Source organism: Vreelandella subglaciescola, from assembly GCF_900142895.1.
Classification (GTDB): domain Bacteria; phylum Pseudomonadota; class Gammaproteobacteria; order Pseudomonadales; family Halomonadaceae; genus Vreelandella; species Vreelandella subglaciescola.
Window position 1 is genome coordinate 1,601,599 of sequence record NZ_LT670847.1, and the last position, 57,671, is coordinate 1,659,269.

A 57,671-nucleotide genomic window follows, 5' to 3' on the forward strand; every position below is an offset into this window, starting at 1 on the left:
CCGCCCGCCAGGCCGAGCCAGCCGTGGTCTAGTCATTAGAGGAGAGTGGCATGAGCAAGATACCCGATACGCGCCAAACGCTCGACGTTGGCAGCCAGCAGTACCATTATTACAGCCTGCCCAAAGCCGCCGACGCGCTGGGTAACATCGACCGGCTCCCCAAGACGCTCAAGATTCTACTCGAAAACCAGCTGCGCTTCGCCGATGACGAAAGCGTTGAGGGTGCTGACCTTCAGGCGCTGGTGGACTGGCAAAAAGAAGGTAAATCCAGCCGCGAAATCGGCTATCGTCCGGCGCGGGTACTGATGCAGGACTTCACCGGCGTGCCCGGCGTTGTCGATTTGGCCTCGATGCGCGACGCGGTGCAAAAACTCGGCGAAGATCCCGCACGCATCAACCCGCTGTCGCCGGTGGATCTGGTTATCGACCACTCGGTTATGGTCGACGAATTCGGCAACGCCACGGCGTTTGAAGACAACGTCGAACTCGAAATGAAGCGCAACCGCGAGCGCTACGAATTTTTGCGCTGGGGCCAGCACGCCTTTAATAACTTCCGCGTGGTCCCGCCCGGCACCGGCATCTGCCACCAGGTCAACCTGGAATACCTGGGCCGCACGGTATGGTCCAAAGAAGAGGACGGCAAGACGCTTGCCTACCCCGATACGCTGGTCGGCACCGACTCTCACACCACCATGATCAACGGCCTGGGGATACTCGGCTGGGGCGTGGGCGGCATCGAAGCCGAAGCCGCGATGCTGGGTCAGCCGGTATCAATGCTGATTCCTGAAGTGGTCGGCTTCGAGCTTTCCGGCAAGCTGCGCGAAGGCATCACCGCCACCGACCTGGTGCTGACCGTGACCGAAATGCTGCGCAGCAAAGGTGTCGTGGGCAAATTTGTCGAGTTCTACGGCGATGGCCTCGACACCTTGCCGCTGGCCGACCGCGCCACCATTGCCAATATGTCGCCGGAATACGGCGCCACCTGCGGCTTTTTCCCGGTCGACGACGAAACCTTGCGCTACCTGCGCCTGACCGGCCGCGAAGACGAACAGGTGGCGCTGGTCGAGGCCTACAGCAAGGCGCAGGGGCTATGGCGCGAGCCGGGCGCTGAGCCGATCTTCAGCGATTCGCTGGGCCTGGACATGGGCACGGTAGAAGCCAGCCTTGCCGGCCCCAAACGCCCGCAGGACCGCGTCACGCTCGGTGATATGCCCAAGGCCTTTGCCAAGGTCATGGAAAATGGCGACAAGACGACGACCTCGGAAGAAAAGGGTCGGCTGTTTTCGGAAGGCGGGCAAACCGCTGTGGGCGTCAGCCGCAGCTATGAGCACGCCGACGGCCCGGCGGTCAGCTACAAGGGCGAGGAGTTCAAGCTTGACCCGGGGGCGGTGGTTATCGCCGCGATCACCTCGTGCACCAACACCTCCAACCCCAGCGTGATGATGGCCGCCGGCCTGCTGGCGCGCAAAGCGCGGGAAAAAGGCCTGACGAGCCAGCCCTGGGTCAAAACCTCGCTGGCGCCCGGCTCCAAGGTCGTTACCGACTACCTGACGGCCACCGGCCTGAACGAAGATCTCGACGCGCTGGGCTTTAACCTGGTGGGCTACGGCTGCACCACCTGCATCGGCAACTCCGGTCCGCTGCCGGAAGAAATCGAAAAAGCCGTTACCGACGGCGACCTGACCGTGGCCTCGGTGCTGTCGGGCAACCGTAACTTTGAAGGCCGCGTACACCCGCTGGTCAAAACCAACTGGCTCGCTTCACCGCCGCTGGTAGTGGCCTACGCGCTGGCCGGCAACGTGCAAAAAAATCTGGCCGAAGACCCGCTGGGCACCGATAAAGACGGCAACCCCGTGTACCTGAAGGATGTTTGGCCGTCGCAGGCGGAAATCGCCGATGCCGTGGCGCAGGTCAACACCAAGATGTACCACAAGGAATACGCCGCCGTGTTCGAAGGCGACGATACCTGGAAAGCCATCAACGTACCGCAAAGCCAGGTCTACGAATGGCCCGACTCTACCTACATTCAGCACCCGCCCTTCTTTGAGGGCATGAAGCGCGAGCCGGATACCGTTGAAGACGTAAAAAACGCCCGCGTGCTGGCCATGCTGGGTGACTCGGTGACCACCGACCACATCTCGCCGGCCGGCGCGATCAAGCCCGACAGCCCCGCCGGACGCTACCTGCAGGAAAACGGCATCAAGCCGGTCGACTTCAACTCCTACGGCTCGCGGCGCGGTAACCACGAAGTGATGATGCGCGGCACTTTCGCCAACGTGCGCATTCAAAACGAGATGCTCGACGGCGTGGTCGGCGGTGAAACCCGCCACGTGCCCTCCGGCGAGCAGATGTCGATTTACGACGCGGCGATGAAATACCAGCAGGAGGGGACACCGCTGGTAGTGATTGCGGGTAAGGAATACGGCACCGGCTCCTCGCGCGACTGGGCGGCCAAGGGCACGCTGCTGCTGGGCGTTCGCGCCGTGCTGGCGGAGTCCTACGAGCGTATTCACCGCTCCAACCTGATCGGCATGGGCGTGGTACCGCTGCAGTTCCCCGAGGGGCAGGATCGCAAGTCGCTCGGCCTGACCGGCGATGAAGAAGTCTCGATTGAAGGGCTTGCCGAGCTGACGCCGGGCGGTACCGTGAAGGTCACCATCCACACCGCCGACGGTGAGAAAAACGTGGACGCCAAGTGCCGGATCGACACCGAAAACGAGCTGTCGTATTACCGCCACGGCGGCATCCTGCACTACGTGCTGCGCAAGATGATCGGCGCGGCGTAAACGCAAAGCACACAAACCAAAACCCCCACATGCGTGGGGGTTTTTTTATGGGTAACGATGGCTGAATTGCTATCGATAGCCGGCGTCGGGCGCTTTACACCGAACGACGACGGTAAGCGCGGTATTCCGGTTCCCAGCAGTTGCGCTGGATGATTTCGCGCAGCTTGGTGCCGTCGGTTTTCAGCGCCACATCCTGATGCTGGGCCTGCGCTGCCACTTCGAAGGCGATCGCCATACTGATTTCGCGAATGCGCGACAGTGGCGGCAGCAGCGCTCCCTTGCCGTCTTTGACCAGCGGCGCTTCCCGCGCCAGCGCCCTTGACGCGCTCATCAGCATCTCGTCGGTTACCCGGGACGCCTTGGCCGCGACTACGCCCAGCCCGATACCGGGGAAAATATAGGCGTTGTTGCACTGGGCAATGGGAATGCTACGGCCGTTATACACCACCGGCTCAAAGGGGCTGCCCGTGGCAACAAGCGCCTGACCGTCGGTCCAGTTGAGGATATCTTCCGGCACCGCTTCGGCCTGAGAGGTCGGGTTGGACAGCGGGAAGATCACCGGATTCTCGCAGCCGCTATGCATGGTGCGCACCACGCGTTCGGTGAAAATCCCTTTCTGGCCGCACACGCCGATCAGCACGGTCGGCTTGACCTGGGCGATGGTTTCTTCAAGGCCCTGACCGTCCCACTCTGCCACCAGCGAGGCATCGTGCGCCAGGCGGTGCTGGAAGTCCCGGTGCCAATCCTGATCGGTGGTCATCAGTCCTTCACGGTCAACCATGAAGACCCGCGCCCGGGCGGCGGCTTCGCTAATGCCTTCGGCCTGCATGGCAACCACCGTTTGTTCGGCAATCCCGCAGCCGGCCGAGCCGCCGCCGACGAACACCACGCGCTGGTCGGCCAGCGTCTGCTGGCGCGCCTGACACGCGGCCATCAGCGTACCCACCACCACTGAGGCGGTGCCCTGCACGTCGTCGTTAAAGCAGCACAGTTCGTCGCGGTAGCGTTCCAGCAGCGGCACGGCGTTGGCCTGGGCGAAATCCTCGAACTGCAGCAGTACGTTGGGCCAGCGACGCTTCACGGCGGCGATGAACTCGTCGACAAAGGCGTTGTATTCGTCCTGACTCACGCGCTTGTGGCGCCAGCCCATGTACATCGGGTCGTCGAGCAGCGCCTGATTATTGGTGCCCACGTCCAGCGTGATCGGCAGCGTGTAGGCCGGGCTGATGCCGCCGCAAGCGGTATACAGCGCCAGCTTGCCGATGGGGATCCCCATGCCGCCGATGCCCTGATCGCCCAGCCCCAGAATGCGCTCGCCGTCGGTGACCACGATGACCTGGACGTTGCCCTTGGTCGCGCTGCGCAGGATGTCATCCATGTGCTCGCGGTCGGAATAGTTGATGAACAGCCCGCGGTGGTTGCGGTAAATGTTGGAAAATTCCTGACACGCCTTGCCCACCGTCGGGGTGTAGATGATCGGCAGCATTTCTTCCAGGTGATCCGAGACCAGACGGAAATACAGCGTTTCGTTATCGTCCTGAATGGCGCGCAGGTAAATATGCCGCTCAAGGTCGGTGCCGCATTGCTGATACTGGCGGTAGGCACGCTTTAACTGGTCTTCGATCGTCTCTTCGTCCTGCGGCAACAGGCCGATGAGGTTAAACGCCAGCCGCTCCTCCTGAGTAAACGCGCTGCCCTTGTTCAAGAGCGGCATCTCCAGCAGGGTGGGACCGGCGTACGGGATATACAAAGGGCGTTTGCTCGTGGTCATGGCTACTCTCTACAGTTAAATCGGTCTACCGTTAAATCGGCCTACAGCTCAATCGGCACCGCGTTGAACGCGTGGCGCTGCCGCCGTAGCAGCAGTCAATTAGTCTAAGAAGAAACGCGGGTAATGTAACACGACACCGGCATAAAAGCCGGTGTGATCCAATGTTGGCATAACGTATGGTTGACGCTGCGTGAAATATGCTTAACAGGTTTTGGCGACGGGCTGGCGCGCAGCTTCGCCAATGAAAAACGCCGGGCGCAGTTTCACGCCGAGCATATTGCCGGCAAACGCGGCCACCAACCACAGCCAGCCGTGCAGGCTGCCCGAGGCAATACCGCTGAAGTAGGCGCCGATATTGCAGCCAAACGCCAGCCGCGCACCGTAACCCAGCAGCAACCCGCCGATGACAGCCGCCGCCACTGAGCGTAGCGGAATACGGAAGTTCGGCGCAAAGCGCCCGGCAAGGCTGGCTGCCGCCAGCGCGCCAAGCATGATGCCGACATTCATCACCGTGGTAATGTCGCCCCACACGTTGGCATTCAGCGCTGCGGCGTTGCCGGGCGACTGCCAGTAGCCCCACTGGCTGGCATCGCCGCCCAGCAGCGAAAAGCCCTTGGCGCCCCACAGCGCAAACGCCGAGGTAATGCCCCAGGGGCGGCCGGCCAACGCCAGCGTGGTGAAATTCAACAGCGCCAGTGCCAGCGCCCCCGCCAGCAGCGGCCAGGGGCCGGCCGCCAGCCGTGCCAGACCCTGGCGAGGCGCCGCCGCGACATGCTCAAGCTCACCGTGGCGGCGCTTTTCCATCACCACGGTGGCCGCAGTGATCACGGCGAAAAGCACCAGACTAATCGCCATGCCGCCGCCGGCACCTGCCACTTGCACCAGCGACACCGGGCGGAACGCCGGCAGGCTTTGCCAGAAGCTGAAATGCGCAGTGCCGATAACCGAGCCGACGATGAAAAACGCCAGCGTGATCACCATTCGCGCATTACCGCCGCCGGCGGTAAACAGCGTGCCCGAGGCACAGCCGCCACCCAGCTGCATGCCCAACCCGAATAAGAACGCGCCCACAATGACCGAGAGTCCCAGCGGCGCGACAAAGCCTTGAACCGCCACGCCATTCAAGGTGCCGGCGCTTAGTGCGGGGAAAAACAGCACCACGGCCACGGCGAGCATCAGCATCTGCGCGCGCAGCCCGCGGCCGCGCCGCTGGGTAATAAACACGCGCCACGCCGAGGTAAAGCCAAAAGCCGCGTGGTAAAGCACCACGCCAAACAGCCCGCCAACGATCAGCAGCAGGCCGGTATTGGCAGCAAACAGCGCACCGACCAGCACGCCGCCCAAGACAATCGCGGTAATCGCCAGCGCGGCGATGCGATAACGTGCCGCAGGCGCTTGCGGCTCATCCATCGACGTTTCACTCATCAGGTTCACCTCTCACACGCTATGTTTCACACGCTATCTCTCACACAAAGCGGCCAAGCCCGATGGCTGAGCGCAGTTTATCCATGGTCACGGCAGCTTCTTCGCGGGCACGTTCGGCGCCTTGCTGGAGCACCGTTTCGATATGGCCAGGATCTTCCATCAGCGCGTTATAGCGCTCGCGAGGCTCGCTCAGGTGGGCGTTGAGATGCTCGAACACCGCGTTTTTGGCATCCCCCCAGCCAATGCCCTCGGCATAGCGTTCGCGCATGGCAGCGGTGTCATCCGCGCCGGCAAAGGCGGAATAAATCTGGTAAAGCGTGCAGCTGTCCGGGTCCTTGGGTTCGCCCGGTTCCAGCGAGTTGGTCTTGATCTTGCGCACCAGCTTCTGCAGCTTTTTCTCGGGCACAAACAGCGGAATGGTGTTGTTATAGCTTTTCGACATCTTGCGCCCGTCAAGGCCGCCGAGCACCTCGACTTTTTCATCCACCGCCGCCTCGGGCAGAGTAAAATACTCGCCCTTGTACAGGTGGTTGAAGCGCCCGGCGATATCGCGCGCCATCTCGATATGCTGGATCTGGTCGCGGCCCACCGGCACGCGGTTGGCGTTGAACATCAGGATGTCCGCGGCCATCAGCACCGGGTAGCCAAACAGCCCCATGGTGATGCCCTTGTCAGCGTCCTGATTGCCGGCCTGCTCGTTCTCGGCCACCGAGGCCTTGTAGGCGTGGGCACGGTTCATCAGCCCCTTGGAACAGACGCAGGACAGCATCCACGCCAGTTCGGGTATCTCGAGAATGTCGGACTGACGGTAAAAAATCGCGTTGTCGGTATCCAGCCCCAGCGCCAGCCAGGTCGCGGCGATTTCCAGCCGCGACTGCTGAACGCGTTTGGGGTCCTGGCACTTGATCAACGCGTGGTAGTCGGCGAGAAAGTAGAACGACTGCACGTTGGGGTCCTGGCTTGCCTCGATGGCAGGCTTGATTGCGCCAACGTAGTTGCCAAGGTGCGGCGTACCGGTGGTAGTGATACCGGTCAGCACGCGAGTGTTAGGTGATGTCGACATTAAGAGAACTCTTGGGATAAATTCACAATATTTTATACAGAATAGGGGCACTTAACTACCGCGTTTCTATCCACTCATTAGCAAAGCTGAGCACATTGCCTGCCTTTCCATCAGCACTCACTTCGTAATCGGCAAGCTCCGGCACATGTTCCAGGCTTCCCGCACCGGAGATCACGACGTTCTGAGCACGCAGCCCACCATACAGGGCGCCGCTTCCGCTAATAACCACATCCGATCCTGGTGCATAAATCGCAGCGTAAGTATCGTTGGATCCGCCAATAGTCACGCCATTACCGGCTTGCTGATAGGCGCTATAAATACTCACCGCAGGTCTTATCAGGCCATTACTGTCTTGGCGCATAAAATCCTCAGCACCCAGCGCCAGTTCGCTGCCTGCGGACAGCCTCACCTTACCGCTGACGTACAAATTCAACATGGCGCCCTTGGAGATTTCGAGCGAAGTGTTACCCCCCAAGTCAAAATCACCCTCAACAAAAAGATTAACCGTTCCATCTACCACCAAGCGTTGCAAGCGTCCCGCGGATTGCAAATCTCTATCGACTCGTAATGAAGTTTCGCTGCCAGGCTCGCCTAAATAAGAGGTCGATGCATCCTTATTTCCACTTCCACCAGTGAGAGTAAATGTTTGTAAGCGTCTGGTAATCCCATCTTGAGCCTGGTGCCGCAGCCGGCAAGATAGTGTCCACTTATTCCTTGGTGGACACTAATCATGAGCGACACAAGAGCACTCCGACCTTACCGCAAGCGCCGGCAATACACCCCAGAATTCAAGGCCCAACGGGTGGCTGAAAGCCAACAGCCTGGAACGTCTGTTGCCCGTGTTGCTTTGGATAATGACCTCAACGCCAACTTGCTTCGGCGCTGGATCAGCGAGGCGAAGCAAACAGGTAAAAACCTGTCGCCCGCGTTTGTGCCTATCAATGCACCGGCGGCGACGCCCCCGGTCGTAGAAAAACCGGGCACCATCCGTATCGAAATCCCCCGGGCCGGCGGCCCGGTTGTGGTGGAATGGCCAGCCGACCAGGCGCATCAGTGCGTGGCGCTTCTACGGAACCTGCTGCAATGATCCGCATCGATGAAATCTGGCTGGCCACAGAGCCATTAGACATGCGCGCTGGACCAGACACGGCGTTAGCGCGTGTGGTGCAAGTGTTCGGCTCGGCCAGGCCACACTGTGCTTACCTGTTCGCCAATAAACGCGGCAATCGGATGAAGGTGCTGATCCACGATGGTCTGGGCGTCTGGCTCTGTGCCCGCCGCCTGAATCGTGGCAAGTTCCACTGGGGCGAATCCTGGCGCGGTGATCAACTGCGTTTGACCGATGAGCAGCTGGCCGCTCTGGTTCAGGGGCTTCCCTGGCAGCGCCTGGGTGCCGCCGGCGTTATCTCGGTGCTGTAACCACACGTCGAGCCTTCTGACCATGATCAGAAGGGCGCATCGCCACGGTGGCCGTGGCTTGGCATACTGCTCACCATGTCACAACGTCCCGATCTTGACCATCTCTCCCCCGACCAGCTCCGCGCACTCGCAGCGGCGCTGTTCGATCGCGTGGAGCATAAAGATCGGACGCTCGTTCACCGCGATGCGGTTATCGAAAAACTGACTCACGAAGTGGCCATTCTCAAGCGCCACCAGTATGCCCAACGCAGCGAACAACGGGACGCGGCTCAGGGCAGCCTGCTGGATGAGCTGGTCGACGGCGACCTTGCCGCCATCGAAGCTGAACTGGCACAGCTAACCGCCGATGACGCACCGGCCCCACCTAAAAAACAGCCCAGGCGGGCGCCACTGCCGCCCGAGCTGCCCCGCACCTTGATCCACCACGAGCCTGAGAACACCCAGTGCCGCTGCGGCTGCCAGCTCAAGCGTGTGGGGGAAGACATCAGTGAAAAGCTGGATTACGTCCCTGGCGAGTTCACGGTCGAGCGCCATATTCGGGGTAAATGGGCCTGTAAACAGTGCGACACCCTAATCCAGGCGCCGGCACCGGCCCAGGTCATCGACAAAGGCATTCCGACTGCCGGGTTGCTGGCTCAAGTGCTGGTCGCCAAATACTCGGATCATTTGCCGCTGTATCGTCAGGAACGTATCTTCGGTCGCGCCGGTCTTACCATCCCGCGTTCCACCCTGGCAGCGTGGGTAGGCAACGGCGGGGTCCAGTTGCAGCCGTTGGTGGATGCACTGAGAGACATCCTTCTGCAACGCAATGTCCTGCACGCCGACGAAACACCGGTCAGCATGCTGGCCCCGGGCAAGAAGAAAACCCATCGCGCCTACGTCTGGGCGTACTGCACGACACCGTTTTCAGATCTCAACGCGGTGATTTACGCGTTCGCCCCCAGCCGCGCCGGTGCGCACGCTCGTACCTTCCTGGGCGACTGGCAAGGCAAGCTGGTCTGCGACGATTATTCAGGTTACAAGGCCGGCTTCGGTAACGGCATCACCGAAATCGGCTGCATGGCTCATGCCCGCCGCAAGTTCTACGACCTTCACCAGACCCATAAGAGCACCCTTGCGGCACAAGCGCTCGAATACATCGGTCAGCTGTACCAGATCGAGCGGGAAGCCAAAGACCTGCCCCCGGATAAACGGCAGTCCATCAGAGATAAAAAGGCCCGGCCCATTGCCGATGCGCTGCATCAATGGATGCTGGCTCAACGACAGAAAGTGCCGGATGGTTCCGGCACCGCCAGGGCGTTGGATTACAGTCTCAAACGCTGGAAAGCGCTGACGCGCTATCTCGATGATGGCGCGGTGCCTATCGATAATAACCGGGTGGAAAACCAGATACGCCCGTGGGCACTGGGGCGTTCCAACTGGCTGTTCGCGGGCTCACTGAGAAGTGGCCAGCGTGCGGCGGCGGTGATGACGCTAATCCAGTCCGCCAAGCTCAATGGGCACGACCCGTATGCCTATCTAAAAGACGTGTTGACGAGGCTGCCGACGCAGAAGAACAACGCCATTGATGAGTTGCTACCGCACAACTGGAAACCGACGGTCATTAGCAAGGCGTGATGGCCGGACGCTTACAAATGTTTTCCCTGTTTGCTTATAGTAATGATCCAGGCCCCGTTTTTGCAGCCACTCTGCTGCCCCCGCTACGTCCAGCTCAGACGCTTTGGCATCAAAATAAGACTGATCCTTATCTCCTTTTTCTAAAACACCTATGCCGTCGCACTTTTCTACAAACTTATAACCGTCCTCACTATCCTGATAGTCCTTAATTGCTTCCTGATTTTGATTACCCCACCAATCAGGAAAAACAAACTCTCCTCCAGCGGCCAGGCTATCGGGTGGCGCAGGATTACCACTAACGATGACATCGTTTCCTGCTACCACACCACCGGTTATTGTTGCACTACCGCTGAGCGTAATGTTCTGACACGATGTCACGGCTGAACCAAAGGGGGTCACGACGTCATCACTCGGGTCATCATATTTCAATAAAATAGTCGTGCTTTCTGCCCTTCCGCGCTCGCGCCCACCAGCGACGCCTTTTGTTACCACATAGTGGCCACCCTCGGATAGTATTAACGAGATATAGACGCATTCAGGCTGCCCATTGCGCTCACAGCCATAATTAAGCTTCTTCAGATTGGCTGAATAATTCTTGTCAAGCTCATCCCAATCCATCGCTTGTAAGATACTTAAAGTTACTTTCTTGCCAGCATCATTGAATCTATCTTTTTTGATGCTTCTGCGATCCAAGACACTTGCCGCGGCAATCTCGGCATTCATCTGTGCCTGGGCAGAGGCGCGATAATTCCCCGCCAAGCGCTCGTCGATCAGCGAGCTTTGCATACCGGAAATACCCACTACCAGGGCGCCGGTTAGAAGCGCCAGCACGATAACCAGCGCCGCGCCCCGCTGTTGTTTCATTGCCTGACCCATTACTGGCTTTCCTCCGGCGACGCACCGCCATTAGCAAAGTACTTGTCCACAATCGACTGGCGCTTGGCTACCCGGAATATGATAGCTTCGCCGTTCTTTTCCAGCGGTAAAGAGATTTCGACCACATTCCCCTTATCATCAAGCAGGTCATTCTCCTCACAGTCGTCTTCTGACCAATTTCCATCAAACGACCGGGGAAACGTGACCAGCGGCTGATTTTTATCAATGTCTTGCAATGTGCATTCACACTGATCGTCCTTGTCCTTATTTATCTGGCACTGGAGCGTATAAGGCATGCCCTCGCCATCGTCCTTGCTCTGCCGAATACCGGCACTCAGCGTATGGGCCGCAAAGATCACCGTTTCCTGCTTGCGGCTTAGCTCACCAACGGTTTGAAACGTCTGCAGCGTGGTCAGGAATAAAGAACCGGCACCCAGCACCACAAGGCTGCCCACCAATAGCGCCACCATCAGCTCTATCAGGGTAAAACCGGCCTGCCGGGATGCGGATATCATGGCGTACCTCACGTGTTTTCCGGCAGGCGGACGGTATAGGTCACGGCACCGTAGCCGTCTTCGTTTTCGACGTTATCCAGCGTCACCGTAATCGTGTAGGTGCAGCTGTTTCCCGTGATATCCAGCGTGGCATTGCGCAAGGGGTTGGAAGGCGTATCGCGTTCCCAGTGCTTTTTCCAATCTGTCTGCATACCGGCAAGCTTCAGCTCATCGGATGTGCAGTTATTGGCATCCGCAAGTGCTTCCCAGAGCCGTTCCTGAGCATCCACGGCGGCAAGGGTGGCAACCGAGTGCTGGTAGCCGCGGCTGGCGCTATTCAGGGCATTAAGCTGCATGGCGGCGATGCCCATCAGCCCGAACGAGAGGATGGCCAGCGCCACCAGCGCTTCAATCAGGGTAAAGCCGTGCTGGCGCTTCATGGTGCCTCCCTGCGGATACTGCCCGTTATGTTGATGAACAGAGTTACTGGATAGTCGTCGCTATTGTGTTCAAGGTCGTCCGGCATAAACGCCAGCTGGCAAACGCCCGAACCCCCGTTGAGGCAGTCATCAATGTCCGCTGTGCCCAGCGGCTCGAAGGTAAGCGAAAACTTTTTGTCCGGCTTACTTAGGTGATTCAGTTGGCCGATACGCAGCGGTTCTGCATCAGCGCCGACACCTGGTTCAACGACCCGATAGCACCACGCCGGATAGGTGTAGCGCTCTTTGTCGTCATTTTGCTCCAGGGTTTCATCATCGCGGCAACCTTCTGGGTGGCGGCCGGAAGCATCAACAACCGGAGGCAAAAAATCGATGCGCACATCGCGGCTTTGCTTGATGGCCTCGCTGCGCGCCAGCGTTAGCGCTGAGGTGACCGTATTAACGTCAGCATTGGCCTGCTGGCGTTCCCAGAAGGTCGACCATGCCGGTACGGCGAATACCGCAAGCATCGCCGCGATGGCCAGCGTTACCAAGAGTTCGATGAGGGTAAAACCGCGCATCCGCCGCATTTACCAGCACTCTTGGGGTGTTTTTTCACCCTTGGCATTAAGCGTCAGATCACTATTACAGCCATCGCCACGGTTGGTCGTGGCAATTAGCGTGTAGCCACCGTCTTTTTTGACGTCGTCGCTCGGCTTGATCGTGTAATTCTCTTGGGGAGACTTGCCCTCTGCCGCTTTACAGCCGTCATAGCTGTACGTTTTGGTATAGCAGCGCTCCATGGCGCCACCGGCCTTCAGCAAGCCGGCCTTGCCGTCGCTGAGTACGGCGCGCTCGACGTATTGGGTATAGGCGGGATAGGCGATGGTGGCCAGAATGCCGATTATCGCCAGCACGACCAGCAGTTCGATCAACGTAAAGCCGCGCTGGCGGTCGGGCAGACGGCCAGCGCGGGAAAAGGCGGAACGGTAAGGCACGGCGGATGCTCCTTGCGGTCGACTCATACGTTTTCAGTATGTCGCAAACCGTTACGCATTACATCCGCCCGTGCCAATCAACCCTTGGCAATCACGTCTTCGCGCAGCTCGCGCGGCATGGAGAAGGTAATGTCTTCTTCGCGCCCGGCCAGCTCTTCGGGAAGGCTGGCGCCGAGATGTTGCAGGCGCTCGATAACGCCTTTGACCAGCACCTCGGGGGCGCTGGCACCGGCGGTCACGCCAATTTGCGTGACGCCGTCAAGCCAGCTGGCGTCGATCTGTTCGGCGTTGTCGATCAGGTAGGCCGGCGTGCCCATGCGCTCGGAAAGCTCGCGCAGGCGGTTGGAGTTGGAGCTGTTGGGGCTGCCCACAACCAGTACCAGGCCGCTGCCGGTGGCAAGTTCGCGCACCGCGTCCTGACGGTTTTGCGTGGCATAGCAGATGTCGTTCTTGCGTGGCCCCTGAATCTCGGGGAAGCGCTCGCGCAGCGCGTCGATCACCTTGGCGGTATCGTCCATGGACAGCGTGGTCTGGGTGACAAAGGCCAGTTTTCCCGGATTATTGACCTCAAGCTTTGCCACGTCCGCTTCGTCTTCCACCAGATAAATGCGGCCGCCGTGTGAGGTATCGTAGCGCCCCATGGTGCCTTCGACCTCGGGGTGGCCGTGGTGGCCGATCAAAATGCATTCGTGGCCGCGCTTAGCGTAGCGCAGCACTTCCATGTGCACCTTGGTGACCAGCGGGCAGGTGGCGTCAAACACTTTCAACCCGCGGCGCTCGGCGTCCTGCTGCACCGCGCGTGATACGCCGTGGGCGGAGAAAATCACGATGACGTCGTCGGGGATTTCGTCGAGCTCTTCGACAAATACCGCGCCGCGCTCGCGCAGGGTTTCCACCACAAAGCGGTTGTGTACCACTTCGTGACGGACATAAATGGGCGGGCCAAACACGTCCAGCGCCCGGTTGACGATATCAATCGCACGATCCACGCCGGCACAAAAGCCGCGCGGATTGGCCAGTTTGATGGCCACCGGCTGCGTCTCTGCAGCGCCGGTCTGTGCAGGATGTATCTGCACGGAATCAGTTTGCATGGTGCCGCCTTGATGATAGTTCATCATGAATAGTTCATCGGTGCTGGTTGATGCTCTAGTGAGTGGTCGCGGGCTTCACGTTGATGACTTCCACCTCGAAGGTCAAGGTGCGCCCGGCCAGCGGGTGGTTGAAGTCAACCTCAACGCGCTCACCGTCTACCTCTTTGACCACGCCGGGCAGCTCGGTTCCCGCTTTGTCGGCAAACGACAGCATCAAACCGGGCTCGGGCGTTTCGTCCCCGAAATCCTCGCGCTTGAGGGTCTGGATGTTTTGCTCATTGTGCTGACCGAAAGCGTGCTCGGGCGGGATCGCAAAGCTGTCGTGGGCGCCGGCGCCAAGCCCCTTCAGCGGATGCTCGAATCCCGGAGGAAGATTGCCGTCGCCAAACACGAACGTCGCCGGTTCCTTGTCTTTGGTGGAATCCACCACCGTGGCGTCTTCCAGCTTCAGCGTGAAGTGCAGGGTGATTTCCATGCCTTCATCGATCACGTAGTCGTGGAGATCGTCACTCATTGCCAATGCCTCGCTTAGTGAATGCGCCGGGTAAAACGGCTCAGGCGGTTGATGCTTTTTTGCGTCGCCGCTCGCCCACCATCGACTCCCAGATCATGCCGATGGCCCCCAGCGTAATGCCGATGTCGGCCACGTTAAACGCCGGATAGTACCAGCCGGCGGCGTGGAACGAGAGAAAGTCCACCACGTAGCCGTGTACCAGGCGGTCAAACAGGTTGCCCAGCGCCCCGCCGATAATCAGCGCCAGCGACACGGCGAGGCGCTTTTCATCGGTTTTCAGGCGCCACAGCCAGATGCTCAGCCCCACGCAGGCGCCCACGGCAATGGCGGCAAACAGCCAGCGTTGCCAGCCGGGATGGCTGGCCAGAAAACTGAACGCCGCGCCGGGGTTGTGCAACAGCGTCAGGTTAAAAAACGCCGTCACTTCTACCGGTTGAGCATAGCCCAGCAGGCTGCTGGCGGCGTATTTGGTGGCCAGATCCAGCGCCAATACGGCGAGCGACAGCCACAGCCAGCGCATGGGGCGCTGCATGGGAGCCGGTTCTTTTGCGTGTGTCGCCGCGTGTTTAGGCATAGTAACGAGTCTCGCCTTCGCCCTCGGGCAGGTTGCTGATGCAGCGCCCGCACAGGTCGGCGTGCTCGGCGTGCGCGCCGACGTCCGGGCGGTGGTGCCAGCAGCGCTCGCACTTGGCGTTGGCGCTGACACTGACTGCTACTTTCAGCCCCTCAAGCTCGGTGGCTTCGGCCTCGTGAGCCTCCGCCAGCGGCTTGAGCGTGACTTCACTGGTGAGCATCACAAAGCGCAGTTCGTCGCCCAGACGGGTAAGCGTGGCGTGGAGCGCGTCGTCGACGTAAAGCGTGACCTCGGCGGCAAGGCTACCCTTGATGACCTTGGCGTTGCGCGCGTCTTCCAGGCATTTGTTGACCGCGTTTTTGACCTCGAGAAGCTGCGCCCAGAACGCGCGGCCCATGTCGGCGTCGTCGGAAAGCGTCTCAAGCCCGGTGTAATACTCTTCCAGCAGCACGCTGTCGCCGCGCTCGCCGGGAATGTGCTCGAAGATTTCTTCGGCGGTGAACGACAGAATCGGCGCGATCCAGCGCGATAGCGCCTGTACCACGTGGTACAGCGCGGTTTGCGCGCTGCGGCGTGCCAGCGAATCGGTTTGCGTGGTGTACTGGCGATCCTTGATCACGTCGAGGTAGAAGCCGCCCAGCTCGCCGGCGCAGAAGCCGTGCACCTGCTGGTAAACATCGAGGAAACGGTACTCGTCGAAGGCCGTTTCGATGCGTGCCTGAAGCTGCGCGGCGCGGTCTACCACCCAGCGGTCGAGCGCCAGCATGTCGTCAAACGCCACGGCATCTTTGCTGGGATCAAAGCCGTTAAGGTTGGAAAGCAGGAAGCGCGAAGTGTTGCGAATACGGCGGTAAACGTCGGCGGTGCGCTTGAGGATTTCATCCGAGACGGCCATCTCGCCCGAGTAGTCGGTGGAGGCGACCCACAGGCGCAGGATATCGGCGCCGAGCTTGTCCATCACCTGCTGCGGAGCGACCACGTTGCCCGTGGACTTGGACATCTTGTGGCCCTTGGCATCCACGGTGAAGCCGTGGGTCAACAGCTCGCGGTACGGCGGATGGCCATCGATGGCGCAGCCGGTCAGCAGCGACGAATGGAACCAGCCGCGGTGCTGGTCCGAGCCTTCCAGGTACAGATCGGCCCGCGGGCCGCTTTCGTGGCCGTGAGGGTGCGAGCCGCGCAGCACGTGGCGGTGCGTGGTACCGGAGTCAAACCAGACGTCGAGAGTGTCAGTGACCTTTTCGTAGTCGTCGGCTTCAGCGCCCAAAAGCTCCGCCGGCTCAAGGGCAAACCAGGCATCGATGCCGCCCTGCTCTACGCGCTTGGCCGCTTCTTCGATCAGCCCCACGGTGCGCGGGTGCAGCTCGCCGGTTTGCTTGTGCAGAAACAGCGGGATCGGCACGCCCCAGTTACGCTGGCGGGAAATGCACCAGTCCGGGCGATTGGCGATCATCGCGTGCAGGCGTGCCTGCCCCCAGCCCGGGGTAAACGCCGTGGCATCAACGCCTTCGAGCGCACGTTCGCGCAGCGTTTTGCCGTCTTTACCGGCAACGTCCATGCCCACAAACCACTGCGCCGTGGCGCGGTAGATCACCGGCGTTTTGTGGCGCCAGCAGTGCATGTAGCTGTGGGTAATGGGCGTGTGCGCCAACAGCGCGTCTTCTTCGCGCAGCTTCTCGACAATGTTGGGATTGGCCTTCCAGATCATCTGCCCGCCGAAAAACTCAAGGTCATCGGCGTACACGCCGTTGCCCTGCACCGGGTTGAGCATGTCGTCAAAGCTCATGCCGTGATCGCGGCAGGTCAAAAAGTCATCCATGCCGTAGGACGGCGCCGAGTGCACGATACCGGTGCTGCCCACGTCGCATTCGACGTAGTCGGCCAGATAAATCGGTGCCAGCCGCGCGTAAAGCGGGTGACGAAAGCGGATCAGATCCAGCGCCTTGCCCTGCGCCGTGGCGATCACGTCGCCCTGCAGACCGAAACGCGCCAGGCAGCTTTCCACCAGCTCTTCGGCGAGCAGCAGCAAGCGGCTGCCGGTATCGACCAGCGCGTAGGTGAAGTCGGGATGAACGTTGAGCGCCTGGTTGGCGGGGATCGTCCAGGGCGTGGTGGTCCAGATGGCCACTGCCGCGGGTTTGCCAAGCTCGCTCAAACCGAACGCGGCGGCGAGTTTATCGGCATCTTCCACGGGAAACGCGACGTCAATGGCGTCGGATTTCTTGTCAGCGTATTCCACTTCGGCTTCGGCCAGCGCCGAGCGGCAGTCAAAGCACCAGTTGACCGGCTTCAGGCCCTTGAACACGTAGCCGGTTTCGACCATCTCGCCCAGCGTGCGGATCTCGCCGGCTTCGTTGGCGTAATCCATGGAGCGATAGGGGTTGTCCCAGTCGCCGATCACGCCGAGGCGGACAAAGTCGGCCAGCTGGGTTTCGATCTGCGCGCCGGCGTATTCGCGGCACAGGCCGCGTGCATGGGCAGGCTCCAGATTCTTGCCGTGGGTGGTTTCGACCTTGTGCTCAATGGGCAGGCCGTGGCAGTCCCAACCCGGCACGTAGGGTGCATCAAAGCCCGCCAGGTTTTTCGACTTGACGATGATGTCCTTGAGAATCTTGTTGACGGCGTGACCGATATGGATGCTGCCGTTGGCGTAGGGAGGGCCATCGTGGAGCACAAACAGCGGCCGGCCCGCGCGCGACTGGCGCAGGCGCGAGTAAATACCCAGATCCTGCCACTGCGACACGCGCCCCGGCTCGCGCTTGGGCAACATACCGCGCATGGGAAAATCGGTTTCAGGCAGGTTTAGCGTGTGCTTATAATCCATAGTCCGGTCAGCCGTCGTTAGCATCAGCGGCATTACCCGCCGAGGAAGAGTCAAAAGAGGAAGAATCAGAAGAAGCCGCCTCACGCCCAAGCGGGGCCGAGGCCAGCGGTAAAGCGTCGTTCTCATCAATGGCGGCATCGGTCAGGTAACGCCGTGCGCACGCTTGATCCCGGGCAATCTGGGCTTTCAGTGCGGCAAAATCGTCGAACTTGACCTCGCCGCGCAGCCTGGCGCAGGGGTACGCCGTCATCCGCTGCCCGTATAAGTCGCCGCTAAAATCAAACAGATGCACCTCAAGGGTGGGGCGTTTGGCGCCGACCGTCGGGCGAAAGCCCACGTTGGCAACGCCTGGGTAGCGCGCGCCGTTTTCAAGCTCGGCCACCACGGCAAAAACGCCGCGCAGCGTTAACGGCTGCGACAACAGCGGTAAATTGGCCGTGGGGGCGCCGATGGTGCGCCCCAGCTGCTGGTCGCGCACCACGCGCCCGTCAAGCGAATACGCTCGCCCCAAAAGCCGCGCCGTACCGATAAAGTTGCCGCTCGCCAGCAACGTGCGCACCCGCGTGCTGGAAACGCGCTCGCCGTCTACGTCAAAGCTGCGGGTGTGCTCAACGCCAAACCCGCTCTCGCGGCCGGCGGTTTTCAGCAGGGTAAAATCGCCGCGCCGATCGCAGCCAAAGCGGAAGTCGTCGCCGACGACCAAGTGCTTGATGCCCAGTCCTTCGAGCAGTACCTGATCGATAAATTCGCGGCCGGTCAGGCTGCGCAGCGCGTCGTTAAACGGCAGGCAGAGCACTTGGTCAACGCCGTGACCCCGCAGCAGGCGGACTTTTTCACGCAGCCGGGTTAGCCGTGGCGGCGCTTGCTCACCGGCAAAAAACTCCCGCGGCTGGGGCTCGAACACCACTACAGTCAGTGGCACCCCTAGGCGTGCGGCGTGTTCGCGGCACTGCTGCAAGATCGCCTGATGGCCACGATGCACGCCGTCAAAATTACCGATGGTTGCCACGCAACCCCGGTGAGACGCCTGTATATTGTGCAAACCTCGTATGACGCGCATGCCACCCCAGCCGTTGATTGTCGCCGAATACACGTTCGGCGCGTAAAACCACCGATTATAACCAACCCCGCGCGGTGATGTCGGCCTCGGGTTGGTTTATCGCTAACCGCGCATGGTCAAATGCCGCGGCCTGAGCCCCAAAAGCGCCAGCCAGACAAAGTAAATGCCGGCACCAACCCCCACCAGCAGAGCAACCCAGGCCGCGCGCTGGGCCAGGCCGAAATCAAACCATGCCTGCACCCCGGGGGCCAGCGCAAACAGCGCGGCGGCCATCAACCCGCCACCGCCAACCAGCTGCACGGCAAAACGCCGCCAGCCGGGCTGAAAGGTCAGCACGCCCTGCTTACGCAGCAGCCAGGCCAGCAGCCCGGCATTCAAAAAGGCCGAAAGCGCGGTGGCCAGCGCCAAGCCCGCGTGCGCCAGCGGCCAGATCAGCATCAGGTTAAGCGCCATATTGGCCACCATGGCGACAATACCCACCTTGACCGGCGTTTTGGTGTCCTGGCGGGCAAAAAAGCCCGGTGCCAGCACTTTGATCAGCATGAACGCCGGCAGCCCGACGGCGTAGGCCCGCAGGCTCATTGCCGCCATGTGGATATCCTGCTCGGTCATCGCGCCGTAGTGAAACAGCGTGATCAGAAGCGGCTCAGCGAGTACCACAAGCGCCAACGCCGCCGGCAGCCCCAACAGCAACACCAGGCGGATCGCCCAGTCGAGCATCGCCGAAAAATGCGTTTTTGACTGCTCGGTATGACGCCTGGAAAGCGCGGGCAGAATCACCGTGCCGATGGCCACCCCGAATACGCCCAGCGGCAGCTCCACCAAGCGGTCGGAATAGTACAGCCACGACACGCTGCCGGCGGTCAACAGTGAGGCCAGCACGGTATCCAGCAGCAGGTTGATCTGCGATACCGAGACGCCAAACAGCGCCGGCGCCATCAGCTTTAAAATACGCTTGACGCCGGGGTGAGAAAAGTTCGGCCACGGCGCGGGCAACAGCCCCAGCCGCCACAAGAACGGCACCTGAAACGCCAGCTGCGCGACCCCCGCAATCAGCACGCCCCACGCTAACGCCATGGCCGGCGCCTGCATCAGCGGCATTAACACAAGGGCGGCGCCAATCAGCGATAGGTTCAGCAGCACCGGGGTAAACGCCGGCACGGCAAAACGGCTATAGGTGTTTAATACGCTGCCGGAAAACGCCGTCAGCGAAATCAGCAGCAAATACGGGAACGTCAGCCGCAGCATATCCGTGGTTAGCGCGAGTTTTTCGGGGTCGCGGCCAAAGCCCGGCGCAAATAGCCACACCAGCCACGGCGCGGCGAGCATGGCAAACGCCGTCAGCAGCGCTAGCATCGCGCTTAGGCTGCCGGCGGTGGCGTTCAACAGCTCGCGGACCTCACGGCGGGTGCGCTGGGTGGAGTACTCCGACAGCACCGGCACAAAGGCCTGATTAAACGCCCCTTCGGCAAACAGGCGGCGCAGAAAATTGGGAATCTTGAAGGCAACAAAAAACGCATCCGCCCCGCCGCCTGCGCCCAGCAGCGCCGCTATCACCACGTCGCGCGCAAGCCCCATGACCCGTGAAAGCATGGTCATAGCGCTGACCACCAGCCCCGAGCCCATAAGCCCTCTGCGCGCCGGCGGTGCGGTATCGTTTGCCGATGTGTCTGTGCTCATCGCTTGTTTTCCACGCTGGGTCTGTCTGGCGGTATTGTCACTGACCCGTTTACCGGACACAAAAAAACCGGCCGCAGCCGGTTTTTTTGAGGCGTCTGCCGACTTACGCCGCCAGTGCCTTAATGCGCTTGTTCAAGCGGCTCTTCAGGCGTGCGGCCTTTTTCTTGGACAGCACGTCTTTGTCGGCGATGCGGTCGATGACCGGCTGCGCCGCCTGGAAAGCTTCCATCGACTTGGTGTGATCACCGGTGCCGATCGCTTTGATGACGCGCTTAACGTAGGTACGCACCATGCTGCGCTGTCCGGATTTCAGGACGCGACGTTGCTCGGCCTGACGGGCGCGCTTGCGGGCTTGCTTGGTGTTCGCCACAGGGTATCTCCTTAGAGAATAGGGTTGCCGTTTAACGACAACAGTTTAACTCGATGTTCGCCGCGTGTGCGGCGTTGCGTAATTCCGCTATAGTTGGCGGACGCTTCGTCTCGCCAAAAGCTGTAACAGGCAAGGCGCTTGGCCGCCTGTTTACACGGGTATGTCTGAGAGGTGGCGTATTCTAGCACGCACTTTTCTGGCTGGCTAGCGCTGCCAGAACATGAAAAAAGCCCGCCATTCCGGCGGGCCCTCGTTCAGACGTACCTTACAAGGCGTACCGGCGGACGTTAGTTCTTGCCGCTGCTCATCTGGCTAAGCGCATCGAACTGCTGGGTCAGGTAGGAGCTTGTCTGGTTCATCTGCGCCACCATGCCGTCAAGCTGGCTGAACTGCGTGCGGTAGCGCGCCACGGTGCGATCCACGGACTGTTCCATGCGGTCATAGCGCTGGCCCAACGAATCGATGCGGTTTTCAGCGCTGCTGATCGCCCCATTCACCGAGCCGTTATCGCTCAGCATCTGACCCACCGAGCCTTCCAGCCGCGCGGCAAAGCCGTCGCTGTCATCCACGCCGGCAAAAAAGTCGGACAGCGCCTGCTGATCGCTGGACAGCACGTCATCGAGCTTGTCGCTATCCACCGACAGGCTACCGTCAACCTCCAGCGAAATGCCGATGTCGCTGAGCATCGAGAAGTCGCTGCCGGCATTGCCCATACCGCCCACTACGTTGCGCAGGCTTGATTCCACCATGCGCACAGTGCTGTCACCGTTGAGCTCGCCGGCCTGGCCGGTTTCCGCATTGAACGAGGTCAGCTTGCCGGTGGTTTCTTTAAGGTCGTTATAGGCATCGACAAAACCGGTGACGGCCTCGCGCACGGCCAGGGTGTCCTGCTCGACGGTGACGGTGCTCTCGCCTTCTTCTTTGAGGTTGAGCGTGACGCCCTGAATGGCGTCTTCAACCTGGTTGTTGGCGCTGGTAATGCCGATACCGTTCACCGTCAGTGAAGCATCGGTGCCGGCCTGCAGCGTGCCGCCATCTGCCACGAGGGCGTCATCGGCCGAAATGGTCGCATCACCATCGAATGAGAAGCCGCTGATTGAGGCATCCGCCCCGGTTTCCCGGGAGCTTAACGCCAGCCGGTAGCCGGTGCCGTCGTTGATGATGGAAGCGTTAACGCCGGATTCCTCATCGGCGTTGATCGCATCGCGGACGTCTTCCAGGGTGCTTCCCGCCTCAATGGCCACGGTCTTGTCGGGGCCGCTACCAAAACTTAGCGTCATCTCCTGGGCGCTTGCCGCGACCTCGTCGGTCGGGTCGCCGGTGCTGTTGCCCGAGGCCAGGGTGCCGCGGGTGGCCAGCGTCTCCACGTTGATCTGATAGCCGCCGGGCATGGCGTTTTTATCCGCCGCCGCGCCAACAGAGTCGCCGCTGGTGCTGGCCGAAAGGCTGGAGTAAAGATCGCCGCTGTTAAGCGTTTCCGCCGCGTCCTGCAGCTTGGAAAGCGCCCCCTTCAGCTGGCCGAATGCCGTGATCTTGGTGTCCTCGGTCTTGATCTGGCGCTCAATCGGCGCCAGCTTTTCCCGCTCGGCATCCTTGAGCTGATCAAGCAGGCCGTTAAGGTCAAGCCCCGAGCCGATACCTAACGATGAAATCGTACCCATAATTCAAGCCATCCTTTCATAGGGCAGCGACCCCGCGAAGTAATCGTTGTGACGTGTCGCGCCGCGTGAATTCGCCATGAAGACGTTCTCTGTACCGTATTATTTCGGTCGCTTGACGATTAACTTGACCCGTTTTAAGTATGTTTATGAAAGGTTATGTAAAAACAAGAAACAAACCACCATCAATACGCAGGCGACATCGAGACGAACCCCCAGATATACGCTAAAGCCCTTTGCATGACCATACCCATAAAGGATAACTTGCTAAAAAACCACGCAATCAAAGGGTTATTACCGCCTATCGTTCGCTTTTCTGACATATTTTCTTGCCTGCCTAACTGTTAGCCTAACAGCACGCTAATATGCTTTCTATTGATGTCCGGCCGTAAGGAATAACGTCGTCATGAACCAGCTGCCCATGCCTCTGCGCCAGCCGCGATCCCTTCGCCGCTGGCCTTTTTTGTTGCTTGTGCCCCTGCTGCTTGTCAGCCTGCCCGGCTGGGCAATGACCGGCGAGCTCAATCTGACCAGCACGGGCGTGGGCCTGTTTGCCGTGGCGATTTTCGTGCTGGCGTATGTATTGGTCATCGCCGAAGAAAAGATTCACATGCGCAAATCCAAACCGGTGCTGATCGCCGCCGGCATTATCTGGGGGCTGGTGGGCTGGGTCTACGTACAAAACGGCATGTCCGAGGCCTCGGAGCATGCATTTCGCATGACGCTGCTGGAATTTACCGAGCTGATGCTGTTTTTGCTGGTGGCGATGACCTACATCAACGCCATGGAAGAGCGGCGCGTCTTCGACAAGCTGCGCTCATGGATGCTGCTCAAGGGGTTCAACTACAAGACGCTGTTCTGGCTCACCGGCGGGCTGGCCTTCGTGCTCTCGCCCATTGCCGACAACCTGACCACCGCGCTGTTGATGTGCGCGGTGGTCACCAAAGTGGCCGAAGGCGACAAGCGCTTTATCAACCTGGCCTGCATCAACATCGTGATTGCCGCCAACGCCGGCGGCGCCTTCAGCCCGTTTGGCGATATCACCACACTGATGGTATGGCAGGCGGGGCTGGTGGAGTTTCAGCAGTTTTTCGTCCTGTTTTTGCCCGCGTTGGTCAACTTCCTGGTACCCGCGGTGATCATGAGCCTGTTCATTAAAGACGCCAAACCCGAAAGCGTCCATGAAGACGTCTGGCTCAAGCGCGGCGCGCGGCGCATTGTGCTGCTGTTTTTACTCACCATTGTTACCGCGGTGCTGTGCCATACGCTGCTGCACTTGCCGCCGGTGCTGGGCATGATGACCGGGCTTGGCTACCTGCAGTTTTTTGGCTACTACCTGCGCCGCAGCCTGCCACGCTCGCTGGAACGCAAACGCGAACGCTACAGCCGCCGGGGCGATGACAAAAAACTCGCCCAGCTGGGCAGCGTTGTGCCCTTCGACGTCTTCAGCCGCGTGGCACGCGCCGAGTGGGATACGCTGCTGTTCTTCTACGGCGTGGTGATGTGCGTCGGCGGGCTGGGCTTCATGGGTTACCTGGGGCTGCTGTCAGAGGCGCTTTACGGCGGCTGGGACGCTACCTGGGCGAATATTACGCTCGGTGTGGTATCGGCACTGGTGGACAACATTCCGGTCATGTTTGCGGTACTGACCATGGAACCGGAGATGTCACAGGGGCACTGGCTGCTGATTACGCTGACCGCCGGCGTGGGCGGCAGCCTGCTGTCCATTGGATCGGCAGCGGGGGTCGCCGTCATGGGGCAGGCGCGAGGCGCCTACACCTTCATGGGGCATTTGCGCTGGATGCCGGTTATTGCTCTCGGCTACATCGCCAGCATTCTGGTGCACCTGTGGCTGAACGCCGGTACCTTTGCCGCAGCCTAGCGCCCTTCTGTCAGCCAGGCAGGCTTAACGGGCCGGCGCGTTCGACCACGCGCTGCCAGGCGGCGTCGGCCTCAATACGCTGGATAAACGCGGCAATGGCCGGATAGTCGTCCAGCGGGCGCGTCATTGAGAGCGCCTGCAGCGGAAAGCTCATCTGAATATCCGCACCGCTGGGCCAGGACGAGGCAAACTGGCCGTGCTCAGCCAGATACGCCTCGATCATCGCCATGTGCCGGGCCAGCTGCGGCGCCAGAAAGCGCTGATTCACGGTTTTGTGAATGCCCCGGGCAATGGGTTTGATCAGCCACGGTGACTGCTTGGGCAGCTGGCCGAATACCAGCTGCATCACCAGCAACGGCATCAGCGAGCCTTCGGCGTAGTGCAACCAGTAGCGGTAGTCGACCCACCCTCGCGTATCCCCGGCGCCGGGCTGGCAGCGCCCTTCGCCATAGCACGCCAGTAAGTACTCGATAATCGCGCCGGATTCGGCCACCGTTTGTTCGCCGTCGGTAATCACCGGCGACTTGCCCAGCGACTGGATGCGCCTGAGCGATTCGGGCGCCAGCTGGGTCTCCGGATCGCGCTGGTACTCTACCAGCTCGTAGTCAAGCGCCAGGGTTTGGCAGACTCAACCTGCAAGTGCAACACAGTCCCGCATGAACCTGCCAGGATGAGTCCATGAGCCGACATTACCAGCACCTGAACGCGACCGAGCGGGCCATGATCCGTTTGCTTGATGACGACGGTAAATCTGTCCGTGAGATTGCCCGTCGTATCGGTCGAAGTGCGTCGACCGTCAGCCGGGAACGATGCCGTGGACACGACGATGACCAGCGAAATGGCTCGTCACGAGGAGCTCGCCCGCCGGCTGAACATGACCATCTGGTTTGCCGATCCACATGCCCCGTGGCAGCGCGGCAGCAACGAGAACACGAACGGCCTGCTCCGCCAGTTCCTGCCCAAAGGCACCGACCTGAGCCACGTAACGCAGACCCAGTTCAACGACATCGCCGAGCTGATGAACAATCGCCCTCGCAAGACCCTCGACTTCAAAACACCCAATGAAGTCATGGCCGAAGAGCTAAATCAAACCGCCAGGGAGTGTTGCGCTTGATCTTTGAGACCAAGTGATTGACTCGGCGGATCATCATGTCGGTATCGGTGATGAACGTGGCCTGGCCGGTATCAAAGGCCACCGACATCAGGCGCAGCTCGTTTTCCTGTTCACAGCGGCGGGTAATATCTTCCTTGACGGTGACGAAGCTGACAATCTCACCGGCGGTATTTTTCACCGGGGTGATGGTTTGCGCTTCCCAGTAAAGCTCACCGCTTTTGCGCCGATTCAACAGCTCACCCTGCCACACCTTGCCTTCGCGCAGCGTCGTCCAGAGCTCGTCATAGACGACATCAGGCGTCATGCCCGACTGGATCAGCGCCGGCGTCTGGCCCAGCAGCTCATCGCGGTCGTAGCCGGTCACATCCAGAAAACACTGATTGACGAATTCGATATGGCCGCTTGCATCGGTGATCGCCGTCGCCACGGGGCTTTGCTCCACGGCAATATAAAATTGCTCGAAGCGCTTACCCACGTCTGCTTCGCCGCTGCTGAATGCCTGATGCAGGGATGGTTCCATCATCGCCGTTGCTCTCCTGTTGCGCCAAGACCCTGGAAACAGGTTGGTAAGGGGATGATAGCTAACCGTAGTTGAGTGTAAGCGTCAAACATAAGGACCAGGTCTTTTTAGCCCTGTTATTCAGCCACGCGTTGATGCAGGTCAATTACGTGGTTGCTGGTCTGCATGGCCGTCTGGACGTCCGCAGCGGCGCGTCTCTCCACGAACAGGCTGTTACCGGGAATTTTCTTGGCCTGATGTTTGAGCTCGGAAAGCTCGGAGGCAATATCCAGCGGCTGATAGCCGGTGCCAGGCTCAACCGGCTTGACCGCGACGGAGAGGCTGACAAAAGGCACAAAAAGCGCCTCACCCTGACGGTTGTCGGTTTTAATCCCGCCCCGTTGCCGGTCGGCCTCGGCATAAAAGGTCGGCGCAATTTTTTCAAAGCAGCGCAATACCTGATGTATCGCCTGCTCCCAGTGCGCCAGAGGAAGCAGCAGCATGAAGTCGTCACCACCGATATGACCAATGAAGCCGCCGGCGCTTTCGCCCTGTGCCTGCAGCAGACGTGCCAGCGACACGATGACCTGATCACCGCGTGCGTAACCGTACACATCGTTGAGCGCCTTGAAGCTGTCCAGATCCACGTAGACAGCGGCAAAGCCTTCGTCCCGCGCCAGATACTGGCCTAGCGTTTCCTGAATCAGGATATTGCCGGGCAACCCGGTCAGCGGGTTGGCGTGGCGTGCCTGACGCACCTGCACCGCGGTAATTTCGCGCAACAAATCAATAATGCTGCCCATGCCCAGATAGGCGCCGTCGTTTTCCACGATCACGAAATCTTCCTGCTCGATATCATGACGTTCGGTCAACTTCTGGCTTAGCGCATCCAGCGGGGTATCCGCTCTGGCCACCAGCATGTGCGTATCCATCACGTCGAGCACTTGCGTTCGGGCATAAAGCGAGTGGCTGAACGGGTTGGTAAACAACGCCAGAAAGCTGCTGCGACGCAGCACGCCGATAGGCTGATCATCGGCGACAACGGCCACACAGCGCAGGCTTGAATGGCGTTGAAAGCGTTCGAGCCAATGAGCTTCTTGCGCCGTCATACAGGACTCCGTGTCAGCGGGTGCTTGTGCCCAAAGCCTGCACGTCATGCATGACAGCACCGTGACGCGTGCAGCCGGCGCTCGGGCTTCAGCCGTCAGTAACATCATGATCACCAGCGCGATATGCTGCGATTTGCCAGCGCGCGGTGCGAACGTCAAGATCAGCGTGAGCGGACACGGTGTAAAAAGCAGGGATAATATCCGCCACCAGCAGGCAAGGGAGAGGCTCAAGGTGACACTATCGAAAGTGACGTTATCGAAGATGAGATTATCGCAGCAAGTGCCGCCTGCAACCCTTGAAGGCGTCGACGATACGCTGACGGCGCCGGCGCTGCGCGATATGGCCTGGCTGCTGCACGCGCCCGACCTCGTCATCCTGCCCGGCTACGCCGGCCGCCCCGATAACCGGGCACTGGGGTTTACGCCACACGGCACGCTGGCCGCCTGGCTTGGCCACCACGCGGCCAGCCTGGCAGAGCAGCCATGGGGCGGGCTGCACCGTGCCCGCATGGGGCATTATCACGAGCGGCTGTGGCACTACCTGCTTGACCATGCGCCGGACACGCGGCTGCTGGCGCGCAACGTGCGGGTATTCCAGCGGCGCAACACGCTGGGCGAGCTGGACATGCTCTACCGCACGCGCCGCGACCCGGCACCGGTGCATCTGGAAGTGGCGATCAAGTTCTATCTGGGACTGCCCGAGGGGCCCGGCGCAGCAGCAAGCCCGAGCCGCTGGATTGGCCCCGGCGGCATCGACAGCCTGGCGCGCAAATCCGCGCACATGGCGCGTCATCAACTGGCGTTTTCGGCCGGCACGGCCGCGCGTCAGACCCTGCGCCACTGGCTGGCGCCGCGAGACAGCGGCGAAACCCTGCCCCCGCTGCGCCCGCAATTTGCCATGCCGGGCGTGCTTTTCTACCCCTGGCACGCCACGCTGCCGGCGCCCGAGGGCAGTACGCCGGATCATCATCGCGGGCTCTGGTGCTACGCCCAAGACTGGCCGGCGCTGCGGGCATCGTTGGGCGAAATTGCGCTAGGCGCATGGTTGCCCAAACCCTGCTGGCTGGCACCGCCGCCGCTGACTCACTTTACCCCGCTGGATGAGGCCGCCAACACCGCGTTGGCACGACTTGAGGAGCGGCCCGTGCCCCAGCAGCTAATGGTTTACGCACCGGAGACGCGGCGTACCCGGCGCGTCTTTATCGTGCCCAACGACTGGCCACGGCAGATTCCATTGCCGCCCGTTCCTCATTGGTCTGGCTAATCAGGCAAGCGCATTACCACGAGGTTATCGCGGTGAATCAGCGAGCGTGCTTCGACGTAGCCCAGCAGCGCCTCGATCTGGTGGCTGGGCTGACCCTTCAGTTTGCGCGCCTCGGCCGCGCCGTAGTTGATCAGTCCCTTGGCCACCAGCGCACCCTGTTCGTCCACGCAGGCGACCATATCGCCGCGGCGAAACGTCCCCTGCACCTCGCGCACGCCCACCGCCAGCAGACTTGAACCACGCTCGCGCAGCACCTTGATGGCGCCGGCATCCAGCGTCAGCGTGCCGCGCACCTGCAGCTGGCCGGCCAGCCAGCGCTTGCGCGCCGCCAGCGGTGCATGCACGGGGCGCAGCAGCGTACCCAGCGTCTCGCCATCCAGCAGCCGCGTGAGGACGTCGGGCTGGCGACCGCTGGCGATCACCGTCACCGCGCCGGAACGCGCGGCCAGCTTGGCGGCGCGTATCTTGGTACTCATGCCGCCCCGCCCCAGCGCGCCGCCGCCACCGGCGACAGCCGCCAGGCGCGGGTCATCGGCGCGGCCTTCGGCGATCAGCCCGGCACCGGGGTCGTGGCGCGGGTCGGCGTCAAACAGCCCTTCCTGATCGGTGAGCAGCAACAGCGCGTCGGCCTCAAGCAGGTTGGCGACCAGCGCGCCCAGGGTGTCGTTATCACCAAAGCGGATTTCATCGGTAACCACGGTGTCGTTTTCATTGATGACCGGCACCACGCGCATGTCGACCAGCGTGCGCAGCGCCGACAGCGCGTTCAGGTAACGCTTGCGGTTGGACAGGTCATCGTGAGTCAGCAGGATTTGCGCGGTGAGAATATCGTGGCGGGCAAAATGCTGCTCGTAGCTCTGAGTCAGGCCGTTTTGCCCTACCGCTGCCGCCGCTTGAAGCTCGTGCACCTCGCTGGGCCGCGCCTGCCAGCCCAACCGCAGCATGCCGGCAGCCACGGCGCCGGACGACACCAGCACAACGTCAACGCCGCGACGGTGCAGCGCAGCAATCTGGTCGACCCAGCGACCAATGGCCATCTCATCCAGCCCGCGACCGTCGTTGGTCAACAGCGAGCTGCCGATTTTCACCACCACCCGCCGCGCCTGGCCAAGCGCCTCGCGCCCGGGCTCCTGCTCATTGCTCACTGCGTCGCTCCTTGCCTGTCAGCCGGCGTTAAACGTTGCGTCGCTCTCAAGAGCCGTTCTCAAGAGCCGTTCTCAAGAGCCTAGGGCGCGTATTCTACCTCAACGTCGTAATCGTCATCGTCGAAGTCATCGTCATCATCGTCGTGACGCTTGCGCTTGCGGCCGAGGCGGGCTTCGGTGCGCTCTACCGATTCGGCTTCCATGCGCCGACGCACGTCCTGTTCGCGGGCGTGGGCCTGCTCGTCTTCGTGCTCCACGCGCTGCTGTTCGGCCAGCCAGCGATACACCGTCTGTACCATCGGCTGGGTGCCGTCCTTGCTGATGGCCGAGAGGCAAAAGACCGGGCCTTCCCAACCCAGCGCGTCAATAATCTCTTTGGCGCGGGCGTCGCGTTCGTCTTCGGGCAGCAGGTCAAACTTGTTGAGCACCAGCCAGCGCGGGCGTTCGGCCAGCGCGGGGGAGAACTGCTCCAGCTCGCGTACGATCGCCCTGGCGGACTCCACCGGGTCGGTCTCGTCAAAGGGCGCGACGTCGACCACGTGCAGCAGCAGACGTGTGCGCGTGAGGTGCTTCAAAAAGCGCAGCCCCAGCCCCGCGCCGTCCGACGCGCCTTCGATCAGCCCCGGCACGTCGGCCATCACGAAGTGCTCGTGCAGCCCGATCTTGACCACGCCAAGGTTCGGCACCAGCGTGGTAAACGGATAGTTGGCGACCTTGGGTTTGGCCGCCGATACCGCGCGAATCAGCGTGGACTTGCCGGCGTTGGGCATGCCCAGCAGCCCGACATCCGCCATGACCTTCATTTCAAAGCGCAGGTTGCGCCGCGTGCCTTCGGTGCCCGACGTGGTGCGCCGCGGTGCGCGGTTGGTCGACGACTTGAAGTGAATGTTGCCCAGCCCGCGGCGGCCGCCTTCGGCGACCAACACGACCTGGCCGATCTCGGTCACATCGGCGATCACCTCAAGGGTGTCTTCGTCGATCACCGTGGTGCCCACCGGCACTTTCACGTGCAGATCATCGCCGGCGCGGCCACTCATCTGGCGCCCCATACCGCCTTGGCCGTTTTGCGCCTTGTAGAAACGCTGGAACTTGAAATCAATCAGCGTATTCAGGGCGTCATCACCAATCAGGTGGACGCTGCCGCCGTGGCCACCGTCGCCACCGTCAGGCCCGCCCTTGGGCACGTACTTTTCGCGGCGAAAGCTCATACAGCCGTTGCCGCCATTTCCCGCCTCGACAATTACCGAGGCTTCATCGAGAAACTGCATGGAAGTTGCTCCTGGCCGCTCTCGCCGCCGGTTATCACAATGGATGCCCAGACGGGCACCGCTTATGCATTTTGTTGCGGCCTGCGCCATGCTGCAACAGGTGTCTTGGCAGACCGTTGGCAGACAGGAAGGTGCGCAGACAAAAAAGCCCCGCCGTGGCGGGGCTTTTTGTTCGCTGGCAGGCGTTTCGCTTAAGCAGAAACGACGCTGACGAACTTGCGGTTTTTCGGGCCTTTGGTCTCAAACTTGATCACGCCTTCGCCCAGGGCGAACAGCGTGTGGTCTTTACCAATGCCAACGCCGTTGCCAGCGTGAAATTTCGTGCCGCGCTGGCGCACGATGATGTTGCCCGGCGCTGCGGCCTGGCCACCAAAGAGCTTCACGCCAAGGCGTTTGGATTCACTATCGCGACCGTTACGCGTGGAGCCGGCTGCTTTCTTATGTGCCATGGATCAAATCCTCCTTAAGGGACAGTAACCGCTTACGCGGAAATTCCGGTGATTTTGACTTCGGTGAACCACTGACGATGGCCCTGACGGGTCATGCTGTGCTTCCGGCGACGGAACTTGATGATCGTGATTTTATCACCGCGACCGTGATCAACGATCTCTGCCGCCACTTTAGCGCCGTCGACCAACGGAGCGCCAATTTTCACGTCGTCGCCGTCGGCAACCATCAGCACTTCGTCAAACTCGATGGTTTCGCCGGTGGGAAGTTCCAGCTTCTCGAGCTTCAGCGTCTGGCCTTCCTGAACGCGGTACTGTTTGCCACCGCTTTTGATTACTGCGTACATGTCTCTCTCCGGAACGGATCATGATGGCGGCGCGCCCTCAGGCACGGCCGCCGCGCTCATCGCGCCTGGCTCTTGTTCGATACGCGCACAATCGACCTGCGGCGAGTGGCGCCCCTTTCGGCAGCCATCTGACAGGGAGCATGACAAGCGGGTCGCGTATTATAGCGATGCTCGCGGGTGAGCACAACCGTTCGCCAAAATCAACCGCGCGCACCGGCGCCGCCGCCCCATACCGCATCGCCGCCGCCTTGACGCTCAACCACCGCCCCCATAGCATGAGCGGCATTGTCTTGTTGACTGCTTTACTTCACCCCTTGCCGCGATGAATGGAATCCATGACCACCGACACCCCCGTTTCAACGCCTGCCCATTCATCACCGCTGCACGCCGCGGTGGCCGATGACTTTGCTGCGGTCAACCGCACCATCGCCGAACAACTCAGCTCCAAAGTGCCGCTGGTCGAGGCCATCAGCGGCTACATCGTCAAAAGCGGCGGCAAGCGCCTGCGCCCGCTGCTGGTGCTGCTGGCCGCGCGCGCGCTGGGCTACGGCAGTGAACAGCACGGGGGCAACAAGCACGTCACGCTGGCCACGCTGATCGAGTTCATGCACACCTCAACGCTGCTGCACGACGACGTGGTGGATGAATCGCACCTGCGCCGGGGCAAGCAAACCGCCAACGATGCCTGGGGCAACGCGCCTTCCGTGCTGGTGGGCGATTTTCTCTACTCGCGTTCGTTCCAGATGATGGTCGACGTGGGCTCGATGCGCATCATGGCGATTTTATCGGCGGCCACCTGCATCATCGCCGAAGGCGAAGTGCAGCAGCTGACCAACATCGGCAACCCGGCCATTACCGAGGACGACTACTTCGCCACTATTCAGGGCAAAACCGCGCAGCTGTTCGAAGCCGCCTCGCAAAGCGGCGCGGTGATCGCCGAGGCCACCCCGGAGCAGGAAGAGGCACTCAAGCTTTATGGCCGCTATCTGGGGCTGGCCTTTCAGCTGGTGGATGATTTGCTCGACTATCAGGGCGACGCCAAGGCCATGGGCAAAAACGTCGGCGACGATCTGGCCGAAGGCAAGCCTACCCTGCCGCTGCTGCGCGCCATGGAAAAAGGCACGCCCGAACAGGCCAAGCTCATTCGCCAGGCCATTCGCAAGGGCGGGCTGGATCAGCTTGACGCCGTGCTCGAGATCGTCCGCACCACCGGCGCGCTGGACTACACCCGCGAACGCGCCGAAGAAATGGCCGCCAAGGCGCTCGCCCAGCTCGACGCACTGCCGCCCAGTGAATTCCGCGACACCATGGAAAAACTCGCCCACGCGGCGGTCGAACGCCAGACCTGAGGGCGTGCTGTGCAAAAGAAGGCTTGAAACACCGCCTTCAACGGCGTACTATCCTCCACCGTTGAAGGCCGAAACGGCTTACAACACATCGGAATATAGCTCAGCTTGGTAGAGCGCTGCCTTCGGGAGGCAGAGGTCGTAGGTTCGAATCCTGCTATTCCGACCAGACAAGATAAAAAGGGCTTACGTTAACGCGTAAGCCTTTTTTTGTTGCGTGCTTTGTTGCCTGAGTCGCGCGACCCAGCGTTAATATAAATGCTGCTGAAATCCGACAAAAACCTCTCGAATCTGGCCTGCAGGGCCCAGCTCATTGACCGCATCGCCCAGGCTTTGGTACTTCAACTCGATCAGCTGCGGCAGCTTGTCGGTTGCAAGCTCCCCCACACCGCGCGCCACGTAGTGATCGAGCACGAAGCGCAGGAAGTCACACTGTCGGTAGTCGTGACCCTCCAGGATGACGGCGCGGCGTGAGTCCACTCGCTCGGCGCGGGTCACCGGCGCTTGATGAAAGGCGATATAGGCCAACACATCGTAGAGGTCGCTGTTTTCCGCTTCGATCAATTTGCTCACCTCGGCCAGCTGCTCCACGCCATAGCCTTTTTCTTCCAGCCCTTCCAGCAGCTGCTGGCGCGTATCCGGCCTGCCCCACAAGGTGCGCAGCTCATCCTCGTCGATAAACAGCGCAGGCAAGTCACCAAACAGGCGCTGAATGAACTGGGCAGCGGAGATGGGTTTGCCATCCGGGCTCCAGAAGCTGGTGGCGCTCATGTGCTGAATGGTGCGCTGCTTGCCGTCGGCCAGTTTCACCTTTACCGTGCGGCGGTTCTCGCACACGCAAGGGTGCTCACCGCAAATGCCACAGGGTTCGGGCGGCTCTTTTTCGCACTGACACGGGCGCTCGCCGCACACTTGGCACGGTTGGGGCGGGGTAACGGCACAAGTACAAGGTTGGTTGCCGCAGATGGCACAGGGTTCCGGCACTAGCGGCTCGCCGTCCCACTCGGCGTCATTAAAGTGTTCGTAGGCTTTCACGAAGTCATAAATCGTGAAGTAGTCCTTGCCGTCGTACAGGCGGGTGCCGCGGCCGATGATCTGCTTGAATTCAATCATCGAATTAACCGGCCGCATCAGCACGATGTTGCGCACATTGCGCGCATCCACGCCGGTGGAAAGCTTCTGCGAGGTGGTCAGGATGGTGGGAATAGTTTTCTCGTTATCCCGAAACTGCTTCAGGAAACGCTCGCCCTCGGTGCCATCGTCAGCGGTGACGCGCTCGCAGTAGTGCGGATCGCCGCTGGTTTTCATCTGGTTGATGAGATCACGCACCGCCAGCGCATGGTTCTGGGTGGCGCAGAACACCAGCGTCTTTTCCCGCTGGTCGATCTGCTCCATGAACACCTTGACCCGATACTGCTCGCGCTCACGGATCTCGATCACGCGGTTGAAGTCGTCCTCGGTATAGCGCCGGCCCTGTTCCACCTCGCCCTCGATGACGGTGTCATCGGCGGTAAAGACGTAGTCATCCAGGGTGGTGGCAATCTGGCGCACTCTGAACGGCGTCAGGAAACCGTCATTGATGCCTTCTTTCAGCGAATAGATATACACCGGCTCGCCGAAATAGGCGTAGGTGTCGGCGTTGTTCTGGCGCTTGGGCGTGGCGGTCAGGCCCAGCTGCACCGCAGGCGCAAAATACTCGAGGATACCCCGCCAGTTGCTCTCGTCGTTGGCGCCGCCGCGATGGCATTCGTCGATAACGATAAAATCGAAAAAGTCCGGCGGATAGTCGCCAAAGTTGGGCGCCGGGTTGCCTTCGCCGTCGCGCCCGGTCATGAAGGTCTGGAAGATGGTGAAGAACACATTGCCGTTCTTCGGCACCCGGCCTTTCTTGCGGATGGTTTCCGGGTCGATGCGTACCAGCGCATCCTCGGGAAACGCGGAGAAGTCGTTGAAGGCCTGATCGGCAAGGATATTCCGATCAGCCAAGAACAGGATGCGCGGCTGGCGTAGGGGCTCGCCGGTGCTGCGAGCGGTTAGGCTCCAGCGGGCATGAAACAGCTTCCAGGCGATCTGAAAGGCAATAGACGTTTTGCCGGTGCCGGTGGCAAGGGTGAGCAGGATGCGCTCGCGCCCGGCAGCAATGGCCTCCAACGCCTGATTGATGGCATTGTGCTGGTAGTAACGCGCCTGCCAGAAACCGCCTTTGTTTTCGAACGGCACCGCGCCAAAGCGCTCGCGCCAGGCGTTAGCTGCCTGCTGTGCATCATTGAAGGTTTCGGCCCACAGCTCGTCCGGTGTGGGGTAGCCTGCCACCGCGCCCTCGGCGCCGGTGTGCATGTCGATGCGGTAGATGCCGTCGCCGTTGGTGGTATAGGCAAAGCGGGCTTGCAGACGCTCAGCGTAGCGCTTGGCCTGAGCCAGCCCCTCGGTCACCGGCAGGCTGCGTTTCTTGGCCTCGATCACCGCCAGCTTCTGGCCGCGATAGAACAGCACATAGTCGGCGATATCCTGCTTGGCTCTTTTTCCCGCGCCGAGAAGACGGCCCTGGGTAATGACCTCGCGCCGCACCCGGCTGGCATCCACAACGCCCCAGCCGGCCTCTTGTAGAGCAGGGTCAATCAGCTCAGCGCGCGTTTCAGCCTCATTCAGAGTGGCGTCATTCACTCATTAGCTCCCGCAAGCATATTCATGATCAGGCGAACCATGGTCTCTTTGTTGCCCGGATCGGATTCGGCGACCAGCAGGGTCAGCGCGGCCAGCCCCACATCGTTGATCATCGGTTCACCAGCGTCATTCAGCAAGCGGCCATTGCGATGCAGAAAATCCACGAACAGAAAGGCGGCGCTACGCTTGTTGCCGTCGGCGAACGGGTGATTCTTGATGACAAAGTACAGCAGGTGTGCCGCTTTGGCTTCTACGCTGGGGTAAGCTGGCTCGCCGAACACGCTTTGATCCAAGTTGCCCAGCAGCGAGGCCAGGCCATCGCCCCGGTCGCGGGCGAACAGCTCAGTCGCCTCGCCGCGCGCCATCAGTTCGGCTTTCAGGCCGTCCAGAGTGGCGCGCGCCTCGGTTAATGAGGGCAGGTTGCCGCCCAGCTGTGCCTGCGGCTCGGCCAGCAGGCCCTCGTCGTAGCGTTGCAGCAGTAGGAAGGTCTGAGCATAGCGGCTGACGATATCCACCAGCCCGCGACCGCTGCCCACATCCAGCGCCGGGCTTTGTGCGGCCTTACGCACCAGTGCCAGCGCGGCTTCCAGCTCGCGGGCGTTTTCCTCGAAGCGCTGGCGGTTGAGCGTCCAGCCCTGGGTGAGATGTTCGCGCAGAATACGGGTGGCCCATTGGCGGAACTGCACGGCGCGGCGGGAGTTCACTCGGTAGCCGACCGAAATGATGGCGTCGAGATTGTAATGTTCGATTTGCCGCGTGACCTGCCGTTTTCCCTCAACTCGAACTGTTTCCAAAATGGAAACAGTTGCCTCTCGGTCAAGCTCACCTTCCTGATAGATGTTTTTCAGGTGCTTGGAGACTGCCGCCTTCTGCACATCGAAGATGACCGTCATCTGCTCCTGAGTGAGCCAGACGGTTTCCTGATCCGCGTCCAGCCGTACGTCGACGGCGTGGTCGGCATCTTCGTAGATGATGATGGGGCTTTGATTTTCGTCGCTCATGGGCATACCTCTTCCTTGAGGGTGGCATCAGATGCTGCCTTGTCGGCGGTCAGCTCGCCGGAAAAGGCTTTTTGTAGCAAGGACTGCTTTAGCTCGGCCAGGGCGGTGAGTTTTTGTTGGTAATTTCCCTGTATTCGTGTTCTTTCAGCGCTTAGCTCATTAAGCTTATCTGCCACTTGCACTTGCTCAAGTTTTGAACGTGGGTATTTGATAGGTATTTCACCAAGTTTAGTTGGTGAAGTATGCCGGACCTTTACACCAGATGCGGATGCCTGAACGGCGGCTCTGAACATGTTCGTATTAAACTGATGAAAAAAGAAATCATTGCTCCACTCAACGTCGCCATGAACTTGAACCAATCCAAGCCGTTGGTTGTGAAGGTAATAGTCTGATTTTGGAACGATAAGTGAGCTACCAAGTAGCCCAGCAGCCTGCTCGGTCATGGCGAATAGGAAATCACCTTCTTGGAGGGTATAGCCATCTGGGATATCGCCCGTGTAATACTTCGTTTTCTTACCTTGATCCCGGAATCCGCCTTGCTCATAAAAGGATCCCGGCGTAAGCACAACATATGGCCCATTGTCAGAAAAATAGGTGCTCTTAAAAGCAAAACCGTGCTTGATGCTGCAAATGCGAGAAAGCTGGCACTCTATCCAGCCGCATGGAGCTTCATCAAACACTGAATTCAGATAGCTCTCAAACAGCTCGCGGGCGTTGGCGAGGTTTTTTTCGGTGTTGGCGATAGACGCGTCGATGCTCGCGAAGGCGTCATCGAGGATGGCGACGATGCGTTTTTGTTCGGGGAGGGGTGGGAGTGGTAGCAGAAGAGATTTTATGAAGGGTAGCTTTACCCCTTTGACCGTAGCTCCCGTTCCTTCTGCTTCAATGGTATTTGCAACACTTTGAAACCAGCGAAACAAAAAACGCTCATCAATATCATTCGCTTTCGGAATGATCCCGCGTAAATCTTGATTGATCGCAGTATCTTGATCAAGAAGACATACCTTACCCAGTCCTACCCGTGTTGCTATTACCACGTTTGCTGCAGGAATAACATTGGTTGAACTACCGTCAATGGCTTCTTTTGCAATGCAAAATTCCGTATGTGACAAAACCTCATTGCGCATGTCACGCACCGTTGCCCAAGGAATCTCCCCCTCATAGAAAGCCGGATTTCGCTTCGATGGTGTGCCGCCGCCAATCACATTACAAACATCACCAAGCGGTTTTTGAAGCCATCCTTCCCTCATAACATCCCCCGAATTTCTTCGAGAATCGCTTCGCTTTCCTTATCCAGCGTTTCGATCTCGTTGATGATGACTTCGGGGTCGCGCAGCGGTTCGGCGTCGGCCTTGTTGGGGTTTCTTACCGAGAGATCCACGCTGTCCGGGTCGATATCGTCCACGCTAATGGACCAACTATTGTCCGAATCCTCAAAGCCTGCCTGTAGCGTCACGAAGTCGGCCAGGTCGTTGTCGTTGAGCGGGTTGGTCTTGCCCAGGCTGCGGCCGGGGTCGAGCTGGTAGTACCAGATGCGTTGCGTCGGTGCGCCCTTTTCGAAGAACAGCACCACGGTTTTGACCCCGGCGCCGAGGAAGGTGCCGCCGGGGCAGTCGAGAATGCTGTGCAGGTTGCAGCTTTCCAGCAGCTCTTTGCGCAGGGCGCGGGAGGCGTTGTCAGAGTTGGAGAGAAAGGTGTTCTTGATGACCACGGCGGCGCGGCCGCCGGCGCGTAAATATTTGATGAAGTGCTGCAGAAACAGAAACGCCGTCTCGCCGGTCTTGATCGGGAAGTTCTGCTGAACTTCCTTGCGCTCCTTGCCGCCGAAGGGCGGGTTGGCAAGTATCACATCGAAGCGGTCTTTCTCCTGAATGTCGGCCAGGCTCTCGGTCAGGCTGTTGGTGTGGACGATGTTGGGCGTTTCGATGCCGTGGAGAATCATGTTCATAATCCCGATCACGTAAGGCAGGCTCTTCTTCTCCTTGGCGTAGAAGGTGCGCTTTTGCAGGATCTCAAGATCGCTGGTGGAGAGCTTGGGTATGCGCCGCAGGTAGTCGTGGGCCTCGCACAGAAAGCCCGCCGACCCGGCCGCCGCGTCATAGATGCGCTCGCCGATCGTCGGTTGGGTCACCTTGATCATGGCGCGTATCAGCGGGCGCGGCGTGTAATATTCGCCGCCGTTGCGCCCGGCGTTGCCCATGTTTTTGATCTTGGCTTCGTACAGGTGCGATAGCTCGTGCTTTTCGGCCTGGGAGCGAAAGCTGAGGCCGTCGATCAATTCCAGCGCGTCGCGCAGGCTGTAGCCACTGGCAAACTTGTTGCGGATCTCGCTGAAGATTTCGCCGACCCGGTATTCCAGTGTGTCGGTGTCGCTGGCACGCTCGCGAAAGCCCTGCAGATAGGGAAACAGCTCGCCGTTGACGAACGCAATCAGATCGGCACCGGTGAGCGCCCGGTCGTGGTCGAACTCGCCCTCGGCATTCTTTGGCGCGGCCCAGGCCGACCAGCGGTAAGACGGGTGAATGACGAAACGGTAGGGCTTGCCCATCAGCTCCGCCTCTTGGGCGTGCTCCTGCTCAAGATCATTCAGGTACTTGAGAAACAGCATCCACGAGGTCTGCTCGGTGTAATCCAGCTCGCTGGCACAGCCGGCTTCTTTCCAGAGTACGTCGTCGATGTTGCGAAAGGTTTGTTCGAACATTCAAGTTCCTGTGATCAATTTGCAGGGCACCGCCAGGAGGCGGGCCGTATCGGCTAACGCCTGCCATCATCGCAGGCGAAGCTCCGCTGGCAGCGCTGCCGGCATTGCATCAGCAGCGCGCTTAACGGCGTTAATCCAGACGTTACAGCAGCTCTTTGCGCAGCTGCGCCGGGTCTTTGGGCGAGAGCAGGCCCGGGGCAACGTCAAACACCGAGCGGGCGCCGGTCTCGCCCTGGCGTGCCAGGCGGTGCGCCGCGCGGGTGTAGGCCACCAGCGCGCTGGCGGTAAACTCGGGGTTGCTGCCCAGCGTCAGCGAGTATTCGATGGACTGCTTGTTGCCGGCGCCGGTCAGGCCGCTGCGAATGACAAAGCCGCCGTGGGGCATGTCGCTGTGTTCACGGGCAAAGGTGTCGTCGTCGATGAAATTGACCACGCTATCGTACTCGGCGAAGTAGTGCGGCATATTGACGATGGTCTCGCGCACGGTATCGGCGTCGGCGCCGTCTTCCAGCACCACGTAGCATTCGCGCACGTGCTTTTCGCGGGTGCTTAACTCGGGCTGCTCGCCGTTGCGTACCCGGGCAATGGCGTCTTCGGACGGCAGCGTATATTGCACGCCCTTTTTCACGCCCTCGACGCTGCGCACGGCCTGGGAATGGCCCTGACTCAACCCCTTGCCCCAGAACGAATAGGTTTTGCCCTCGGCAAGGACGGCTTCGCCGAACGCCCGGTTGAGCGAGAACAGGCCCGGGTCCCAGCCCACCGACATCATGGCGAGATGACCGGCTTTTTGCGCGGGCGCATCCAGTGCGGCGTGGTAGTCGTTCACCGTTGCGTGGGTATCAAAGCTATCCACGGTGTTAAAGAACTGCGCCAGATACGGCCCCTGCTCGGGCAGGTCGGTCTTTGATCCGCCGCACAGAATCATCACGTCCACATCGTTCTGGTATTGCTCCACGTCGGCCATGGCGTACACCGGCACGTCGCTATTGAGCAGCGTCACGCTCGCCGGATCGCGGCGGCTGAACACCCCCACCAGCTGCATATCGGGGTTTTGCGCAAGCGCGGCTTCAACGCCGCGCCCCAGGTTGCCGTAACCGGCAATGGCGACCCTAATAGGATTGGCCATGATGATGTCCCTTTTTCAATCGATATAAAATGTCATAACAATGCGGCAGACAAGAGCCCGCTAATGGCCAGCGGCGCTTACTTTTCCACGTTCTCGGCCACGTTGAATACGCTTTTCAGGTAGTGCACGTATTCGGGATCGTGGGTGGCGGCTTTGCCCGGTTCGTCGGATATTTTGGCGACCGGCTGGCCGTTGCACGAGATCATCTTGATGACGATGTTCATCGGCTTCACCTCGGGCAGGTCGCACGTCAGGCTGGTGCCAATGCCGAAACTGGTGCGAATGCGCCCTTCCAGCGCTTCCTTGATTTCCATTGCCACGTCAAAGGTCAGGCCGTCGCTGAACACCAGCGTTTTGCTCATCGGGTCGATGCCGAGCTTTTGGTAGTGGCGAATGCACTTTTCGGCAAACACCAGCGGGTCGCCGCTATCGTGGCGCAGCCCGTCGAAAAGCTTGGCGAAGTAGAGGTCAAAATCGGCCAGAAATGCATCCACGGTGATGGTGTCGGTCAGCGCGACGCCAAGATGGCCACGGTATTCCTGCACCCATGCCTCAAAGGCGGCGCGCTGGCTATCCACCAGCCGGCTGCCCAGCTGTTGATGCGCCATCACCCACTCGTGGGCCATGGTGCCCATGGGCGCCAGCCCGTAACGCCGGGCAATATCGACGTTGCTGGTGCCCACAAACTCGCCGGGGAACTCCTCGGCCAGCACCTGCACAACGGCTTCGTGCACCGGCTGGGAGAGGCGCCGGCGGGTGCCGAAGTCGGCCAGGCGAAAATCCGCCAGCTGCTCGGGCGTGTAGTTGCGGCGCAGGGCGGCAAACTTGTCGCGCAGCTGGGTGACCGCCTGATCAACGCTGGCGTGGGGGTACAGCACCCGGTTACGCACCTCGCTGATAATCGCCAGAATCACGATCTCGAACAGGATGCTGTGCGTCCAGGGGCCGTCGATGACGATGCACAGGTCGCTGCCTTCCATGCGCATGGTCACGTATTCGGGGCAAAAGCGGTAAAGCTCAAGAAAACGGATGAAGTCCGGCGACATGTAGGCAAAGCTGCCCAGATAAGCGGATTCCGCCTCGCTCAGCGACAGCGAGCGCAGGCCGTCTACCTGGGCGCGTATGTCGTCAAGGTAGGGGCTCAGGTCTTCGGCGTTGCGGCAGCGAAACTCCCAGACCACGCTGGCGTTGGCGTACTTGTGATGCACGCCCTGCATCATGGTGAGCTTGTACCAGTCGGTATCTAACAGCGAGGTGATAATGTGTTCCGGCGCGCGGTAGGTGGCCGCCATGCAAGAGACTCCCTGACAAGGATAATCGGGTAGATAAGACAAAAAGTGCGGCGGCCAGACTAGCCTACGCGGTGGCGTTTCAGCGACACGGGGGAGGCGTTACTGCTGGCGGGTGCAGCGGGCGGCTCAACGCGCTCGCCGGTAATCCGATACCATTCGGCTTCGTCCAGGTAATGCACACACCAGCGGGACAGAGTGGCGGCGGCCTGTTCGGCGCTGTGCCGGTTGCTGCGGTAGCACCCGGCGATGTCGAGCAAATCCTGACGGGCAGTGCGCGCGCGGGCAAGCCCCCCGTGGACGTTGGCCAGCGGGCGGCGCGGGTCATACGCTGCGTTGGTCAGCGCATTGAGCCAGTAGCCCAGCTCGTGCGCCTGTATGCCACCGTAAACTGCCACCTGCCTGCTCTCCTGCGCCGCTGAAATCGTGCTTTAAGCGCCCGTTGGGGGCGCTTGAAAAGCCCTCTAGCCTGCCCGAATCAGGCGCCGTTGTCATCCACTGCGGGCGGCATGGCGCGCTCGAAGCCGCTGAGAACCCCGGCGACGTTGACGCCGATATCGGCCACGGCGTAGCCACCTTCCATTAACAGCGTAGTGGGAAGCCCGGCAGACGCCAAACGCTGGCCCAGGATGTTGAAGTCGGCGTGGGTCAGGCAAAACGCGCTGATGGGGTCGTTTTCGAAGGTATCCACCCCCAGCGAAACGATCAAAAGCTCGGCGCCGGATTGGCAAATTCTCGCCAGCGCGTCGTCCAGCGCGCCCATCCAGCGCGCTACGGCCACGCCCGGCGGCAGCGGGTAGTTGGCGGTAAAGCCTTTGCCGCGCTCGACGCCGGTTTCATCGGCGTAGCCGGAAAAATACGGAAACGTCACACTCGGGTCGCCGTGAATCGAGGCAAAGAACACGTCGTCACGGGCGTAGAAAATCTGCTGGGTGCCGTTACCGTGGTGAAAGTCCACGTCGAGAATCGCCACCCGCTGTTTGCCGGCGCTTAGCGCGCGCTCGGCGGCGATGGCGGCGTTGTTGAAAAAGCAGTAGCCGCCAAACTGGTCGCTGGCGGCGTGGTGGCCGGGCGGGCGGCACAGCCCAAAGCTGGGATCCCGGGTGGCCAGGGTGTGCGATACCGCCCCGAGCGCGACGTCTTTACTCGCCATGGCGGCGTCAAAGGTGCCGGCGGTAATCGACGTATCCGCCGCCAGCGCGTAATAGCCCAGCTGCCCGCCGATGGCCTCGGGCACACGATCGCCGCGCAGCGTGCGCGCCGGCCAGATGTTGGCGATGGCCTCACCGGCGTTGCCCGCCGCCTGCCAGCGCGCCCAGCAGGTGGCGAGAAAATTGACGTAGGCTTCCTCGTGTACCGCCAGCACCGGCGCCAGCCCGTAGGCCGGCGGGCGGCGAATCTCGCCCAGCGCCAGCGCCTTGAGGTGTTCAAGGATCAGCGTGACCCGCTCGGGGCTTTCAAACGGCTCGACCAGCGCGCCATCGTGAAGCTCGGTGCGGGCGCGGCGCAGGGAGGTATCGTCGGAATGAAAAATCAGCATGGGGAGCAAGCCTCTTCAGGGGGCCAGGGCCAGTGCGCAGCCCAGCGGCGTTTGTGCTCGGCGCGCAGCTGCTTGAGTGCGTATTCCGCCCGGCTGGCCGCGGCGCGGTCGGCAAACGGTTGAGCGCCCAGCGGCGCCAGCGGCGGGTTGGCTCGGGTGTAGCGCGCGCCCTTGCCCGCGCAGTGGGCGCGGTAGCGTTTGGCCAGGTTATTGGTGATACCCGCGTAGGTGCCGCGCCGGCATTCCAGTAGGTACAGATACCACGTCTCGGCGGGCGGAAAAGCCGCTTCGCTCACGATTCAACCCCACCGGAGACGCTGTCAGCCGGCTCGGCCAGCGCCTGCCCCATGCGGCTAAGAAAGGCAGAGCAGGCCTCGAGCTGAGCCCGCTCGACAAACTCATCGGGCTGGTGCGCCTGGGCAATGCTGCCCGGCCCCAAAATGATCGCTTCAAACCCCGCGCCCTGAAACTGCCCCGCTTCGGTGGCGTAGGCCACGGCGCGGCGGCAACACGGCGCAGGCAAATTGGCCTCTGCCAGCCGCAACACCCGCTGGTTATCGCGGTCGGCCAGCCCCGGCACGGTAACGTTAAGCGGCCGGGTGACGATCTCCAGCATTTTTCCCGCCGCGTTCAGCTCGCCAATCAGCGTGTTGCAGCGCGCTTCAAAGCGGGCATACAGCGCCTCAAAGGTGTCGCTTGGCAGGTGGCGGATTTCCCACGCAAACTCGCACTCCCGGGCGGTAATGTTGATCGCGGTGCCGCCGCGAATTTTGCCCACGTGCAGGCTGGAGTGCGCCACGTTAAAGGCGTCATCCACGCGGCCTTCTGCCACCAAGTCGGCCATGGTGTCTTCAATAAACGTCACCAGCCTCGCGGCCACGTGAATCGCCGACACGCCCTGATCGACCTGGCTGCTGTGCGCCTCGCGCCCGGTGATCGTGGTGCGCAGGTTGGTCGCGCCCTTTTGCGCCACCACCGGCTGCATGTCGGTTGGCTCACCGACGATAACGTGGGCGCTGGCGGCGTGGCGGTCATAGTGCAGGAAGCGCTCAATCAGCGCCGGCGCACCGACGCAGCCGATTTCTTCATCGTAGGAAAGCGCCAGATAGATCGGTCGCGTAAGCGGTGCGTTAACCCACTCGGGCACCTTGGCCAGCGCGCAGGCAATAAAGCCTTTCATGTCGCAGCTGCCGCGCCCGTAAAGCCGGCCATCGCCGCCGTCGCGCAGGGTAAACGGCTCGCTCGACCACGGCTGGCCGTCTACCGGCACCACATCGGTGTGCCCGGAAAGCACCACGCCGCCCGGCGCCTCGGGGCCAATGCGGGCCATCAGGCTGGCCTTGTTGCCGCACGGGCTCATTATCCGCTCGGCGGCCACGCCGTGGCGCGCCAGATACGCCTCGACGTATTCAATCAGCGCCAGATTGGACCGGTGCGACGTGGTATCAAACGCCACAAGATCCTCAAGCAACGCCACTGCCTGCGTCATGGCTCACCTCTGCTTTTTTGTGTATGTCATCCCGGCTGTGTCGCCTCCCCAGCCTCCCCGGCAAAGCCTATCACTCACTCGCCAACACGCCTATCCACACGCCCGGGCACCTATTGCCAGCTTCTCCCTCGCTTTCATCAAAACGTCATCTACACTGCTTACTGTTCGCTGTAGCCAGCACGCCAAACGGCGACGATTTCAACGACGATCTTAACAACCGTCTCATAACGCCTCGAACGCTATCGAACAGGAGCTGCCATGCCTCGCTTTCCGCTTCATGCCGTTACCGCCGGCATCGCCATTGCCTGCACCAGCCTGTCGGCTCAGGCCGCTACCGAGGTTCAGTGGTGGCACGCCATGGGTGGCCAGCTAGGCACCATTCTTGAGGACATGACCGAGGACTTTAACCAGTCTCAGGATGACTACCGCGTCAATCCCAGCTTTCGCGGCAACTACAGCGAGACCATGACCGGTGCCATCGCCGCCTTTCGCGCCGGCGAACAGCCGCATATCCTGCAGGTTTTCGAGGTTGGTACCGGCACCATGATGAGCGCTGAAGGCGCCGTCTATCCGGCTTATGAGCTGATGGAAGATCACGGCCAGCCGTTCGATGAAGATGCCTTTCTACCGGCAGTCGTGGGCTATTACACCGACACCCAGGGCAACATGCTGTCGTTTCCATTCAACTCGTCCACGCCCATCATGTATTACAACCGCGACGTCTTTAAGGCAGCGGGCCTTGATCCGGACAAGCCGCCCGCAACGTGGCAGGCGCTTGCCAAGGCCGCAACGACAATCACCAACTCGGGCGCCGCCGAGTGTGGTTTTACCACCTCGTGGCCAAGCTGGGTCATGCTCGAAAACTTCTCGGCCATGCACAACTCGCCGCTGGGCACTCGGCAAAACGGCTTTGGCGGGCTGGATGCCAAGCTGACGTTCAACAATGATCTGGTCGCGCGCCACTGGGACAACCTGAAAACCTGGCAGGGCAGCAATGTGTTCCAGTGGGGTGGCCCCGGTGACGGGCCGGATTCCGAACCCATGTTTTACGCTCAGGAATGCGCGATGTTCTTCGGTTCATCCTCCTCCCGGGCCGACGTGATCGAAAACGCCAGCTTTGACGTCGGCTACGCGATGCAGCCTTATTACGACGACGTGGAAGGCGCTCCGCAAAACGCGATTATCGGCGGCGCGACGCTGTGGGCACTGCGCGGCCATACGGATAAAGAATATGCAGCCGTAGCGGCTTTCTTTGATTATCTCTCCCAGCCCGAGGTACAGGCCGAATGGCACCAGAAGACCGGCTACCTGCCCATTACCCAGGAAGCCTGGGAGCTGAGCAAAGAACAGGGCTTTTACGAGGAAAACCCCGGCGCCTCGATTGCGCTGGAACAAATGACGCTCAACCCACCGACGGAAAATTCCAAAGGGCTGCGCTTTGGCAACTTCGTACAGATTCGCGCCATCATCTCCGAAGAGATGGAAGCCGTCATGACCGGTGAGAAAACCGGCGAAGAGGCCACCGATGACGCGGTGCAGCGTGGCAACCGGCTGCTGCGCGACTTCGAAGACGCCAACTCCTAGCCTTCACTATGCAAACCAAACGCATGACGTTTCCCGGGCGCTGGACGGCATATATGCTGCTGGCGCCCCAGGTACTTGTCACGCTGGTGTTTTTTATCTGGCCGGCGGGACAGGCACTGTATCAGTCGCTGCTGCGTGAAGATGCCTTTGGCCTGCGCACGACGTTTGTCGGGCTGGAGAACTTCGCCCGGCTGTTCAGCGACCCCGGCTACCTGAACGCGCTTTCGGTCACGGCGGTCTTTGCCGCCGGCACCACCTTTCTTTCCATGAGTGTCGCCCTGCTGCTGGCGAGCACCGTCAACCGCATGCTGCGCTCGCGCAACACCTACACCACGCTGCTGGTATGGCCCTACGCGGTGGCGCCGGCCATTGCCGGCGTGCTGTGGTGGTTTATCTTCAATCCCTCCATTGGTGTGGTGCCCTATGTGCTGGATGCGCTGGGCTACCGTTGGAACCACCGCACTTCCGGCACGGATGCCATGCTGCTGGTCATTCTGGCCGCTGCCTGGAAGCAGGTGTCCTACAATTTCCTGTTTTTTCTTGCCGGCCTGCAGTCGGTGCCCCAGTCGCTGATCGAAGCCGCCGCCATTGACGGTGCCGGCCCGGTGAAACGCTTCTGGAACATCGTCTTTCCCCTGCTCGCCCCGACCACGTTTTTTCTGCTCGTGGTCAACGTGGTTTACGCCATGTTCGATACCTTCGGCATTATTCACGCCACGACCGAGGGCGGCCCGGCGCAGGCGACCAACATTCTGGTGTACAAGGTGTATGCCGACGGCTTTGTGGGGCTGAACCTGGGCTCTTCCGCCGCCCAGTCAGTGGTGCTCATGGTCATTGTGGTCAGCCTGACCGTACTCCAGTTCCGCTTTATCGAACGCCGCATTAACTATTAATACCGCCATGATGGATTCCTTTTCAGCGGCTGACGCAACGCCCGCCCTCACAGGAGACGCGCCGTGGTAGAACATCGCCCCTGGGCCAATTTTTTCTCGCACTGCGTGTTGCTGACCGGCGTAGCGCTGATCATGCTGCCAGTGTATATCGCCCTGATGGCAGCGACTCAGGCGCCGGGCGAACTCCTGCGCGGTAACATGCCGCTGCTCCCCGGCGGCCACGGGATCGAAAACATGGTGCAAATGTGGCAGTCGGGGCTTACCAGCGCCGATGCGCCGCCGGCGGGCCGCATGCTGTGGAACAGCTTTGTGATGGCGATGGCGATTACTATCGGCAAGCTGGGCATCTCGATACTCTCGGCGTTTGCCATCGTGTATTTTCATTTTCGCCTGCGGGTGTTTTTCTTCTGGCTGATCTTTATCACCCTGATGCTGCCGGTCGAGGTGCGCATCATTCCCACCTTTGAGGTCGTGGCCAACCTGAAAATGCTCAACAGTTTCGCCGGGCTTTCCATTCCGCTGATCGCCTCGGCCACCGCTACCTTCCTGTTTCGTCAGTTCTTCATGACCGTACCCGAAGAAATGCTCGAAGCCGCCCGGGTTGACGGCGCCGGGCCGCTGCGCTTTTTCAAGGATATTCTGCTGCCGCTGTCGATCACCAATATCGCCGCGCTATTCGTCATCATGTTTATTTACGGCTGGAATCAATACCTGTGGCCGCTGCTGATCACCACCGACCCTGACTACTACACCATCGTCATGGGCATTCAGCGCATGACCTCGGACGAAAACCCGCAGTGGCAGCTGATCATGGCTGCCGTGATCATGGCGGCACTGCCGCCGGTTCTGGTGGTGGTGTTCATGCAGCGCCTGTTTGTCAAAGGGCTGACCGAGACGGAGAAATAGATGGCCGCGATTACCCTTTCAGGGCTGAAAAAAACCTATTCCGGCGGCGTTGCCGCGGTAAAGGGCGTTGACCTGCACGTCGAGGACGGCGAGCTGGTGGTGCTGGTAGGCCCCTCGGGCTGCGGCAAGTCCACGCTGCTGCGCATGGTGGCCGGGCTTGAGAGCATTACCGAAGGCACGCTGAGCATCGGCGGGCGCGTGGTCAATAAACTCGAGCCGGCCGAGCGTGACATCGCCATGGTGTTTCAAAACTATGCGCTGTATCCGCACATGACGGTGTATCAGAATCTGGCCTACGGGCTGAAAAACCGCGGCGTGAAAAAAAACGAGATCGAACGTCAGGTGCGTGAGGCCGCGCAGATGCTGGAAATCGAGCCGTTGCTCACGCGCAAGCCGCGCAAGCTCTCCGGCGGCCAGCGCCAGCGGGTCGCGATGGGGCGCGCGCTGGTACGCGATCCGGCGGTTTTTCTATTCGACGAGCCGCTTTCCAACCTGGACGCCAAGCTGCGCGTGCAGATGCGCGTGGAAATCAAGAAGCTGCAGCGCCGCCTGAAAACGACCAGCCTGTATGTCACCCATGACCAGCTGGAAGCCATGACGCTGGGCGATCGTCTGGTGGTGCTGAATGAAGGCCGCATCGAGCAGGTGGGCACGCCCATGGAGATCTACCGCTATCCGGCCACCCTGTTCGTGGCGGGCTTTATCGGCTCGCCGGCCATGAACCTGCTGGCCGTGGAATTTTTGCAGGCGCGTAACGCCGGTGACGCACTTGACGAGCTGCCGCCGGGCACCGATACCGTTGGCATTCGCCCCGATACCATCCTGCTGGCGCCGCCGGTCGCACCACATCTGGCGTTTGATGCCACGCTGGAGCTGTTTGAAGCCGCCGGGGCGGAAAGCCATTTATACGTGCGTCTGGCCGGCAGCGGGCAAACCACGGTGATTCGTACCGATCAGCCCGCCCCCGTGGCCGAAGGCGACATACTGCGTTTTTACATCCCCTCTGACGCGCTGCACTGCTTCAGTCAGGCAACCGGCCTGCGCACCGGCTAGGTACGGTCTCCACTATGGTCGGCGTCACTGCTTGTTCATGCGACTGTCGCGGGAGTGTCATGGTCGCCGGCCATAGTGCCACCAAGCTGATGAAAAGGCTGCGGACTTACCTGTCACACACTCAGGAGAGCCACCATGCGTCCTCGTCCTCTTGCCGTATTTGATCGTCTTGACCTGTTTGAATGGCAGCTCTGCCAGCGCATTACGCGCTTGTCGCTGTATCGCCCCTGGCGGCTGCTGCTTCAGGCGGCCAGCCGTCTGGGCGACTGGCCGATCTGGGTAGCGCTGATTGCCGCCCAGCCCTGGCTGCAGCCAAACGGCGCGTTACACCTGGTGCAATACGCCATCACCGCACTCATCGCTCTGACCGTCTATCGTCTGGTAAAAAACCGTCTGTGCCGCGAGCGGCCGTTTATCACCTATCACGGCGGCATCCAGTGCAGTGAACCAGCGCGTGACCGCTACAGCTTTCCCAGCGGGCACACCATGCATGCCGTCATGTTCACGCTGCTGGTCGCGGCGCACACGCCGTGGCTGTTGCCGGCGGTGATTCCGCTGGCGCTACTGATCGCCGTGTCGCGGGTCGGGCTGGGGCTGCACTACATCAGCGATGTTGCCGCCGGCGCGGCAATGGGCGTGGGGTTTGCCCTGCTCAGCCTGGCCGTCATCGGCTAAACATCCTCATCAACTTGGCAGCCACCGGTGAACCCGCTAGGGTTTAAGCAAGCGCCGATGGCTCCACCGCCCCGGCACCCTGCTCACCGGCACTCATTAGCGGGGCGACCATGATTACCGTTTATCTCTCTCACGGCCTGGAAAGTGGCCCGGGCGCACTCAAGGTGCAGGCGCTCAAGGGCATCGCCGAGCGGCTTGACGACGTTGAGCCCGTGCTAATGGACTACCGCCATCTGCCCGACCCGCGCGACCGTCTTGAGCACTTGCGCCGCACGTTACGCGAACGCGGTGATGACCCGGCCCGCTGCGTCATGGCCGGTTCCAGCCTTGGCGGCTGGCTCAGCGCCATGCTCAGCGCCGAACACGCCATGCTGGGCTGCTTTTTGCTTGCCCCCGCGCTGGGACTGGCCGACTACCCGGAAACCTCCCCCACGCTCCAGGCGCGCGCCACGCATATTATTCACGGCTGGCAAGACGACGTCGTACCGCCTGCCCCGGTCATCGAGTACGCACGCGACCAGCGCCTGTCGCTGCGGCTGATAGACGACGATCATCGCCTGCACGCCAGCCTGACGGTCATACTCGACGACTTCGAGCGTTTCTTGTGCCACTGCCAGACGCTCGCCCGCTATGCGTGACACACGCTTTACCGCAAAGGAGTGGCCATGCGCCGACTGCGCCCCCTGATTTTTTTGCTGCTGCTCGCGATGCTGACGACCGACAGTGCTATCGGCAATACCCACGCCGATAGCTGCCTGGCGCCGGGCGACTGGTGGCAGCGCGGCGAAGTAACGCCTGCTTCCAGCGTCATTGCCCAGGCAGCCGCCCAGGACGTAGTGCTGATTGGCGAGCGCCACGATCAAATGGCGTATCACCGCTTTGAGCTGCAAACGCTTGCCGGGCTTGCCGCCCACCGCGACGACATGGTGATCGGATTGGAAATGCTGCCCCGCAGTGCTCAGCCGGTGCTCGACGCCTGGGTGGCGGGCGAGCTCAGCGAAGACGAGCTGCTGAGCCAAAGCCGGTGGGACGAGGCCTGGGGCTATGACCCGGCGATGTACCTGCCGATTTTGCACTTCGCCCGCATGAACCGCATTCCGCTGGTGGCATTGAACATCGCCCCGGAGCTGCGCCGCCGGCTGGCCGATGACGGCTTTGACGCCGTGCCCGCCGCTGAACGCCACGGCATTGCCCCGCCGGCCGCCCCGCGCAAGGCCTACCGCGAGCGTTTACGCGCGATTTACGACGCGCACCCGCTCCAGCAATCGTTTACCACCTTCATGCAGGCGCAGCTGGCCTGGGATGCCGCCATGGCCGAAGCGCTTGAAGAAGCCAGCGCCGGTGGCCGGCTGGCGGTCGGGCTGATGGGCATGGGGCACATGCTGTATAACGACGGCGTCGCCTATCAGCTCGCCGAGCGCGGTATTTATGCGCAGATGACGCTACTGCCGGTACCGGTTAGCGGCTGCCAACCCGACGCGCCCGGGCTGGCTGACGCGCTATATAGGCTCGAAGCATCGCCCGCGCCTACCGCCGGCTTTATGGATCAGCTCGTCATCAGCCGTCAGGCCGGCTCGCCTTGAGCTTGCGCGTTAACGTATTGCGCCCCCAGCCCAACAGTGCGGCGGCCTCCCCTTTGCGCCCGCCGGTATGCTCAAGCGCGGCCGTCATCAAAATCTCTTCCACGTCGGGCAGCGCCTGCTCAAGGGTCTGGTCGTCATCTGCGGCCAGCGTCTGCGCGGCCCAGTCGCGCAGTGCCGTGCGCCAGTCGCCGTTTGCCGGTGCCGCGTCGGCATCGACCGTACGCAGCTCGTCGGGCAGGTCTTCCAGCAGCACCTCGCGCCCCGAGGCCATCACCGTCAGCCAGCGGCAGAGGTTTTCCAGCTGACGCACGTTGCCCGGCCAGGCCAGCCGGCCAAGCAACGCTTCAACCTCGGCGGTGAGCACTTTGGTTTCCGTCTCCAGTTCGCTGGCGGCCGCGTGCAGAAAGTGGCGCGCCAGCCGGGGGATATCTTCCCAGCGCTGAGTCAGGCTCGGCAATGCAATGGCAATCACGTTCAGCCGATGGAACAAGTCTTCACGAAAGCGGCCGTCTTCGACCAGCGTTTCCAGATGCTGATGCGTGGCGGCAATAATGCGTACATCCACCTTCACCGGCATATGCCCGCCGACGCGGAAAAACTCGCCGTCGGCCAGCACCCGCAGCAGGCGCGTTTGGGTATCGGCCGGCATATCGCCGATTTCATCCAGCAGCAGCGTGCCGCCGTCGGCCTGTTCAAAGCGCCCGGCACGCCGTGCGGTGGCGCCGGTAAACGCGCCTTTTTCATGGCCAAACAGCTCCGACTCCACCAGATCGCGCGGAATCGCGGCCATGTTCAGCGCAATGAACGGGCGCTCGGCGCGGGGGCTGTGCTGGTGCAGTGCCCGGGCAATGCGCTCTTTGCCGGTGCCCGACGCGCCGCGAAGCAACACGCTGATGTGCGACTGTGACAGCCGCCCAATGGCGCGAAACACGTCCTGCATCGCCGGCGATTCGCCGATGATGTCGTCGTTCAGGTTTTCCGGCACGACCGCCGGACGCGCCTGTTCGCGCACGTGCGCCACAGCACGGCGTACCAGCGCCAGCGCGTCATCCACGTCAAAGGGTTTGGGCAGGTACTCAAACGCGCCGCCCTGATACGACGCCACGGCGCTGTCCAGATTGGAGTGGGCGGTCATGACAATCACCGGCAGCGCCGGATGCGTCTGGTGCAGGCGCGCCATCAGCGCCAGCCCGTCAATCCCCGGCATGCGGATATCGGTCACGACCACCTCCGGCGGACATGCCAGCAGCGCTTCAAGCGCTTCTTCGGCCTCGCCAAAACATTCCACGGCCAGATCAGGCTGCGCCAGCGCACGGCTCAGGACAAAGCGAATCGCGCGGTCGTCGTCAATCACCGCCACGCGGGCGGGAGCATCAGCGGCCTGAGACATGAGGGCTCTCCAGCGGTATTAATAAACGGAACTCGGTATGGCCGGGGCGCGAGCAAAACTCGATCAGCCCCTGATGGCGATGCACAATCGCCTGAGCGATGGAAAGCCCCAGCCCGCTGCCCTGGGCGCGCCCGGAGACCATCGGATAAAACAGCGTATCCTGAAGCACGGCGGGAATTCCCGGGCCGTTATCAACAAGGCTCACTTCGCACACCAGCCGATGACGCCGGGCCCCCATGGTGAACTGGCGCCGCGCCCGGGTACGCAGCACCAGCTCCGGCGCCGGCGTTTGCGCTTCACGCAGTGCTTCAACGGCGTTGCGCGCCACGTTGAGCAGCGCCTGAATCAACTGCGCCTGATCGCCGTAAAGCGTTGGCAGGCTGGGATCGTAATCCCGGCGAATGACCACGGGCGGATGTTCCGCGCGTAGCAGCGCGTACACGCGTTCAAGCGCTCGGTGAATATTCAGCTCAACGTGGCCGGCCTCGCGGTGGGGGCCCAGCATGGCGTTGACCAACGCTTTCAGCCGGTCGACTTCTTCAATGATCACCCGGGTAAACTCGTGCTGAGCGGGATCGCCCAGTTCGCGCTCCAGCAGCTGCGCCGCCCCGCGAATCCCGCCCAGCGGATTCTTGATCTCGTGCGCCAGCCCCCGCGCCAGCACCTTGGCCGCTTCTTGTCGGGCCGTCAGCGCTTCTTCGCGTGAAATCTGCATGAGCCGGTCCCGCGGCTCCACTTCCAGCAACAGCTCGTGTACCGAAAGCGGCGTGACCGTATAGTCCACGGTCAACAACTCACCGCCGGGCGGCAACAGCCGCGCTTCGCGCTGGGTATAAGACTGCTGGTCGTCGCGCGCCTTGGCCAGCACTGCGGTAATGCCGGCGCCCTCGCTCATTAGCGCGGCCAGGCCGATGTCTTTCATCCGCCGCAGACTGACCGCAAACAGCGCCTCGGCGGCCGGGTTCATCCAGCGCACCGCAAGGCGCTCATCCAGCAGCAATACGGCCGTGGTCAGGTGCTCCAGCAAACGCTGATACATGCGTTACCCCTCAGGCACAATACGAACGCGATGCGGCGGCGTGCGGTGGCGCACGCGCCCCTGACGGTCGAGCAGTTCGGCCTGCAATTGATACTCGCCGGTGGCCAGCGCCGGCACCCAGAACGCCTGACCATGCAGCGCCGACTGGCTGACACGGCCATCCACCAGCAACCGCACCTGATGATCCTCACGCAGCCCCGGGCGCACGTCGAGCTCCACCGCGAACGGCTCGGGAGATAAGCGCGCCGCGCTTTCAGGGCGCACAATGATAAAACGGTCATAGGGCATGAACGGCGCACCCGGTGACGCTCTGGCCGGGGCTTTCGCCTGCGGCTTGGCAGGCACGGCGGAAGCCATGGCCGGCAGTGGCTCAAGCACCACTTCGCTGCCACCGCTTTGCGCATCATCGGTAAACGTCACACGGCCTGCTGCGTCCACGACGCGATACACCGTCTGCGCCTGAAGCGGCACACAGACCAGCACGGCCACGAGCGCGCCACCGAGCCAGAATATCGGCTGTCGCTTCATGGTTTCCTTTCCCAAGCAAAAGCGCCTGCCCGATGGGCAGGCGCAGTACAGGCTCGCTATCAGAAAAACTTAGCAGCTGTAGTACATCTCGAACTCGATGGGATGCGTGGTCATGCGGATACGCTCCACGTCTTCCATCTTGACCGCGATGTAGGCGTCGATCATTTCATCGCTGAATACGCCGCCTTCGGTCAAAAAGGCGCGATCTTCATCCAGCGCGTCCAGCGCCTGATCCAGGCTGTTCGCCACGGTGGGCACCTGTTTGCCCTCTTCCGGCGGCAGATCGTAGAGGTTTTTATCCATGGCATCGCCGGGGTGAATCTGGTTCTTGATGCCGTCGATACCGGCCATCAGCATGGCCGCAAAGCACAGGTACGGGTTGGCCGTGGGATCAGGGAAGCGCAGCTCTACACGCTTGCCCTTGGGGCTTGCGGTGTAGGGAATACGGATCGACGCCGAGCGGTTACGCGCGCTGTAGGCCAGCATGACCGGCGCCTCAAACCCCGGCACCAGACGCTTGTAGGAGTTGGTCGAGGCGTTGGTAAAGGCGTTCAGCGCCCGAGCGTGCTTGATGATGCCGCCGATGTAGTAAAGCGCCATTTCCGACAGCCCGGCGTATTCGTCACCGGCAAACTGGTTTTCACCGTCTTTCCAGAACGACTGGTGAACGTGCATACCGGTGCCGTTATCACCCACCAGCGGCTTGGGCATGAACGTCGCCGTCTTGCCGTAGGCATGCGCCACGTTGTGGATGACGTACTTCATTTCCTGAACTTCGTCGGCCTTTTTGACCAGCGTGTTGAACCTCACGCCAATCTCGTTCTGCCCGGCGTTGGACACTTCGTGGTGATGCACTTCAACGCGCTGGCCAATGGCTTCCAGGGTGTTGCACATGGCACCGCGAATATCATGGAAGCTGTCGACCGGCGGCACGGGGAAGTAGCCCCCCTTCACCCGCGGACGGTGGCCCAGGTTGCCGCCTTCGATCGCGTGGTCGGTCGCCCAGGCGCCCTCTTCCGAGGAGATTTTGTACATGGAACCTTGAAGGTCGGTCTTCCAGTGCACTTCATCAAAGATGAAAAACTCGGGCTCGGGGCCGAAAAAGGCCGTATCGCCCAGACCGGTTGACTGCAAAAACGCCTCGGCGCGCTTGGCGATCGAGCGCGGATCACGATCGTAGCCCTGCATGGTGGCCGGCTCGATCACGTCGCAGCGCAGCACCAGCGTTGAGTCTTCGGTGAACGGATCCAGGTAGGCCGTGCCGTCTTCCGGACGCAGCACCATGTCGGACTCGTTGATGCCCTTCCAGCCCAGCATGGACGAGCCGTCAAACATCTGGCCATCTTCAAAGAAGTCTTCATCCACGTCCCGCGCGGGGATGGTGACGTGCTGCTCCTTGCCGATCGTGTCGGTAAAGCGCAGGTCGATCCATTTCACATCATGCTCTTCAATCAGGGCAAGCGTCTTGGCTGACATTCTGTCCTCCGGGGTAAGCGTGGCTTATCGTCAAGGGTGCCCGTGGGCGTTAGCCGGCACTGGCAAAAATCATGGCTAGTGTTGTAGCACGTCGTGGTAATGCTGCCTACGGGGCATCCGCCGTTGCCTATCAACAATGCAGGCAGCGTGCCAACTCGGCGAATACAGCTGAATAACCACCTTAAATATTTGATTTAAAATAATTTATTTTTCATAAAAAGTTAATAACAGCTCGTTTACCACCCTGCCGCAACGTAGCACCGAAACACCGCTATTGTTTCAGCTGCCCCAGAAAAATGCACGCACGCGCCCACATGCACCAAGAAGTGGCAACTGAAGGTGGGCAAGCGGCCCTTTTCGTTCGGCGCGTTAATTCTCATATCCTCGCCGTACTGGCCCATGTCCATGTGTCTATCCACGCGAGTGCGGGGCACGGTACCCGGATACGCCGCGCCTACTGATGGGCGACGGTTCATCCCCGCGGGTGCGGGGAACGGGAGAGCCGGGCGATTTTATGCCGCTACCCGGTCGGTTCATCCCCGCGGGTGCGGGGAACGGGTCGCACTGGGTTTCGGTTAGCTCTAGGCGCTCGGTTCATCCCCGCGGGTGCGGGGAACGGGGAGATCGACGCCAGCAACGCCTGGAGCCAGGGCGGTTCATCCCCGCGGGTGCGGGGAACGGAATGAACGCTCGAACGTCATCCCCTCGCATTTCGGTTCATCCCCGCGGGTGCGGGGAACGGGGCTCGCGGCCCTCGGCCGGGATAGACAAATCCGGTTCATCCCCGCGGGTGCGGGGAACGGCGATACCGATGGGCCATACAGCACCTTGATACCGGTTCATCCCCGCGGGTGCGGGGAACGGGCTGTCATCAGTTAGCACAAACGGTCTTCCAACGGTTCATCCCCGCGGGTGCGGGGAACGGTTCAGCCGGGGTCTGGCCGTATGGTAGGCCGCCGGTTCATCCCCGCGGGTGCGGGGAACGGACGTGCGCGCCTGCGAGCTGCAGGAAGACGCGCGGTTCATCCCCGCGGGTGCGGGGAACGGGCGGTCAATGCGCTTTTTCGAGAACTCGCGGGCGGTTCATCCCCGCGGGTGCGGGGAACGGTGGCCGTGATCCCGCTGAACCCGCCTGAGCATCGGTTCATCCCCGCGGGTGCGGGGAACGGGCGAGCCTCATTGCGCACGTCCGCAACATGGTCGGTTCATCCCCGCGGGTGCGGGGAACGGTGGTTCAAGTGGATATTGAGGAGCTTTATAAGCGGTTCATCCCCGCGGGTGCGGGGAACGGGCTTCACGGATCGTTTCTATCCTTGCCTTAATCGGTTCATCCCCGCGGGTGCGGGGAACGGCGCGGCGGGGTGGTTGCGGCTCTCCTGGTGTTCGGTTCATCCCCGCGGGTGCGGGGAACGGTCAGCGGTGGCGCCGTCGGGCACGGTGGAGTTCGGTTCATCCCCGCGGGTGCGGGGAACGGGCGGTGATCCTCAAGCGAGCGCTGCTACATGGGCTTACTGGCGTCGGGAGTGTAATGCAGAGCAGCCTAGTCCAGTCACTACAAGACTGCTTGGCAGGGCTTTACTAGATGAAGGGAGGGGCCTCTCTAAAGGAGTCGATGATACAGTGGTGGATGCCGGTGGACGCGATTCTGCTGATTTACGTGCAGCACTCTCCC

At 61.2% G+C, this 57,671-nt stretch carries 52 protein-coding genes, 1 tRNA gene, 3 pseudogenes and 1 CRISPR repeat array (1 of these 57 running past the window's edge); of the genes and pseudogenes, 18 read left to right on the forward strand and 38 right to left on the reverse strand.

What is annotated here, in order from left to right; translation table 11 throughout:
- Positions 1–50 precede the first annotated feature (50 nt).
- Positions 51–2,786: an aconitate hydratase AcnA gene (gene acnA / locus B5495_RS07415; protein WP_079552599.1), complete on the forward strand. Its 2,736-nt coding sequence runs from the start codon at positions 51–53 to the stop codon at positions 2,784–2,786.
- A 94-nt stretch (positions 2,787–2,880) separates the two neighbouring features.
- Here the strand turns inward: acnA and B5495_RS07420 are convergent, their stop codons facing one another.
- The 4 genes from B5495_RS07420 to B5495_RS07435 form a co-directional block, all read right to left on the reverse strand.
- Positions 2,881–4,557: an NAD-dependent malic enzyme gene (locus B5495_RS07420; protein ID WP_079552601.1), complete on the reverse strand. Its 1,677-nt coding sequence runs from the start codon at positions 4,555–4,557 to the stop codon at positions 2,881–2,883.
- Positions 4,558–4,758: 201 nt separating this feature from the next.
- Entirely contained in the window at positions 4,759–5,967 is a 1,209-nt protein-coding gene (locus B5495_RS07425) for a YeeE/YedE family protein (protein WP_422822030.1), read from the reverse strand.
- Positions 5,968–6,022: 55 nt separating this feature from the next.
- Entirely contained in the window at positions 6,023–7,045 is a 1,023-nt protein-coding gene (locus B5495_RS07430; RefSeq protein ID WP_079552605.1) for a tryptophan--tRNA ligase, read from the reverse strand.
- Positions 7,046–7,100: 55 nt separating this feature from the next.
- Entirely contained in the window at positions 7,101–7,595 is a 495-nt protein-coding gene (locus B5495_RS07435; protein WP_154045239.1) for a DUF7305 domain-containing protein, read from the reverse strand.
- A gap of 180 nt (positions 7,596–7,775) precedes the next feature.
- Here B5495_RS07435 and tnpA point away from each other — a divergent pair, with 180 nt between their 5' ends.
- The 3 genes from tnpA (at position 7,776) to tnpC (ending at position 10,081) form a co-directional block, all read left to right on the forward strand.
- On the forward strand, positions 7,776–8,132 hold the full coding sequence (tnpA, locus tag B5495_RS07440) for an IS66-like element accessory protein TnpA (RefSeq protein WP_079550617.1): 357 nt from the start codon (positions 7,776–7,778) through the stop codon (positions 8,130–8,132).
- Positions 8,129–8,464 (forward strand): IS66 family insertion sequence element accessory protein TnpB, encoded by a 336-nt coding sequence (tnpB, locus tag B5495_RS07445; RefSeq protein ID WP_172824506.1) that lies wholly within the window; start codon positions 8,129–8,131, stop codon positions 8,462–8,464. Before tnpA ends, tnpB begins: the two co-directional genes overlap by 4 nt.
- A 75-nt stretch (positions 8,465–8,539) precedes the next feature.
- Positions 8,540–10,081 carry an IS66 family transposase gene (tnpC, locus tag B5495_RS07450; protein ID WP_079551892.1) on the forward strand — a complete coding sequence of 514 codons (1,542 nt, stop codon included), beginning with the start codon at positions 8,540–8,542 and terminating at the stop codon, positions 10,079–10,081.
- Here the strand turns inward: tnpC and B5495_RS07455 are convergent.
- The 13 genes from B5495_RS07455 to fliD form a co-directional block, all read right to left on the reverse strand.
- Positions 10,040–10,957 (reverse strand): pilus assembly PilX family protein, encoded by a 918-nt coding sequence (locus tag B5495_RS07455; RefSeq protein WP_079552608.1) that lies wholly within the window; start codon positions 10,955–10,957, stop codon positions 10,040–10,042. The genes tnpC and B5495_RS07455 overlap by 42 nt on opposite strands.
- A complete protein-coding gene (locus B5495_RS07460; protein ID WP_079552610.1) occupies positions 10,957–11,472 on the reverse strand; it encodes a PilW family protein in 516 nt (171 codons plus the stop codon). Before B5495_RS07460 ends, B5495_RS07455 begins: the two co-directional genes overlap by 1 nt.
- A gap of 8 nt (positions 11,473–11,480) precedes the next feature.
- Complete coding sequence (locus B5495_RS07465; RefSeq protein ID WP_079552612.1) at positions 11,481–11,891, reverse strand: prepilin-type N-terminal cleavage/methylation domain-containing protein; 411 nt, start codon at positions 11,889–11,891, stop codon at positions 11,481–11,483.
- A complete protein-coding gene (locus B5495_RS07470) occupies positions 11,888–12,460 on the reverse strand; it encodes a pilus assembly FimT family protein (RefSeq protein ID WP_231897127.1) in 573 nt (190 codons plus the stop codon). The genes B5495_RS07465 and B5495_RS07470 overlap by 4 nt, the downstream gene beginning before the upstream one ends.
- Entirely contained in the window at positions 12,461–12,868 is a 408-nt protein-coding gene (locus tag B5495_RS15025; RefSeq protein ID WP_269457121.1) for a type IV pilin protein, read from the reverse strand.
- Between the two features lie 77 nt (positions 12,869–12,945).
- A complete protein-coding gene (gene ispH / locus B5495_RS07480) occupies positions 12,946–13,959 on the reverse strand; it encodes a 4-hydroxy-3-methylbut-2-enyl diphosphate reductase (protein WP_172824539.1) in 1,014 nt (337 codons plus the stop codon).
- A 55-nt stretch (positions 13,960–14,014) separates the two neighbouring features.
- On the reverse strand, positions 14,015–14,473 hold the full coding sequence (fkpB, locus tag B5495_RS07485; RefSeq protein ID WP_079552617.1) for an FKBP-type peptidyl-prolyl cis-trans isomerase: 459 nt from the start codon (positions 14,471–14,473) through the stop codon (positions 14,015–14,017).
- A 40-nt stretch (positions 14,474–14,513) separates the two neighbouring features.
- On the reverse strand, positions 14,514–15,005 hold the full coding sequence (gene lspA, locus B5495_RS07490) for a signal peptidase II (protein WP_231897130.1): 492 nt from the start codon (positions 15,003–15,005) through the stop codon (positions 14,514–14,516).
- 34 nt (positions 15,006–15,039) lie between these two features.
- Positions 15,040–17,871 (reverse strand): isoleucine--tRNA ligase, encoded by a 2,832-nt coding sequence (ileS, locus tag B5495_RS07495; protein ID WP_172824540.1) that lies wholly within the window; start codon positions 17,869–17,871, stop codon positions 15,040–15,042.
- A gap of 7 nt (positions 17,872–17,878) precedes the next feature.
- Complete coding sequence (gene ribF / locus B5495_RS07500) at positions 17,879–18,931, reverse strand: bifunctional riboflavin kinase/FAD synthetase (protein WP_079552621.1); 1,053 nt, start codon at positions 18,929–18,931, stop codon at positions 17,879–17,881.
- Between the two features lie 102 nt (positions 18,932–19,033).
- The gene (gene murJ, locus B5495_RS07505; RefSeq protein WP_079552623.1) at positions 19,034–20,611 is read right to left on the reverse strand and encodes a murein biosynthesis integral membrane protein MurJ; all 1,578 of its coding nucleotides are present in this window, start codon (positions 20,609–20,611) and stop codon (positions 19,034–19,036) included.
- A gap of 103 nt (positions 20,612–20,714) precedes the next feature.
- The gene (gene rpsT / locus B5495_RS07510) at positions 20,715–20,981 is read right to left on the reverse strand and encodes a 30S ribosomal protein S20 (protein WP_079552625.1); all 267 of its coding nucleotides are present in this window, start codon (positions 20,979–20,981) and stop codon (positions 20,715–20,717) included.
- Positions 20,982–21,268: 287 nt separating this feature from the next.
- A complete protein-coding gene (fliD, locus tag B5495_RS07515) occupies positions 21,269–22,642 on the reverse strand; it encodes a flagellar filament capping protein FliD (protein ID WP_079552627.1) in 1,374 nt (457 codons plus the stop codon).
- 403 nt (positions 22,643–23,045) lie between these two features.
- Here fliD and nhaD point away from each other — a divergent pair, with 403 nt between their 5' ends.
- Positions 23,046–24,521, forward strand: a complete 1,476-nt coding sequence (nhaD, locus tag B5495_RS07520; protein WP_079552629.1) for a sodium:proton antiporter NhaD — start codon at positions 23,046–23,048, stop codon at positions 24,519–24,521.
- A 10-nt stretch (positions 24,522–24,531) separates the two neighbouring features.
- Here the strand turns inward: nhaD and B5495_RS07525 are convergent.
- Positions 24,532–25,143 (reverse strand): annotated as a pseudogene (locus B5495_RS07525) (glutathione S-transferase N-terminal domain-containing protein); the annotation flags it as partial.
- Between the two features lie 56 nt (positions 25,144–25,199).
- Between B5495_RS07525 and B5495_RS15120 the strand changes: the two are divergent.
- A pseudogene (locus B5495_RS15120) lies at positions 25,200–25,316 on the forward strand (helix-turn-helix domain-containing protein); the annotation flags it as partial.
- Between the two features lie 40 nt (positions 25,317–25,356).
- Positions 25,357–25,635, forward strand: a pseudogene (locus B5495_RS14805) (IS30 family transposase); the annotation flags it as partial.
- On the opposite strand, the gene B5495_RS07535 reads toward B5495_RS14805, so the two are convergent.
- The gene (locus B5495_RS07535; RefSeq protein ID WP_079552634.1) at positions 25,589–26,158 is read right to left on the reverse strand and encodes a PAS domain-containing protein; all 570 of its coding nucleotides are present in this window, start codon (positions 26,156–26,158) and stop codon (positions 25,589–25,591) included. The pseudogene B5495_RS14805 and the gene B5495_RS07535 sit on opposite strands and share 47 nt — an antisense overlap.
- 113 nt (positions 26,159–26,271) lie before the next feature.
- Positions 26,272–27,243 (reverse strand): GGDEF domain-containing protein, encoded by a 972-nt coding sequence (locus tag B5495_RS07540; RefSeq protein WP_331712874.1) that lies wholly within the window; start codon positions 27,241–27,243, stop codon positions 26,272–26,274.
- Between the two features lie 262 nt (positions 27,244–27,505).
- Here B5495_RS07540 and B5495_RS07545 point away from each other — a divergent pair, with 262 nt between their 5' ends.
- Positions 27,506–28,507: a DUF1853 family protein gene (locus B5495_RS07545; RefSeq protein ID WP_079552637.1), complete on the forward strand. Its 1,002-nt coding sequence runs from the start codon at positions 27,506–27,508 to the stop codon at positions 28,505–28,507.
- Here the strand turns inward: B5495_RS07545 and proB are convergent.
- From proB to rplU, 4 genes are all read right to left on the reverse strand, one after another.
- Complete coding sequence (proB, locus tag B5495_RS07550) at positions 28,504–29,652, reverse strand: glutamate 5-kinase (protein ID WP_079552639.1); 1,149 nt, start codon at positions 29,650–29,652, stop codon at positions 28,504–28,506. The two genes, B5495_RS07545 and proB, sit on opposite strands and share 4 nt — an antisense overlap.
- A gap of 80 nt (positions 29,653–29,732) precedes the next feature.
- On the reverse strand, positions 29,733–30,920 hold the full coding sequence (gene cgtA / locus B5495_RS07555; protein ID WP_079552641.1) for an Obg family GTPase CgtA: 1,188 nt from the start codon (positions 30,918–30,920) through the stop codon (positions 29,733–29,735).
- Positions 30,921–31,111: 191 nt separating this feature from the next.
- Entirely contained in the window at positions 31,112–31,369 is a 258-nt protein-coding gene (rpmA, locus tag B5495_RS07560; RefSeq protein WP_079552643.1) for a 50S ribosomal protein L27, read from the reverse strand.
- A gap of 32 nt (positions 31,370–31,401) precedes the next feature.
- A complete protein-coding gene (gene rplU / locus B5495_RS07565; protein ID WP_079552645.1) occupies positions 31,402–31,713 on the reverse strand; it encodes a 50S ribosomal protein L21 in 312 nt (103 codons plus the stop codon).
- 335 nt (positions 31,714–32,048) lie between these two features.
- Here rplU and ispB point away from each other — a divergent pair, with 335 nt between their 5' ends.
- Positions 32,049–33,062: an octaprenyl diphosphate synthase gene (gene ispB, locus B5495_RS07570; protein ID WP_422821992.1), complete on the forward strand. Its 1,014-nt coding sequence runs from the start codon at positions 32,049–32,051 to the stop codon at positions 33,060–33,062.
- 89 nt (positions 33,063–33,151) lie between these two features.
- Positions 33,152–33,228 (forward strand) — tRNA-Pro (locus B5495_RS07575).
- A gap of 80 nt (positions 33,229–33,308) precedes the next feature.
- Here B5495_RS07575 and hsdR read toward each other — a convergent pair.
- The 10 genes from hsdR to argE form a co-directional block, all read right to left on the reverse strand.
- Complete coding sequence (hsdR, locus tag B5495_RS07580) at positions 33,309–35,708, reverse strand: EcoAI/FtnUII family type I restriction enzme subunit R (protein WP_422822031.1); 2,400 nt, start codon at positions 35,706–35,708, stop codon at positions 33,309–33,311.
- A gap of 11 nt (positions 35,709–35,719) precedes the next feature.
- Complete coding sequence (locus B5495_RS07585; protein WP_079554969.1) at positions 35,720–36,724, reverse strand: virulence RhuM family protein/type II toxin-antitoxin system death-on-curing family toxin; 1,005 nt, start codon at positions 36,722–36,724, stop codon at positions 35,720–35,722.
- The gene (locus tag B5495_RS07590) at positions 36,721–37,974 is read right to left on the reverse strand and encodes a restriction endonuclease subunit S (RefSeq protein WP_079552652.1); all 1,254 of its coding nucleotides are present in this window, start codon (positions 37,972–37,974) and stop codon (positions 36,721–36,723) included. The genes B5495_RS07585 and B5495_RS07590 overlap by 4 nt, the downstream gene beginning before the upstream one ends.
- Positions 37,971–39,425: a class I SAM-dependent DNA methyltransferase gene (locus tag B5495_RS07595; protein ID WP_079552654.1), complete on the reverse strand. Its 1,455-nt coding sequence runs from the start codon at positions 39,423–39,425 to the stop codon at positions 37,971–37,973. Before B5495_RS07595 ends, B5495_RS07590 begins: the two co-directional genes overlap by 4 nt.
- A 142-nt stretch (positions 39,426–39,567) precedes the next feature.
- Complete coding sequence (locus tag B5495_RS07600; protein ID WP_079552656.1) at positions 39,568–40,554, reverse strand: diaminopimelate dehydrogenase; 987 nt, start codon at positions 40,552–40,554, stop codon at positions 39,568–39,570.
- A 77-nt stretch (positions 40,555–40,631) separates the two neighbouring features.
- Entirely contained in the window at positions 40,632–41,846 is a 1,215-nt protein-coding gene (gene pncB, locus B5495_RS07605; protein ID WP_079552658.1) for a nicotinate phosphoribosyltransferase, read from the reverse strand.
- A gap of 59 nt (positions 41,847–41,905) precedes the next feature.
- Positions 41,906–42,241, reverse strand: a complete 336-nt coding sequence (locus tag B5495_RS07610) for a hypothetical protein (protein WP_079552660.1) — start codon at positions 42,239–42,241, stop codon at positions 41,906–41,908.
- An 80-nt stretch (positions 42,242–42,321) separates the two neighbouring features.
- Entirely contained in the window at positions 42,322–43,383 is a 1,062-nt protein-coding gene (locus tag B5495_RS07615) for a histone deacetylase family protein (RefSeq protein WP_079552662.1), read from the reverse strand.
- A complete protein-coding gene (locus B5495_RS07620) occupies positions 43,377–43,682 on the reverse strand; it encodes a GIY-YIG nuclease family protein (protein ID WP_079552664.1) in 306 nt (101 codons plus the stop codon). Before B5495_RS07620 ends, B5495_RS07615 begins: the two co-directional genes overlap by 7 nt.
- On the reverse strand, positions 43,676–44,872 hold the full coding sequence (gene argE / locus B5495_RS07625; RefSeq protein WP_079552665.1) for an acetylornithine deacetylase: 1,197 nt from the start codon (positions 44,870–44,872) through the stop codon (positions 43,676–43,678). The genes B5495_RS07620 and argE overlap by 7 nt, the downstream gene beginning before the upstream one ends.
- Before the next feature lie 258 nt (positions 44,873–45,130).
- Between argE and ugpB the strand changes: the two genes are divergently transcribed.
- The 7 genes from ugpB (at position 45,131) to B5495_RS07660 (ending at position 51,566) form a co-directional block, all read left to right on the forward strand.
- Complete coding sequence (gene ugpB, locus B5495_RS07630) at positions 45,131–46,456, forward strand: sn-glycerol-3-phosphate ABC transporter substrate-binding protein UgpB (protein ID WP_079552667.1); 1,326 nt, start codon at positions 45,131–45,133, stop codon at positions 46,454–46,456.
- An 8-nt stretch (positions 46,457–46,464) separates the two neighbouring features.
- Complete coding sequence (ugpA, locus tag B5495_RS07635; RefSeq protein ID WP_079552668.1) at positions 46,465–47,349, forward strand: sn-glycerol-3-phosphate ABC transporter permease UgpA; 885 nt, start codon at positions 46,465–46,467, stop codon at positions 47,347–47,349.
- 63 nt (positions 47,350–47,412) lie between these two features.
- Positions 47,413–48,255: a sn-glycerol-3-phosphate ABC transporter permease UgpE gene (gene ugpE / locus B5495_RS07640; protein ID WP_079552670.1), complete on the forward strand. Its 843-nt coding sequence runs from the start codon at positions 47,413–47,415 to the stop codon at positions 48,253–48,255.
- Positions 48,256–49,308, forward strand: a complete 1,053-nt coding sequence (locus B5495_RS07645) for a sn-glycerol-3-phosphate import ATP-binding protein UgpC (RefSeq protein ID WP_079552671.1) — start codon at positions 48,256–48,258, stop codon at positions 49,306–49,308. It begins immediately after the preceding gene.
- Between the two features lie 135 nt (positions 49,309–49,443).
- The gene (locus B5495_RS07650) at positions 49,444–49,983 is read left to right on the forward strand and encodes a phosphatase PAP2 family protein (protein WP_079552673.1); all 540 of its coding nucleotides are present in this window, start codon (positions 49,444–49,446) and stop codon (positions 49,981–49,983) included.
- 110 nt (positions 49,984–50,093) lie between these two features.
- Positions 50,094–50,621, forward strand: a complete 528-nt coding sequence (locus B5495_RS07655) for a YqiA/YcfP family alpha/beta fold hydrolase (protein WP_079552675.1) — start codon at positions 50,094–50,096, stop codon at positions 50,619–50,621.
- Between the two features lie 27 nt (positions 50,622–50,648).
- Entirely contained in the window at positions 50,649–51,566 is a 918-nt protein-coding gene (locus B5495_RS07660) for a ChaN family lipoprotein (RefSeq protein WP_231897132.1), read from the forward strand.
- On the opposite strand, the gene ntrC is transcribed toward B5495_RS07660, so the two are convergent.
- The 4 genes from ntrC to glnA form a co-directional block, all read right to left on the reverse strand.
- Positions 51,541–52,956 (reverse strand): nitrogen regulation protein NR(I), encoded by a 1,416-nt coding sequence (gene ntrC / locus B5495_RS07665; protein WP_079552677.1) that lies wholly within the window; start codon positions 52,954–52,956, stop codon positions 51,541–51,543. The two genes, B5495_RS07660 and ntrC, sit on opposite strands and share 26 nt — an antisense overlap.
- A complete protein-coding gene (gene glnL / locus B5495_RS07670; protein ID WP_079552678.1) occupies positions 52,940–53,995 on the reverse strand; it encodes a nitrogen regulation protein NR(II) in 1,056 nt (351 codons plus the stop codon). The genes ntrC and glnL overlap by 17 nt, the downstream gene beginning before the upstream one ends.
- Positions 53,996–53,998: 3 nt before the next feature.
- Positions 53,999–54,523, reverse strand: a complete 525-nt coding sequence (locus B5495_RS07675; protein WP_079552680.1) for a DUF4124 domain-containing protein — start codon at positions 54,521–54,523, stop codon at positions 53,999–54,001.
- A gap of 69 nt (positions 54,524–54,592) precedes the next feature.
- The gene (glnA, locus tag B5495_RS07680; protein WP_079552682.1) at positions 54,593–55,999 is read right to left on the reverse strand and encodes a glutamate--ammonia ligase; all 1,407 of its coding nucleotides are present in this window, start codon (positions 55,997–55,999) and stop codon (positions 54,593–54,595) included.
- 468 nt (positions 56,000–56,467) lie between these two features.
- Positions 56,468–57,473: a CRISPR direct-repeat array (repeat unit 29 nt; unit sequence CGGTTCATCCCCGCGGGTGCGGGGAACGG).
- A 146-nt stretch (positions 57,474–57,619) separates the two neighbouring features.
- Between glnA and B5495_RS14625 the strand changes: the two genes are divergently transcribed.
- Positions 57,620–57,671, forward strand: partial view of a hypothetical protein gene (locus B5495_RS14625; protein ID WP_154045241.1) — the 5' portion only. The gene runs 338 nt beyond the window's last position; only the first 52 of its 390 coding nucleotides appear in the window; its start codon is at positions 57,620–57,622; the stop codon falls past the right edge of the window.

Coding starts and splice junctions, on each gene's coding strand:
- acnA (WP_079552599.1), top strand. CDS start 51: ATGAGCAAGATACCCGATACGCGCCAAACGCTCGACGTTGGCAGCCAG.
- B5495_RS07420 (WP_079552601.1), bottom strand. CDS start 4,557: ATGACCACGAGCAAACGCCCTTTGTATATCCCGTACGCCGGTCCCACC.
- B5495_RS07425 (WP_422822030.1), bottom strand. CDS start 5,967: ATGGATGAGCCGCAAGCGCCTGCGGCACGTTATCGCATCGCCGCGCTG.
- B5495_RS07430 (WP_079552605.1), bottom strand. CDS start 7,045: ATGTCGACATCACCTAACACTCGCGTGCTGACCGGTATCACTACCACC.
- tnpA (WP_079550617.1), top strand. CDS start 7,776: ATGAGCGACACAAGAGCACTCCGACCTTACCGCAAGCGCCGGCAATAC.
- tnpB (WP_172824506.1), top strand. CDS start 8,129: ATGATCCGCATCGATGAAATCTGGCTGGCCACAGAGCCATTAGACATG.
- tnpC (WP_079551892.1), top strand. CDS start 8,540: ATGTCACAACGTCCCGATCTTGACCATCTCTCCCCCGACCAGCTCCGC.
- B5495_RS07455 (WP_079552608.1), bottom strand. CDS start 10,957: ATGGGTCAGGCAATGAAACAACAGCGGGGCGCGGCGCTGGTTATCGTG.
- B5495_RS07460 (WP_079552610.1), bottom strand. CDS start 11,472: ATGATATCCGCATCCCGGCAGGCCGGTTTTACCCTGATAGAGCTGATG.
- B5495_RS07465 (WP_079552612.1), bottom strand. CDS start 11,891: ATGAAGCGCCAGCACGGCTTTACCCTGATTGAAGCGCTGGTGGCGCTG.
- B5495_RS07470 (WP_231897127.1), bottom strand. CDS start 12,460: ATGCGGCGGATGCGCGGTTTTACCCTCATCGAACTCTTGGTAACGCTG.
- ispH (WP_172824539.1), bottom strand. CDS start 13,959: ATGCAAACTGATTCCGTGCAGATACATCCTGCACAGACCGGCGCTGCA.
- fkpB (WP_079552617.1), bottom strand. CDS start 14,473: ATGAGTGACGATCTCCACGACTACGTGATCGATGAAGGCATGGAAATC.
- lspA (WP_231897130.1), bottom strand. CDS start 15,005: ATGCAGCGCCCCATGCGCTGGCTGTGGCTGTCGCTCGCCGTATTGGCG.
- ileS (WP_172824540.1), bottom strand. CDS start 17,871: ATGGATTATAAGCACACGCTAAACCTGCCTGAAACCGATTTTCCCATG.
- ribF (WP_079552621.1), bottom strand. CDS start 18,931: ATGCGCGTCATACGAGGTTTGCACAATATACAGGCGTCTCACCGGGGT.
- murJ (WP_079552623.1), bottom strand. CDS start 20,611: ATGAGCACAGACACATCGGCAAACGATACCGCACCGCCGGCGCGCAGA.
- fliD (WP_079552627.1), bottom strand. CDS start 22,642: ATGGGTACGATTTCATCGTTAGGTATCGGCTCGGGGCTTGACCTTAAC.
- nhaD (WP_079552629.1), top strand. CDS start 23,046: ATGAACCAGCTGCCCATGCCTCTGCGCCAGCCGCGATCCCTTCGCCGC.
- B5495_RS07535 (WP_079552634.1), bottom strand. CDS start 26,158: ATGATGGAACCATCCCTGCATCAGGCATTCAGCAGCGGCGAAGCAGAC.
- B5495_RS07540 (WP_331712874.1), bottom strand. CDS start 27,243: ATGACGGCGCAAGAAGCTCATTGGCTCGAACGCTTTCAACGCCATTCA.
- B5495_RS07545 (WP_079552637.1), top strand. CDS start 27,506: ATGAGATTATCGCAGCAAGTGCCGCCTGCAACCCTTGAAGGCGTCGAC.
- cgtA (WP_079552641.1), bottom strand. CDS start 30,920: ATGCAGTTTCTCGATGAAGCCTCGGTAATTGTCGAGGCGGGAAATGGC.
- rpmA (WP_079552643.1), bottom strand. CDS start 31,369: ATGGCACATAAGAAAGCAGCCGGCTCCACGCGTAACGGTCGCGATAGT.
- rplU (WP_079552645.1), bottom strand. CDS start 31,713: ATGTACGCAGTAATCAAAAGCGGTGGCAAACAGTACCGCGTTCAGGAA.
- ispB (WP_422821992.1), top strand. CDS start 32,049: ATGACCACCGACACCCCCGTTTCAACGCCTGCCCATTCATCACCGCTG.
- B5495_RS07585 (WP_079554969.1), bottom strand. CDS start 36,724: ATGAGCGACGAAAATCAAAGCCCCATCATCATCTACGAAGATGCCGAC.
- B5495_RS07590 (WP_079552652.1), bottom strand. CDS start 37,974: ATGAGGGAAGGATGGCTTCAAAAACCGCTTGGTGATGTTTGTAATGTG.
- B5495_RS07595 (WP_079552654.1), bottom strand. CDS start 39,425: ATGTTCGAACAAACCTTTCGCAACATCGACGACGTACTCTGGAAAGAA.
- B5495_RS07600 (WP_079552656.1), bottom strand. CDS start 40,554: ATGGCCAATCCTATTAGGGTCGCCATTGCCGGTTACGGCAACCTGGGG.
- pncB (WP_079552658.1), bottom strand. CDS start 41,846: ATGGCGGCCACCTACCGCGCGCCGGAACACATTATCACCTCGCTGTTA.
- B5495_RS07615 (WP_079552662.1), bottom strand. CDS start 43,383: ATGCTGATTTTTCATTCCGACGATACCTCCCTGCGCCGCGCCCGCACC.
- argE (WP_079552665.1), bottom strand. CDS start 44,872: ATGACGCAGGCAGTGGCGTTGCTTGAGGATCTTGTGGCGTTTGATACC.
- ugpB (WP_079552667.1), top strand. CDS start 45,131: ATGCCTCGCTTTCCGCTTCATGCCGTTACCGCCGGCATCGCCATTGCC.
- ugpA (WP_079552668.1), top strand. CDS start 46,465: ATGCAAACCAAACGCATGACGTTTCCCGGGCGCTGGACGGCATATATG.
- B5495_RS07645 (WP_079552671.1), top strand. CDS start 48,256: ATGGCCGCGATTACCCTTTCAGGGCTGAAAAAAACCTATTCCGGCGGC.
- B5495_RS07650 (WP_079552673.1), top strand. CDS start 49,444: ATGCGTCCTCGTCCTCTTGCCGTATTTGATCGTCTTGACCTGTTTGAA.
- B5495_RS07655 (WP_079552675.1), top strand. CDS start 50,094: ATGATTACCGTTTATCTCTCTCACGGCCTGGAAAGTGGCCCGGGCGCA.
- B5495_RS07660 (WP_231897132.1), top strand. CDS start 50,649: ATGCGCCGACTGCGCCCCCTGATTTTTTTGCTGCTGCTCGCGATGCTG.
- ntrC (WP_079552677.1), bottom strand. CDS start 52,956: ATGTCTCAGGCCGCTGATGCTCCCGCCCGCGTGGCGGTGATTGACGAC.
- glnL (WP_079552678.1), bottom strand. CDS start 53,995: ATGTATCAGCGTTTGCTGGAGCACCTGACCACGGCCGTATTGCTGCTG.
- B5495_RS07675 (WP_079552680.1), bottom strand. CDS start 54,523: ATGAAGCGACAGCCGATATTCTGGCTCGGTGGCGCGCTCGTGGCCGTG.
- glnA (WP_079552682.1), bottom strand. CDS start 55,999: ATGTCAGCCAAGACGCTTGCCCTGATTGAAGAGCATGATGTGAAATGG.